The organism is Micromonospora sp. NPDC005205, assembly GCF_040608275.1.
In the GTDB taxonomy this organism is placed as follows: Bacteria; Actinomycetota; Actinomycetes; order Mycobacteriales; family Micromonosporaceae; genus Micromonospora.
In genome coordinates, this window is the sequence record NZ_JBEXHV010000003.1 from 8,561 (window position 1) to 66,076 (window position 57,516).

Below are 57,516 nucleotides of genomic sequence, written 5' to 3' on the forward strand. Positions count from 1 at the left end.
GACGACCAGGCCGACGAGGCCAGCCTCGGCGTGCAACGGACGCAGCACCGGCATCGCGGCCGGGCCCGCCGCCGACGACCAATCAGATCTTGGCGACCTGGTTGAAGTTGAGCTCCACCGGAGTCTCACGACCGAAGATCGACACCAGCACCTTGAGCTTCTGCTGGTCGGCGTTGATCTCGCTGATCGTGGCCGGCAGCGACGCGAACGCGCCGTCGGTGACGGTGACGGAGTCGCCCACCTCGAAGTCGAGGACCTTGATCTCCGGCTTCGACTTCTTCTGCTCGGTCTCGACAGCCGGCGCCAGCCACTTCAGCACCTCGTCGAGCGAGAGCGGAGCGGGCCGGTCGGCCCGGTCGGTCGCGCCGACGAAGCCGGTCACACCCGGGGTGTTCCGGACGCAGGAGTACGACTCGGCGGTCAGCTCCATCCGGACCAGGATGTAACCCGGGAAGACCTTGGCCTGGATCTGCGAACGCTTACCGTTCTTGACCTCGACCTCTTCCCGGGTCGGCACCTCGACCTGGTAGATGAAGTCCTCCATGTCGAGGCTCGTGATCCGGGTCTCGAGGTTGGTCTTGACCTTGTTCTCGTAGCCGGCGTACGAGTGCACCACGTACCAGTCACCCGGCGCGTAGCGAAGCTTCTGCCTCAGCTCCGCGACAGGGTCGTAGTCCTCGTCCGGTGCGGGCTCGGTCGTAGGGAACTCCGGCTCGCTGGCGGCCTCGACCGACTCGTCACCAGCCGCCGTCGCGACCGTGGACTGCTCGTCCACCGGTCCGGCGGTCTCGTCGTACTCAGGCACGCTCGCTCACTTCCGTCACTATGGCTGGAGGCAGCCGGTCAGTCCGAGTTGCCAAAGACAAACAACACGACCTTGGCGAAGCCGAAGTCCAGCACACCCACGATCGTCAGCATCACCGCGACGAACGCCACCACCACGGCGGTGTAGGTCAGCAACTCCTTGCGGGTCGGCCAGATGACCTTACGCAGTTCAGCTACGACCTCGCGGAAGAACCGGGCGATGCGGCCGAAGACGCCCACCCGACCCGTTTCCGACCGCGTGGTCGGCCGGCTGTCCGCCGACTCCGCCCGGGCACGGGACCGCGTGGCGGTGCCTCCCCGGGAAACCGGCTCGTCCGCGCCGGAGGCGTCGTCGTCGGCCACGTCGTCGACGACCTCGTCGTCCAGACGATCGTCGCCGTCGTCGTCGCGCCGCTTGTTGTCGGCCACTTCGCCCTCCGTCGCGGAATCTGGGGTCGTACGCCGAGTGGCGCACGCGGCGCTGGTCACGCCGGCCGGACCCAACCGTCCCGCGACGGGCCGCGGCCGGTGGATCACCCGGAGGGCCCCGATTGCCTCGGAGCCACCCCGCCGATGCCACCACCACGGGCCGAACGCCGCCAGGTGGCGGCGCGACCCACGGGAACGGTCAGGCCTGAGGCGCAGGGGTGACAGGACTTGAACCTGCAGCCTGCGGTTTTGGAGACCGCTGCTCTGCCAATTGAGCTACACCCCTATGTGGCAACACTCGCCCCACGCGGCCACAGACGACCGAGCAGGGGTCACTTGCCCCACGGCGGACCAGTGTACGGGTAGCCGCCCGACTTTCCCAACCGGTCTCTCCGCCACGCGTGGCGGGCTCGGTTCAGCCCGCCGTCCGGATGGTCGCCCGCGCCTGCGACAGCACCTTCTCACCCAGGCAGGTGGCGGTCACCTCAAGCCGGGTGAGACCGTCCTCGGTCACCTCGCGGACCCGCGCGGTCACCTCGATCTCGGTCCCCTGGTCATCGTCGGGGACCACCACCGGCCGGGTGAAACGCACGCCGTACTCGACCACCGCGGCCGGCGACCCGGCCCACTCGGTGACCGCCCGCCCGACCAGGGCCATGGTGAACATGCCGTGGGCGATCACCCCGGGCAGACCCACAGTGGTGGCGACCCGGTCGCTCCAGTGGATCGGGTTGAAGTCACCCGAGGCGCCGGCGTAGCGGACCAGGTCCGCGCGGGTCACCTGAAACGTCCGCGCTGGCAAATCCATCTCACGCCTCCCCGCGAATGACATACCTGGCCCAGACCGCCACCACAGGTTCCCCGCCGACGGTGCTCACGTCGGTGCGAGTCGTCAGGAAGCCGTGCCCACCCCTGGTGCTGACGTCCTCGATGGTGTTGGTGCAGACCAGCTCGTCGCCGGCGACCACCGGCCGGGTGTACGCGAACCGCTGGTCACCGTGCACCAGGCGGCTGTAGTCGACACCCAGGGCCGGGTCCTCGATGATCTGGCTGCTCGCGGCCATCGTCACGATCACCGGGAAGGTCGGCGGGGCCACCACGTCGGGGTGGCCCAGCGCCCGCGCGGCCTCCGGGTCGTGGTGGGCCGGGTCGGTGGCGCCGATGGCGCTGGCGAACTCGCGGATCTTTTCTCGGCCCACCTGGTAGGGGGCGGTCGGCGGATACGTCCGGCCGACGAAGGAAGGGTCCAGAGGCATGCCGCGAACCTACACGGAAAGCCCAATCGCCGACCTGATCGGTAGGCGGCGGCGGAGCCGCACCAAACCGGTCAGATCGGCGATCGGAAAGCTTCGACAACGGCCGGCCCTGAGGCCGGCCAGCAGTCAGCGGGTCTCGCGGTGGACCGTGTGCCGACCGTCGCGCGGGCAGAACTTCTTCAGCTCAATGCGGTCGGGGTCGTTGCGCCGGTTCTTGCGCGTGATGTAGTTGCGCTCCTTGCACTCCACACACGCCAAAGTGATCTTCGGCCGGACATCGGTAGCCTTCGCCACGGCGGAGTGCCTTCCTCGCTAACGGAAACAACTACGACGCGCCAGCCTAGACGCTGACAGCGCGGACATGCAAAGTGGGCGCCGGAAGCGCCCATTCTTACGACCACCGGCAACGAGCCCGGAAGACGAGAGTAGCGGTGGCCGGACTTGAACCGGCGACACAGCGATTATGAGCCGCTTGCTCTACCATCTGAGCTACACCGCTGCGATGGGTCCAGCTGAACCCTCGAGCCCCCTTACGGAATCGAACCGTAGACCTTCTCCTTACCATGGAGACGCTCTGCCGACTGAGCTAAGGGGGCCTGCGCGATCTCCCCGTGGGGCGCGCAGGAGTAAGAGTACACGGCCCGGCTCGACAGGTGAAATCGGATCCCCGGTGATCGTCCGCGCCCTGCTCAGGGCACGACACGCAGGCGCGGAAGCTCCCCGTTGGCGACCGTCTCCGGCTCGACCTGGGCACCGAACCAGGCAGCCAGACGCTCGTACGGCAGCGGCCTGCTGAACAGGAAACCCTGCCCGATCTCGCAGCCGATGTCCTGGAGAAGCTCCAGGGTCAGCTCGCTCTCCACCCCCTCGGCCACCACCGCCAGGCCGAACTGCTGGGAGAGGGTGACCACCGCGTTGACGATCGCCAGGTCCCCCGGGTCGGTCGCCATGCCCTGCACGAAGGAGCGGTCCACCTTCACCTCGTGCACCGGCAGCCGGCGCAGGTGCGCCAGGGACGAGTCACCAGTGCCGAAGTCGTCCACCGACAGCCGCACGCCGAGATCCCGCAGCCGTTGCAGAGTGGGGATGGGCCGGTCCGTACCGTCCAGCACCCCCGACTCGGTGATCTCCAGGGTGAGGCGCTGTGCCGGCACCTTGTACTCGGTCAACAGCTCCTGCACCCGGTCCGGGAAGTGCTGGTCGATGAGCGTACGAGCCGAGAGGTTGACCGCGATGGGCAACGGCTGGTCGGCCAGCGCCCAGTCCCGGCTGCGCCGAAGGCCCTCCCGGAGCACCACCTCGGTGAGCCGGCTCAACTGGCCGGTGTGCTCGGCCACCGCCACGAAGTCCTCGGGCGCGACAGTGCCGTGCGCCGGGTGCTCCCAGCGGGCCAGACACTCCACACCCACCAGGCGGCGGTCCCGCAGAGTCACCTTGGGCTGGAAGTAGACCTCCAGCTCGTCCTGGTCCAATGCTCGGCGCAGATCGCCGGCCAGACCCAATCGGCGCAGTGAACGGGACTCCAGCGCGGGATTGAACAGCTGCACGCTGCCTGGCACCAACTTGGCCGCGGTGGCGGCGAGGTCCACCCGAAGCAGCAGGGTCGCCGCGTCGCTGCCATGATCCGGGTGTACGGCCACGCCGACGGCGGTGTCCACGTCGAGGGTGAGCGCGTCGAAGACCATCTCGTCCCGGATCTGGTCGCGCAGTTGGGCGGCCAACTCGACAGCGGCCTCGGCGCTCTCCAACCGCAACGTCACCAGGAACTCGTCGCCGCTCGCACGGCCGACCAGCGCCGACGACGGCGCGTTGGCGCGCAGTCGGCTGGCGACCTCGGCGAGGACCTTGTCCCCCGCGGCGTGGCCCAGCGCCTCGTTCACCTGCCGCAGCCCGTCCACGTCGAAGAGCAGCAGCGCCACCACCTCGCCGGGTGCCCGGATCTTGACCGACTCGTCCAACGCCCCGGTGATGCGCCGTCGGTTGGGCAGGCGCGTCAACGCGTCGTGGTACGCGTCATGACGAAGCCGGTCGACGAGTCGGGAGTTCTCCAACGCCATCGCCGCGTGCGCGGCCACCGTCTCGAAGACCGAGATGTCACGCTGGGTGAAGTAGAGCGGATCGGCCAGCCGGTTGGTGACCTCGAGAGTCCCGATCACCACACCGCCCGAGCGGAGCGGCACGACGACGGTGTCCTTGACCCCCCGCTCGGCGAGGCTGGCCCTGAACTCGGGATCACTGGTCACGCCACGGCCGACCGTCACTGGGCGAGCGGTCTCCAACACCTTCTCCCGCAACGCCGACGGGGTCAGGGACAGATCCAGCAGGCCGGAATCCTCGACTCGCGCGGTGAGCAGAATCTCGGGGTGGCGGCCCTGCGCGGGCAGCCACAGGGTCGCGTACTCAGTCTGCATCAGCGCGCGCACCCGGCCGAGCAGGGCATCGACGAGGGTGCCGTCCTGGCCGCTGGCCGCCACCGCCCTACTCAACTCGTACATGTCGGTGAGCGTGCGGTGCTGGCGGAAGAACTGGGTGTACGAGCGGTAGACCAACCCGAGCCCGGCCGCCAGCGCGGCCAGGGGCACCAACGACCACCAGGACACCTGGATCAGGATCAGGACGACCAGACCGGCGGCCACGTTGATGCCTGCGGTCAGGAGCAGTGAGGGCACCGCGCGGAGCGCTTCGCGACCGCCCTGCCAGCCCTGCAACAGAGTGTGCACCGAGGCGACGGCGGTGAGGCTGACGAGGATCACCACGCTGATCGCGCAGCAGAGACTCACCCAGGTCGTCGGACCGACGCCTGATCTCGGCGGCATCGCCTGGAGGACAAGGGTCGCGAGCGACGTTCCCGCGGCGGCCCGCGCCACGTTGAACCACACCTTGGGCGCCGTGATCCGGTGCCGCAGTTGCGTGACCAGCGACGCGAGCGTGTAGATGACGACGACCGTCAACGGCGGCAGGAAGTAGAGCGCCAACACGAGCGGCAACTCGGTGAGCGTCATGGCCACCGACTGCCGGCGGACGACCAGCACCAGGAGCGGCAGCCCCGCAGCGATCATGGCGACGAGAAGCAGCGCCGCCCAGTGCCAGTCGCCGAACGGACGGTCGGCGATCAGACCGGTGAGCGTTGCGCAGGTGACAGCCAGAAGGATCAGGGGAGCAGTGATGATCCAGGCGTCTTCCGACGACCGGCGCCTCAACTGGTCCCGCGCGATCATTCCGCTCCCTGGCGGTGTGGCGTGTCCCGTGACAAGCAGTGGCCCGTCGGACAGGGGGCCGTCAGACCCAGATGATGTCCCCGAGGTTCAGATCGGCGGGGACACCGTGGTTGCTGATGACCATCGTGGCGACGGCGGCAAGGATGAGGAGCGAGCCATACAGCCGGCCCAACCTACGACCAGACATAAGATTGCTCCTGTCGAAAGGCCTCGTGGGGTAGTGGAGGTTCCACGATCGTGCCACAGCGCGGGCAACCAGAGAAGTGGTGGTCGCCCGACTGGCCCCACCGTCTGTTACTTCCCGCCGTTCGGCCGACCGCCCTCGTCACACTGGGCCAGATCACGAGCTTGCGGGACAGCGCACTGCTTCACGCAGTGTCGAATACGACCTTCAACGCAATTCGGGTCCAGTTGTAAGCACTCGCCACATCCGGTTCGAACGTCACTGTCAGTAAGATCCGGCAGTGAGACCGAACGCACGCCTCAAGTCCGGCCATCGACCACCATACCGGCTCCACGCCATCTGGCTAGTACCTCGTCGGGTTCATTTCAGATGAACGACGCCCCGCACGTCAGCTGACCACTCCCGACGTAGGAGCAGCTCAGTTGCCATGTTCCATCGATCGTGGAAGATGCAGCGCGCGGGCAGGACCGAACGCACAGGGCCCCAGGCTGGTGCGGCAGCGCCAACTGGCTCGACCACAAGAGATCGATCACCGCAACGGGCGAATCACAGCGAAGCGGTAGGCCGGGCTCCAGGACACGGGCACCAACGTTGAAGCCGAAGCTCCGCGGCCCAGGCACCGGGCGACCTCGGTCGATCGAGCTTGGCAGCCGCCACGCAGCCGCGACCCCGTCGAGGAGCAACCGAGGTCGGGGCGGGTGCGAGGCCGGGCAGGGTCGGAGCCGTCACTGGCCCACCCTCACCGCGAGTCGAATGCGGTGGCCTCGGGTGCCGGCCCTCCGGGCCTGTCCGGGCTCGGCAAGATTCCGAGCGGCGAGGTCGAGATGAACAGCGAGGACGGTACGACGGTGCTGTGGCCGCCCTACCGGGCCGGAGTTACTCAGCCGCCACCCGGTCCGCCAGGCAGGCGGAAAGACCATTCTGGAGCTGTGGATGCCGGCCGAGGAACTGGACGAGTTCAACGCGCACATCGTCGGACTGATCGAGGTCGCGCGCGAGTTCCGGTAGCCGCAAAATCGAAGAAGCGCGAGAGGCAAGACCCATCTGTCCACAACCAGTCGCCATCGGCTGGACGCAGCAGGACCTGGCCAGACCAACGACAACGGCCCCCGATCAGCATCTCTGCTGGTCGGGGGCCGTGTCTGCACCTGGTGGCGGGTAGAGGATTCGAACCTCTGAAGCTTTCGCGACGGATTTACAGTCCGCTCCCATTGGCCGCTCGGGCAACCCGCCAGGGCACCCCACCGCGTCGTAACGCGGCGGCGGAAGCAAGGATAGCGGCTCCCCCCGGCACCTACGCAACCGGGTACGGTCAGGGGGTCGTGCCGCTGGTCGGCGGCCGACGGCAGGCCCAGACCGCCGGACAGCAGGAGCAGAATCATGGCAGCGAACCCGTCGTTCGACATCGTGAGCAAGGTTGACCGTCAGGAGGTCGACAACGCCCTTCGTCAGGCGGAGAAGGAGCTTGCGACGCGGTTCGACTTCCGCGGCACCGGCGCTGAGATCTCCTGGTCTGGCGAGGAGGCGATCGGCCTTCAGGCGGAGACCGAGGAGCGCGTCCGCGCCGCGCTGGACGTGTTCAAGGAGAAGCTCGTCAAGCGGAACATCTCGCTGAAGTCGCTGGATGCTGGGGAGCCGCGCCCGTCGGGCAAGATCTTCAAGATCGACTGCAAGGTGATCCAGGGCATCGAGACGGACAAGGCCAAGGCCATCAGCAAGAAGATCCGCGAAGAGGGCCCCAAGGGCGTGCAGGCCCAGATTCAGGGCGACCAGCTGCGGGTCACCGGCAAGAAGAGGGACGACCTCCAGGCGGTCATCTCGCTGCTCAAGGGCGAGGACTTCGGCGTCGCCCTCCAGTTCAACAACTACCGCTGACGGCTATACACAGCGATCCGGCCCCCGGCCACAGGGCGTCCAGCTGAGATCGACTCGACTTCCTGAAAGTCGGGGCGTCCGGGCGGATGGGACACCGCGACTTTCAGGAACCCGAGTCGATCAAGGGCAACCCGATTACGACACGAGCCGACCACGACTCGGAGCCGACCAGCCAGAAGACAGCAGGTCAGACGGGGACGGGGTGTTCGGCGCGTACCGCAGTGGTTTCCGCACGGGCGATGGGCCCGGCGGGTAGTGCGGCGACCGCAGCCCCGACGGCGACCGCCGCCCCGGCGAACAGGAACGCCCAGCGGACGCCACCGGCGTGGTCGACGATCACGCCGGCCACCGAGCCGCCGGCGGCGCTCGACGCCACAGCGACGGTGACCACCCAGGTGTACGCCTCGTTCAACATCCCGGTCGGGGCGATCCGGCCGACCAGGGTGTTCTCCAGGGTCAGCGCGGGCGCGATGGTGGCCCCGCCGGCGATCAGCGCGACACCCAGCGCGAGCGGGTTGGGCATCACCGCGAAGACGGCGAAGGTGGCGGCCAGCGCGGCGAGCAGCAGGGCGAACTGTCGGGTCATGTTCGGTGCTGGCTTGCGGACGCCGAACCAGAGCCCGCCGATGGCGCTGCCGATCCCCCAGACGGCGAGCAGGACGCCGGCGAGGCTCTCCGGGTCGCCGGTGGCGTGGTCGCTCGCGAACGCCGGCACGATCACACCGGCGGCCCCGAAGGCGATGCCGAGGCCGGCGACGCAGATCAGCAGGGCCGGGAAGCCGGCGACCCGTAGCGGGCCGAGGCCGCGCGCGTGGTGTTCCTGCGGGTGCGGACGCCAGCCGCGCATGACCTGCCCGAGGGCCACGGTGGTCGTGCCGACCAGGGTGACCACTGCCGCACCGATCAGCGCGGCCGCCGCGTCGGCGACGAGGACGAAGCCGGCGACGAGCAGTGGGCCGAGGACGAAGACGATTTCGAACAGTGTGGTCTCGGCGGCCAGCGCGGTGTTGCGGAGGTGGTATCGGCCGGAGTTGGGGCCGGTCAGGTCGTTCCAGGCGCCTCGGATGGCGGCGCTGAGGGGTGGGTAGGTAGCGCCGGCCACGCCTGCGGCGAGGTAGATGACGGGGAGCGCGTCGTCGCCGGAGCGGCTGGCCAGCAGCAGCCCGATCAGTGCCAGCGGGTGGGCCACGGCGGTGAGCAGCAGGACGGGGCTGGGGCCGACCCGGTCGGCGATCCGTCCGGCGATCGGGCTGAGCGCGGCGCCGGCGAGGGCGTAGATGCCGCCGGCGATGGCGGCCAGCGAGTAGCGCCCGGTCACCTGCTCGACGACCAGGAGCAGCGCCAGCGGGGTCATGCCGATTCCGAGCCGCCCGATGATGCCGAAGATCAGCAGCATGGGCGCGCCGGGGATCCGCCAGACACCCAGGTACTGACGCAGCGCGGTCACCGTGAACCTCCCGAGGATGTAATGAGCGTGAGCCGTTATGACCCTAACGCCATCACTCGGCCGGTAGACAACGGAAATACAGCACTCCGCCCGTACCCGGCGTGGCCGGGTACGGGCGGAGGCGGTGTTTCAGTGGGTCAGCGCTGGAACTGCACCGGCCCCGAGTTGCGGGCCATCTGCTCCAGCCGGGCGACGCGGTCCTCCATCTTGGGGTGGGTGGAGAAGAGCGCCGCCATGCCGCCACCCCGGAACGGGTTGGCGATCATGAGGTGGGCGGTGCTGGTGAGCTGCCCCTGGGCCGGCAACGGCCGACGTCGGGCCACCGCGTCGATCTTGCGGAGCGCGCTGGCCAGGGCCAGCGGGTCGCGGCTCAGCTCGGCGCCCGAGGCGTCCGCCTGGAACTCGCGGCTCCGGCTGATCGCCAACTGGATCACAGTGGCCGCGATCGGGCCCAGGATCAGGGTGAGCAGCAGCACAGCCGGGTTGGGTCGATCCTCGTCGTCCCCGCCGCCCAGCGGGATGAAGAAGGCGAGGTTCGCCAGCAGGGTGATGATGCTGGCCAGGCCGGCCGCCACGCTGGAGATCAGGATGTCCCGGTTGTAGACGTGGGACAGCTCGTGCCCGATCACGCCGCGCAGCTCACGGTAGTCGAGGATCTCGGTGATGCCCTGGGTCACGCAGACGGCCGCGTGCTGCGGGTTGCGACCGGTGGCGAACGCGTTGGGCTGCGCGGTGGGGCTGACGTAGAGCCGCGGCATCGGCTGCCGGGCGTCGGTGGCCAACTCCCGGACCATCCGGTACAGCTCGGGGAACTGCGCCTCGGTGACCGGTTGCGCCCCCATCGAGCGCAGTGCGAGTTTGTCGGAGTAGAAGTAGGTGACGCCGTTCATGACCAGAGACACGACGACGGCGATGACCAGGCCGCCGCTGCCGCCGAACCAGTAGCCCACCGCCAGGATCAGGGCGCTGAGCAGGCCAAGCAGCGCTGCGGTCTTCAGACGGTTGTGGTGCACGATGTCTCCTTCGGTGCACGGATCGCCGGGATCCGCTGACCGGTTCAACAACCCGGTACCCGCCAACCATCCGTTACAACGCTGAGAGTTCACTGAGACCGAAGTCGCAGGTCAGGTCAACGTCCGGCCAGGTCGAGCACCAGCTGCGGGGCGACACCCAGCACCACGGCGGCCACCGTCGCCACCGCCAGCACCACACCCACCACACCCACCACGGGTACGGCCGCGGCACCGCCGACGTTCGGGGCGGCGAGGGGCGTCGGTGCCCAGAGCGCGGCGGTCACCCGCAGGTAGTAGGCGAGCCCGATCACGGCGTTCAACGCCACCACCAGCGCCAGCCAGGCGGCGCCACCGTCCAGCAGCGCCCGGACCACTGTCACCTTCGCGAACAGGCCAGCCAGCCCCGGCGGCAGACCGGCCAGACCCACCAGCGCGAGACCGAACGCCGCAGCCCGCCACGGGTGCCGCCGGGCTGCCCCGCGCAGGTCGTCCAGCGTGCCGCCGTCCGCACCCGCCGGCCGCAGCGCGGTCACTCCGGCGAACGCGGCCAGCTCCAACACCACGAAGAAGACGGCGTACGCGATGGCGGCCGCGTACGCGGCGGACCGTGCCTCGTCCGTGCGTCCGGCGGCCAGCGCCAACGCTCCCAACGGGGCGAGGATGTACCCGGCCTGCGCGACGGACGACCAGGCGAGCAGCCGGACGGTCCGCCGCTGACGCAGGGCGACCAGGTTGCCGACGGTCATGGTGAGCACGGCGAGCAGAGCGAGCACCGGACCGGTCTGGTCCGCCGGCAGCGCCCGTTGCACCACGGCGAGCAGGGCGACCAGGCCGCCCAGCTTCGACGCCGTGGACAGGTACGCGGCCACCGGCAGCGGCGCGCCGTCGTAGGTGGCCGGCGCCCAGGCGTGGAACGGCACCGCCGCCACCTTGAAGGCCAGGCCGACCAGCAGCACCGCCACCGCGGCGGTGGTCAACGGCAGGTCCCGCAACTCTGGCTGCTCGGCGATCAACGCGCCGAGCCGGTCCAGGTGCAGCCCACCGGTCACCGCGTACAGCAGGGCCGCGCCGAGCAGGGTCAGCGTGGTAGCAACCACGCTGACCACGAAGAAGGTCAGCGCCGCCTCGGCGCTCGCGAGGCTGCCCCGGCGCAGGCCGACCAGCACGTACAGCGGCAGGGTCAGCGTCTCCAGCGCGACGATCAGCGTGATCAGGTCGCCGGCCGCACCCAGCACCACGCCGCCGGTCATCGAGCAGGCCAACAGGAAGGCGTACTCCCCGACCGGTGACCGCCCGGCCCGTAGCGCGGGCACCGACAGCCCGAGCACACCCACCGTGAGCAGCGCGACCACCACGGCGACCAGGGCAGCCCGACCGCCGAAGATCCAGGAGCAGTCGGCGCCCACGCAGAACGTCCGCCGCTCGGCACCCGCCCCGACCAGCGCGGAGCCGACGGCGGTGCCGAGCGCGCCGAGCGCTGCCACGGCGATGGTGGCCCGTGGCCGGGCCACGAGCAGATCGGTGATGAGCACGAGCACGGCCGTGCCGGCGGCCAGATAGGCCGGCAGCAGCGCGACGCTGTCCACGCTCTGCACGACGTTCATCTGAGCTCGCCTTCGATCGCGACTGCGGGGCTCCGCTCCGCTGCACTCCTCGCGCTCACCGGGAAACCACCCCGATCAGGGCGTCGACGGGAGCCTCGGCGACGCCGAGGACCAGCGTGGGCGCCAGCCCGATTGCCAACGCGAGCAGCACCAGCGGCACCCAGGCGGTCAACTCCGCCCCGGCCAGGCCGGGGCCGACCCGACCGACGGCGGGGCTCGGCCGATTGTGGGTGACCTGGCGCAGCAACCGCAGGAAGTACGCGGCGGTGAGCGCCCCACCGACCGCCGCCAGCACCCCGAGGGTGGTCCAGAGCGGACCACCCACCTGCACGGCGGCGATCACCGCGAACGCCTCGCCCCAGAAACCGGCCAGGCCGGGCAGGCCCAGCGACGCGATCGCCGCGAACGCGAGCAGACCCGCCAACCGGGGCGAGGTCTCCCGCAGCCCGGACAGCTCGGTGAGGGTGCCCGTGCCGGTACGGTCCTTCACCGCCCCGGCCAGGAAGAACAGCAGGCCGGTGATCACCCCGTGCGCGACGTTGCCGATCAGCGCCGCCTGGATGCCGGTGGCGGTCAGCGTGGCGACGCCCAACAGCACGAAGCCCATGTGCCCCACGCTGGAGTACGCGATGAGTCGCTTGACCTCCGACTGGGCCAGGCAGACCAGCGAACCGATCAGGATCGCGGCGACGGCGAGCACGCCGAGCACCGGCGCTGCCCAACGGGCGCCCTCCGGTGCCACCCCCACGGCGACCCTGATCAGGCCGTACGTGCCCATCTTGAGCAGCACACCGGCCAACACGACGCTGCCCACGGTGGGCGCCTGGGTGTGCGCGTCGGGCAGCCAGGAATGCAACGGCCACAGCGGGCTCTTCACCGCGAACGCCAACGCGAGCAGAGTGAACGCGGCCAACTGGGTGCCCCGGGACATCCCCGCGCCACCGGTCAGCGTCACCAGGTCGGCGGTGCCGGCGGCGGCGACCACGACGTACACGCCGACCAGCAGCAGCACCGAGCCGAACAGCGTGTAGAGGGCGAACTTCCGGGCCGCCCGACGCCGGTCCGCGCCACCCCAGCCGGCGATGATCGCGTACATCGGCAGCAGGACGACCTCGAAGAAGAGGAAGAACAACACCAGGTCCAGGGCGAGGAAGGTGCCCAGGATGCCCACCTCGACCACCAGCAGCAGCGCGACGAGCACCCGGCCGCTGCCGCCGTCCGGGACCCGCCACATCGTGTACGCGCAGCAGAGCAACGTGAGCAGCGCGGTCAACACCACCAGCGGCCAGGAGATGCCGTCGACGCCGAGGTGGAAGCGCAACTCCAGACCGGGCACCCAGGGCAGGTCCAGTTGGTGCCACGGGCGCACCGCCGGCTCGTTGCCCGACCAGACGACCCAGCCCCGACGATCGAACACCAGCGGCACCGCTGCCAGCAGGGTCAACGCCGCCGCGACAGTGCCGACCAGCCGGGCCGCCCGGTCCCGGGGCGTCGCCGCCACCGCGACCGCACCCAGCGCCGGCACCGCCAGCACCGCTACCAGCAACCCCTGCCCGAACATCACTGGACCGCCTCTGTTCGCGACTGCGGGGCTCGCAAACCCGGCTCACTCCTCGCGCTCACTGGACAACTCCCAACACGGCGGCGGCCAGGCCGATCAGCAGAGCACCGGCCAGTACGCCGGCGGCGGCCCGGGGCAGCGCCGCGCGGTGCAGCGCGGCCAGCCCCGCGCCCAGACCGGACGCGGCTCGCCCACTGCCCTCGACCGCGCCGTCCACCACCACCTCGTCACCCGTGCGCGCGGCGCGGGCCAGCGCGCGGACGGGACGTACCACGAGGGTGCGCTGCACGTCGTCGAACCGGAACGCGCGGGCGAAGACCGGCCGCAGCGGACCCAGCGCGGCGGCCGGGTCGGCGGCCGGGTCGCGCCGCCAGCCCAGCGTCACCAGCGCGGCGCCGAACAGCAGGAACGCGAGCGGCAGCAGCACCCCCGGCCCCAGGTGGACCAGGCCGTCCTCGGAACCCGCCACCGGGACCGTGGGGAACCGCAGCCGGTCGGCGAACGCCCCGACGAACCCGACCAGACCGAGCAGCGCGGCCGGCACGGCCAGCAGCAGCACCGGCCAGCGGAGCACGGCCGGCGGGTCGTGCGGCTGAACCAGGGGCAGGCGCGGGGCGCCGAAGAAGGCGCGCAACAGCAGCCGACCCGCGTACCAGGCGGTGACCGCCACGCCGATCAGCCCGGCGATCCAGACGATCCAGCCCACCCAGGACGGGGCCGGCCCGGTGCCCTCCAGCGCGGCCGACTCGGCAACCGTCAGCACGCCGTCCTTGCTCCAGAAACCGGCCAACGGCGGCACCCCGGCCAACGCGCCAAGGCCCACCACAGTGCACCAGAACGTCACCGGCATGCTGCGCCGCAGCCCGCCCATCTCCGACATCAGCGTGGTGCCGACGGCGTGGATCACGGCACCGGCGGCGAGGAACAGCAGCGCCTTGAAGGCGGCATGGGTGAGCAGGTGGAACAGTGCGGCCGACGGTGAACCGACCGCCAGCGCGCCGGTCATGTAACCCAGTTGGGAAACCGTCGACCAGGCCAGCACGCGTTTGATGTCGTCCTGGGCGGTGGCGGCGAGCGCGCCGAGCAGCAGCGTGATCGCGCCGAGCACCCCCAGCACCGTCAGCGTCACCGGCGCGGCCGTGAACAGCGGGTAGAGCCGGGCCACCGCGTACACCCCGGCGGCGACCATCGTCGCGGCGTGGATCAGCGCGGAGATCGGGGTCGGGCCGGCCATCGCGTCCGGCAACCAGGTGTGCAGCGGGAACTGCGCGCTCTTGCCGGCCACACCGGCGAGCAGCAGCAGGCCGGCAGCGGTCAACGTCGCGCCGGAATGGTCGTGGGCGAGCACGTCGGCGATCCGGAAGCTGCCCGTCGACACACCCAGCAGCGCGATGCCGAGCAGGAACCCGACGTCACCGACCCGGGTCACCAGGAACGCCTTCATGGCGGCGGCGGGGGCGCCGGCCAGTCGGCGGTCGTGGGCGATGAGCAGGTACGAGCAGAGGCCCATCACCTCCCAGCCGACCAACAGCATGATCAGGTCACCGGCGACCACCACCAGCAGCATGGCACCGGTGAAGAGGCTGATCTGGGCGGCGTAGGGCGGGTAGCGGTGGTCCACGTCGACGTCGTCGTGCGGACCGCGGCGCAGGTAGCCGATCGAGTAGACCTGCACGGCCAGGGCGACAGCGGTGACCGCCACCGCGACCAGTACGGCGGCGCCGTCCAGCCGTACGCCGAGGGTCACCGCCAGCCCGCCGAAGTCGACCCAGGTGGCCGACGTCTCCGTCGGCCCGTCCACGGTGAACAGCAGAGCGACGGCCAACGCCAGCGCGCCGGCCGCACCGGTGACGCCGAGCGTCACGGCGGCCGACCGGGCCCGGTCGCCGCCGGTCGCGCTGTCGCGCCGAGGGGCCGGTGGCAGCAGCAGACCGAGCAGCCCGGCGACCAGCGGTACGGCGGGCAGCAGCGCCCCGAGCAGCCCGGTCACCGGCCAACCTCCGAGTCCGCGACGACCGGCTCGCGCCCGGCGGAGGGATCTGGCGACTCGGTGAGCGGCACGTCATCCACCGCGACGGTCGCCCGCAACCGGTAGAGCTGAAGGACGATCGCCAGCCCCACCCCGATCTCGGCGGCGGCGAGGACGATGACGAACAGCGCGAAGACCTGCCCCGAGTGCGGGAGCACGGCGCGGGCCGTGGTGTCCGCGGTGACAAGGATCAGGTTGACAGCGTTGAGCATCAACTCGACCGACATCAGCACCAGCACCGCGTTGCGGCGGCGCAGTACGCCGTACACGCCGAGGCCGAACAGCAGCGCGGCGGTGACGTACGGGATGACCGGCCTCACCGGCGCCCCCCGGGCTCGCTGTCGACCAGGTCGCCTGCGTCGCGTTGCGGGGCGGCACGGCCGATGTCCGGCCGGGACAGCACGATCGCGCCCACCAGCGCGGAGAGCAGCAGCACCGACAGCACCTCGAACGGCAGCACCCAGGACTGGAAGATCTGCTCGCCCAGCCGCTCGGCGGTGCCGGCGTCAGGCAACGTGACCGTGCTCCACCGGTACGCGTCGACCAGCAGCGCGGCAAGCCCCAGCCCGGCGCCGCCACCGATCAGCGCGGCCGGCCAGCCCGGCCGGTCCAGGTCGTCAGAAGCGCCGATCGGGGCTCGGGTCAGCATCACCGCGAACAGCAGCAGGACCACCACCGCGCCCACGTAGATCAGCACCTGCACCCAGGCCACCAACTCGGCGCTGAGCACCAGGAAGTCACCGGCCAACGCGCCCAGGCAGACCACCAGGTAGAGCCCGGCCCGGACCAGGTGTTTCGTGGTCACCACCAGCACGCCCGCGCCGACCGCCACCGCGCCGAGGGCGAGCAGCAGCACGTCCGCGCCGGTCACCGGAGCGCCCTTGCGGCCCGGGCGCTCACGACGCCGGGTCCTGGTCGGCGTCGGAGCGTACCGCCGGCGGAGCGGGACGTGCGGCGGCCGCCTTGCGCGCGGCGGAGGTCTCCTCCTTGGCCGGCTCGCCGTTCGGGTCGTGCGCGGGCGGCGGCGGAACGGTGGCCATCCACTGACCGAGGTGGTCCTTGTCGTGCAGCAGGTCCTTGATGTCGTACTCGGCGTACTCGAACTCCGGTGACCAGTAGAGCGCGTCGAACGGGCAGACCTCGATGCAGATGCCGCAGTACATGCAGAGCGAGAAGTCGATGTCGAACTTGTCGAGCACGTTGCGCTGGCGGGGGCGGGCGGCGCCGGGCACCACCACCTCCTCCTTGTGCGAGTCGATGTAGATGCACCAGTCCGGACACTCCCGGGCGCAGAGCATGCAGACCGTGCAGTTCTCCTCCGACAACGCGATCACGCCACGCGAACGGGGCGGCAGCTCGGGGGCCACATCGGGGTACTGCTGAGTGGTCGACCGGCTGGTCATCGTCTTGAGGGTGACCGCCAGCCCCTTCACCAGGCCCGCGCCGGGGAGGCCGCGCTCGCTGGTGTCGCCGCGCTCGCTGGGGTCGCTCATGTCGACCATCCTGCCCTGTGGCCACTGCGCGCGCGACCACCACCCACAGGTCGACGACCTCAGGGCTCACCCGAGGAGCGCGGTCACCTGCGGAACAGCCAGATCACGCCCCGGGTCCGCCGACGACGGCCGGTGGGAGCATCTCGACGCCGAGTTGTTGCAACAACTGGAACAATTCGTTGCAGCTCCACACCTCGACGATCCGGCCCGCGGTGTCGAAGCGCAGGAACGTCGCCCCCGAGTAGCTGACCACCTGCCCGGTCGGCGGCACCGGCCCGAACTGCCCCGCGTGGGTGCCCGCGGCCCGCCAGTGCACCGCCACCCGCTCACCGGCCGCGACCACGTCGACGATCTTGTAGCGGAGGTCCGGGAAGGCCGCCCGACGCTCGCGGTGCCAGGCCAACGTCGCCTCCGGCCCGGTGCCGCCCAGCCCCGGGCACTCCTCGGCGACCAGCTCGTACGCCGACTCCTCCTGGCGGGCATTCCACACATCGGCGATGAACCGCCGGGCCGCCGCCTCCACATCCGTCATGCCGGCAGGGTATCCGGACCACTGTGCGCCGTAGATCCGCGAGGATTGGGTAGAGACAACAGACCAGACCGGGAGGGCGACGTGGGCGAGGAAAAAGGCGGCAAGTACGTCGAGCCGGGCGGCGAGTTCACCCGCGACCAGCGGTACATCGCCACCCGGATCACCGAGGACGGGCGCGACGGATACCCGGTCGAGCCGGGCCGGTACCGGCTGGCGGTCAGCCGGGCCTGCCCGTGGGCCAACCGACTGATCATCGTGCGGCGGTTGCTCGGTCTGGAGGACGCCCTCTCGATGGCGGTGGCCGGCCCGACCCACGACGCGCGGAGCTGGACCTTCGACCTCGACCCCGACGGCCGGGACCCGGTACTCGGCATCGAGCGCATCCAGGAGGCGTACTTCAAGCGCTTCCCCGGCTACGAGCGCGGCATCACAGTGCCGGCGATCATCGACGTGCCGACCGGGCAGGTGGTGACCAACGACTACGCGCAGATGAGCCTGGACCTGTCCACGCAGTGGAGGGCGTACCACCGCGAGGGCGCACCGCAGCTCTACCCCGAGCACCTACGCGAGCAGATCGACGAGGTCAACGCCGTGGTGTTCCGGGACGTCAACAACGGCGTCTACCGGTGCGGGTTCGCGGGCAACCAGGAGGCGTACGACAAGGCGTACCACCAGCTCTTCGACCGGCTGGACTGGCTCACCGAGCGGTTGACCGACCAGCGCTACCTGGTCGGCGACACCATCACCGAGGCCGACGTACGGCTGTTCACCACGCTGGTCCGCTTCGACCCGGTCTACCACGGGCACTTCAAGTGCAACCGGCAGAAGCTCAGCGAGATGCCGGTGCTGTGGGCGTACGCCCGGGACCTGTTCCAGACTCCCGGGTTCGGCGACACCGTCGACTTCGACCACATCAAGCGGCACTACTACGAGGTACACCGCGACATCAACCCGACCGGAATCGTGCCGCTCGGCCCGGACCTGTCCAACTGGCTCACCCCACACGATCGGGAAGCGCTGGGTGGCCGCCCGTTCGGCGACGGCACCCCACCCCCACCCCCGGTCGAGCCCGTAGACCCCACCCACACCCCGCTGCCCTGAACAAGCAACCCCGCCCCGCGCCCGCGCCCGCCCCGCCCCGCCCCGCCCCGCCGATCTTGCAGTTTCGGTCGCCGGTTCGAGCAATTTGCCCCTTCTGTCGGCACAGTAAGTGCAAGATCGCGGGTCGGTGACCTCTCGACCCCGTCGATCATGGAGTTGTGGTGCCTGGATTACTCCTGTACGGGCGCTTTGTCACCCACCACAACTCCATGATCGACGCAGCAGGGGCGGCGGGGCCGCGCGGCAGGGCCGGGCGGGGCGGGGTTACAGCGCTATGCGGACGGCAGCGGTCAGGACCAGTTGCGCCAGCGCGGCCGGGACCAGGACCAGCCAGCAGAGGCGTTGGAGTTGATCCTCGCGTAGCCGGGGGTAGGAGACCCGGAGCCAGATGATCACGAAGGAGACCGCGAAGATCTTGAGCAGCGTCCAGAGCCAGCCCAACTGGTCGTCGGCGAACGGGCCCTGCCAACCACCCAGGAACAGCACAGTGGTCAGCGCGGCGATCACCACGATGCCGACGTACTCGGCGAGCAGGAAGAACGCGAACCGCAGACCGGTGTACTCGGTCATGTAGCCGAAGACCAGCTCCGAGTCGGCCACCGGCATGTCGAACGGTGGTCGACGGATCTCGGCCAGCCCGGCGACGAAAAAGATGATCATCGCGGGTGCCTGCCAGAGCAGCCACCACGGCTGCCACGCCTCGACGATGCCCGACAGGCTGAGCGTGCCGGCCGCCATCGCCACCGACGCGGCGGCCAGCACCAGCGGCAGCTCGTAACCGAGCAACTGGGCCGCCCCGCGCAATCCGCCCAGCAGGCTGTACTTGTTGGCCGACGCCCACGCCGACATCAGCACCGCCACCACCCCGACGCCGACCACGGCCAGCACGAAGAAGAGGCCGATGTCCAACGGTTGCCCGACCAGGTCGTTCGGACCGAGCGGAATGACGAGCAACACCAGCAGGTAGGGCACCAGTGCCACCGCCGGTGCCAACCGGAACACCGCCCGGTCCGCCTCGCGCGGGGTGATGTCCTCCTTCTGCACGAACTTGACCCCGTCGGCCACGAGCTGCGCCCAGCCGTGGAAGCCGCCCGCGTACATCGGGCCGAGCCGACCCTGCATGTGCGCCATCACCTTGTGCTCGGCCTGGCCGACAAGCAACGGCAGGGTGAGGAAAGCGACCACCACGCCGCCGATCCGGAGCACCAACTCCACCCAGAGCGGCATCAGGCCGTACCCCCGTCGTGGTCGCTCCGGCCGTCGCGACCCGGCGGGTCCGCGACCGGCTCGCCACCCGGCGCGGCCGAGCCCTCGCCGGGCTTGTCCGGTGCGGCCGCACCGGACGCCGTATGGCCGACCTCGTCGACGCCGGGCACGGGCTCGGCAGCAGGCCCGCCGGACACGGGCTCGGCAGATGTGGCCGCGCCGGACGCGGGCGCGGCAGTCGGGCCGGCGCCAGATTCGTCAGGTGCGGCCGCGTCGGGCGCGGGCTGGTTGGCCGGGCCAACGCCGCGCACGGCCGCGGAGGCCGGGCCGGCGCCAGGTTGGTCAGGTGCGGCCGGGCCTGCGTCGGGCGCGGGCTGGTCGGCAGGGATCGGGCCGTCGGTGGCGCCGACCGGGCGGGGAGTACGCGCCGGACGGGCCCCCGGGGCGGGCCGCGCCGGACGCTCGCGGGCCGGTCTGGCGGGGGTGCCGCCACGCGGGCCCTCCCCCACGCCACCGGCGCCGGCCGGGGTGGGCGTGGGCCCCCACTCGCCCGGAGCGGGAACGCCCGGCGGGCGGATCGGTCGACGCCCGCCGCCGGCCTCGGACTCGCCCGGCTCCTTCGCGCCCGGCCAGGGCTTCGCCACCCGGGAAGCCAGCACGAACTCCTTGCGCAGCGGGTGACCCTCGAACTCCGGCGGCAGCAGCAGCGGCAGCAGCTCCTCATGCCCGGCGAAGTCGATGCCGAACATCTCGTGCGTCTCCCGCTCGTGCCAGGCGGCACCGGGGTAGACGTCGACCACCGAGGCGACAGTTGGCGCGCTTCTCGGCAACCGGGTACGCAGCAGCACGCCGTGCCGCAGTCGCGTCGACCAGAGGTGCGCCACCACGTCGAAGCCCTCGGCCAACTCGTCGACGGCGGAGAGCCAGTCGAAGAAGTCACAGGCCAGCTCGGCGTCGTCGCGGGCGGCCGAAACCGCTGTGAGCCAACTCGTGGGTGGCACGTCGATGGTGGCCCGGGCGAAACGTTGCCCGCCGGAGACCGACGGCGTCGCCTCAGCCGGCGCGAGCAGCGCGACCAGTCGAGCGCCGACCTCTTCGGGAGTCATGCCGCTGATCCTAGTGCCGGCCGAGGCCGCACCTGGCCGCCGCCGATGCCCGGCGATCTGCCGGCTTTGGGCGTGGCGCGCGCCTGCGCGGGGAAAGATGAGGACGTGCGCGCTGTGACGGTAAGACCTGGGGTCGCCAACTCGCTGAGCCTCGTCGACGATCAGCCGGAGCCGGCTGCCGAGGAGGGCTCTGTTCTGGTCGAGGCGCTGGCGGTGGGGATCTGCGGCACCGACCACGAGATCATCGCCGGGGAGTACGGCGAGGCGCCCCCGGGTGCTGACCGCCTGGTCATCGGGCACGAGTCACTGGGCCGGGTGATCGAGGACTCCAGCGGCACCCTGCAACCCGGAGACCTGGTGGCCGGCATCGTCAGACACCCCGATCCGGTCCCCTGCCCGAACTGTGCGGTCGGCGAGTGGGACATGTGCCGCAATGATCAGTACACCGAACACGGCATCAAGGCGCTTCCCGGGTTCGCCCGGGACCGCTGGCGGATCGAACCCCAGTTCGCGGTCAAGCTCGACCCGACACTTGCCCAGGTCGGCGTGCTGCTGGAGCCGACAAGTGTGGTGGCGAAGGCCTGGGACCACATCGAGCGGATCGGGCACCGGGCCGAGTGGCAGCCGCAGACCGTCCTGGTGACCGGGGCCGGGCCGATCGGTCTGCTGGCCGCGTTGCTCGGCACCCAGCGTGGGCTCACCGTCCACGTGCTGGACCGCAACACCGAGGGGCCGAAGCCGGAGTTGGTCGCCGGGCTGGGCGCCACCTACCACACGGTGCCGGTCAACGATTTGCCCTTCGAGCCGGACGTGGTGATCGAGTGCACCGGTGCTCCCACAGTGGTCCTCGACGTCATGTGCAAGGCGGCCCCCACCGGGATCGTCTGCCTGGCCGGGGTGTCCAGTGGTGGCCGGAGCATCGACTTCGACGCCGGGGCGCTGAACCGGGCGCTGGTGCTGGAGAACAACGTGGTGTTCGGCTCGGTGAACGCCAACCGACGACACTGGACCATGGCCGCGCAGGCGCTCGCCCGCGCCGACCAGGTCTGGCTCGAGTCGCTGATCACGCGGCGGGTGCCGGTGAACCGGTACGCCGACGCGTACACCCCGGGGCCGGACGACATCAAGGTGGTGCTGGAGTTCGCGTCCTGAGCGACGCGGCGCCCGATCAGATGCCCGGCAGTCGACCGTTGCGGAACAGGTCGACGAAGAGCTGGTGGTCCTGGCGGGCGCGCACCCCGTACGCGTGCGCGAAGTCCACCAGGTGGGCGACGAATCCCGACTCGTCGGCGTCCACAGCAGCGACGATCGCCTCCTCGGTGGAGTAGTCCACCAGGTCGTGACTGGATTCGTCGTCGGCGACCGAGTGCATCCGGGCCACCGCCCGACCGAGGTCGACGAGAACGCCGGTCAGTTCCTCCGGCTCGTTCACGTCCGACCAGTCCAGGTCGGCGGCGTACGGGGAGACCTCGGCGACCAGCTGACCGGCCCCGTTCAGCTCGGTGAAGCCCAGCCACGGGTCGGCGTGCGCCTGCAACGCCCGCTGCGACTCGGCGGTCCGGTGCCCCTGGTGCTGGAAGTAGCCGCGGACCGACTCGTCGGTGACGTACCGCGCCACGGCCGGCACCTGCGCCTGCTTCATGTAGATGACGACGTCGTTCTCCAGCGCCTGGGTGTGCCCCTCCAGCAGCAGGTTGTACGACGGCAGCCCGGCCGAGCCGATGCCCACCCCCTTACGCAGCACCACGTCCTTGATCCGCGCCGCCACCGGGCGCAGCTGCGTCGAGGCGGTTGGCAGGGTGCCCAGGTAATCCTGGAAGGCGGCGCTGACCAGGTCCCGGGTGGCGTCGTCGATCTCGAAGACGCCGTCGCCGATGGAGAACCGTCGCTCGTAGTTGTCGATGGTGGTCTGCGCGGCGAGCAGGTCCACGCGGGTGTTGAGCCGGGCCCGTTGGAGCACCCGGCGTAGCACCCCGTCGGCGTTGTCCAGGGTGATCGAACCGATCGCGTCGTCACCGCCGGCGGCGATGGCCCGCAGCTCGGTCAGGTACGACCGGGCGAACCCGGCCACCAGCTCCCCGATCGCCGTGTCGGAGAGCGCCTTGCCGTAGCCGAGCAGCGCCACGCTGGCCGCGAGCCGGCGCAGGTCCCAGGTGAACGGCCCGACGTACGCCTCGTCGAAGTCGTTGACGTTGAAAACGAGCTGCCCGGAGGCGTTCATGTAGGTGCCGAAGTTTTCCGCGTGCAGGTCACCGTGGATCCACACCCGGCTGGTCTGCTCGTCGGAGAACCGGTCGTCGGCGAAGTCGCCGAGCTGGTCGGCATAGAACAGCGCTGCGCTGCCCCGGTAGAAGGCGAACGGCGACGCCGCCATCTTGCGGAACTTGCGGCGGAAGGCGGCCGGGTCGATAGCCATCGACGCGCCGAACTCCTCGGTGAGCACGTCGACGATGTGGGCGGAGCGCTGGTCCCCTGAGCTGCTCATAGTGCGCAGGCTAGTGCGGCGGGTCCACAACAGGGTGGCGACGCACGCTGTCAGGTCGCGGCTGGTGGGCGTACCGGCGGGGCGGTGAGCGAGTCGACCGAGCGGGGCGCGGCGGCCTCGCGAGGCGGGGCGTCCAGCGGCGCGGCCAGCACGTCCCGTTGCGGCACACCTCCGATGCCGGACTGCTCGGCGGCGATCTTCTCCTGCAGGCGCAGGATGCCGTGCAGCAACGCCTCCGGCCGGGGCGGGCAGCCGGGCACGTACACGTCGACCGGGATGAGCTGGTCGACGCCCTTGGTCACCGAGTACGAATCCCAGTAGGGGCCGCCGCAGTTGGAGCAGGCGCCGAACGAGATGACGTACTTCGGCTCGGGCATCTGGTCGTACAGGCGCTTGATCGCCGGGGCCATCTTGTCGGTCACCGTGCCGGAGACCACCATCAGGTCGGCCTGGCGGGGGCCGTGGGCGAACGGGATCACGCCGAGTCGGATGAAGTCGTGCCGACCCATGCTGGTGGCGATGAACTCGATGGCACAGCAGGCCAGACCGAAGTTGAACACCCAGAGCGAGTAGCGGCGCCCCCAGTTCAGCACGAACCGGATCGGCTCGCCGAGCACTGCCGGCAGCTGCACGACCGCCCCCTCTCCTCACCGACAGTGAATCACAGCCGGCGTCCGTGCGGTCCGGCGGTGATCGGCCCGAGCGGCCCACCAATTGTCCCCGAGCCGACAAAGATCGGCAGCGATTGACGCGCAACCTACCGGTGCGCTCGCTTGTGTGACCGGTGCTGGCGAACACGACGCTGGCAGCCGCCACGGGGAGGACAAGTGCTTGTGACACGAGATGTGCCGGTGGGTGGGCGCCCACCGGACCCACCGGGAGCCGCAACCTCCGCGCCGGCAGAGCTGGTCTTCGACGACTTCTACCACGCCCACTACCGCGGCCTGGTGGTGCAGCTGACCGCGTACACCGGTGACCGGGGGCAGGCACAGGACCTGGTTCAGGAGGCGTTCTGTCGGGCGTACGCCCGCTGGGACCGGCTCGCCGGATACCAGGACCCCCTGGCCTGGGTCCGTCGGGTCGCGTGGAATCTCGGACACAACCGCTGGCGGCGGCTGCGGACCGCCCAGCAGTGGCTGCTGCGGCAGCGCGAGACACACGCCGCGGAGCCGAGCCCCGACCGGGTCGCCGTCGACACCGCGTTGGCGAAGTTGCCGCCGAAACAGCGGCGGGCCGTCGTACTGCACTACCTCGCCGACCTGACGGTCGCGGAGATCGCCGCCCAGGAACAGGTCGCCGAAGGGACCGTCAAGTCCTGGCTGCACCGGGGCCGAACCGCGCTCGCCACTCACCTACGCGACACCTTTGAGGAGGTGCGGGATGTCTGAGCAGGAGATTCTTGACCTCGCCGAAGAGTTCGCCCGTTACCGCCGTACCGCGCTGGCGGAGGTCGAGGCGCCGGGGCCCGCCGCCGTTCGACGGACCGTACGAGGCCGCGGCCGACGCCGGCTGGCTGCCACCGCCACGACGGCGCTCGCCCTGTTCGGCGGGTCGGCCGTCGGATACGCGGCGTTGAGCGGCCCGGACCATCGGCCCGGTCCGGTCGACCCGACGCCGAGCATCTCGGCGTCACCGACGCCGACGCCGACGCCGACGAGTCCGACCCCCAGCCCTGCCGGGACCAGTGCCAGCCCGACCATCGGGGTTCCGGACGGCCGGTTCAGCCGGGCCCAACTGCTGGGGGTGCCGGTGACCCTGCCGGCATGGCGGGCCGGACGAGGCTGCCCGGCGTCGCAGACGCGGCTCACCGCCGACGCACGGGAGGGCGCGAACTGGCTCCTGGCGCTCGACCACGGCGACATCGACGGCGACGGCGCGGCGGAGACAGTGGCTCTCGTGCAGTGCGTGCTCGGCACCCGCGGGCCGATGCAGGTGGTCGCCTTCGACCGCGACGAGGAAGGAAAGGCCACGACTGTCGGCCGGGTGGTCGCGACCACCATCGACAAGCCGGAGTGGCTGTTCGCGCTGGATGTCGTGGGCGACGGCACGGTTCGTGTTCAGGTCGGTGACATCGCTCCCGGGGGTGGCTGGAACGCCAGGTGGTCACAACGGCAGTGGCGGGGCTACCGCTGGAAGGGTGACGCCTTCAGCCAGGTCTCCGGGCCGACGAGCTTCGGTCCGAACCCGAACCTGGCGGACGTCTCCGTCACCACCGGTGACCTCGTGCTGAGAACTGCCGACGACGGCTCCCGGACGGGTACGGCCACGGTACGGATTCGTAACCGGGGCACGGGCCCGGTCGCCCACGTGGTGCTGCGGCTGGGCGTGCCCGCGGCGGTGCGCGCGGACGTCGACGGGTGGGGCACGTGCGCGGGCGTCCACGACAGCGTCGAACCGATCACCTGCCGCCTGGGTCAGCTGGCCGCCGGGGCGGAGATGCGGTTGGACCTGGACTTCCGGGTGCTCGAAGGGATCACGCTGAGCACGAACAAGGCGGACGTGGACGTCCAGCCGATGGACAGCGAACGTGACGTCCTGCCGGACGTCAACAGAGCCGACAACCTGGTTCAGATGACGTTGACCTACGGCTGACGGTCGCCGGCCGCGTCGTACGCCACGGGGGCGTACGACGCGGCCGGCGCTCCGCTCACCACGCGGGCGCTGGCCCCGCGTCCGACCCCGCCTCGCCACTCAGTCCCCCATACGACAGTCGATCCACAGCGTCGGCGGCAACCCCGAGGCCCGTTCCGGGCTTCTACGGGGGTACGGCGCGCCGAGCAGGACCGCCGACAGCGGGGACCACGGAAACGATCCCCGCTGAGCGAGTGGTACGACCGCCTCGGGTACGGGCCCGACGGCGAACGGGGAGGCAGTGACAGTGATGACGGGAACCCGTGCCAACGAGCCACCGGCGGCAATTGCCGCGATGGCCGGAGAGCGCAGCACGACCGAGAGCTTCGACGACTTCTACCACGCGCACTTTCGCAGCGTGACCAGCCAACTGAGTGCCTACGTGGGCGACCTCTCACAGGCCCAGGATTTCGCGCAGGAGGCGTTCTGCCGGGCCCTGACCCGGTGGGACCGGCTGGCCCGGTACGACGACCCGGTCGCCTGGGTCCGGCAGGTCGCCCTGAACCTCGCCCGGAGCCGTTGGCGGCGGCTCCAAACCGCGCGCAACCACCTGCTCCGGCAACGGCGGGTCGAGGCCACGATGGCCGGGCCGACGCCCGATCGGGTGGCGATCGACGCTGCGCTGGCCCAACTGCCCGCCCACCACCGGCGGGCCGTCATCCTGCGCTACCTCGCCGACCTGCCGGTCAATGAGATAGCGAGTCAGGAGGGGGTGGCCGAGGGCACCATCAAGTCCTGGCTGCACCGCGGCCGGACAGCGCTGGCGGAACTGCTCGACGAGAGCATCGAGGAGACGGGCAAGGTCTGACATCGCCCTGCGGCTACGGGCCCGGCCGGCACCGAAGGCCGGGCCCGTAGCCGCACGGTCAGCTCGGCGCCCAGTTGGGGCGTTGCAGCAGACTGACGAATTCCACTAGCAACCGCTCGCGCAGCGCCGATGGCGCGGCGTCGAGCAGTGTGTTCACCAGTGCCATCCGCTCCGGCAGCGGTCCCGCGTCCGATCCCTCCTCGCCACCCAGGCCCAGCCCGGCGGCCAGGCCGGCGATCAGGTCCGGGGTCAGCGCCTCGGGGGTCAGCGCACCGACCAGTGCCGCCAGCTCGGCGGGCAGCCGCACCGGGCCGGCGGCCCTGGCTGCGGCCACAGCGGCGGTCAGGTCCGGCCCGAACTCGGCGACCCGGGGCGCGACAGCGGCGGTCACCGTGAGGTGCACGCTGGCGGGCAGGCCGTCGTACGACAGTTGGGGTTGGGTGTGCCAGCCCCGCGCGGTCAGCTCGTCGACCAGGACGAACAGGTCGGGGGCACCGTCGGTGGCGGTGAAGCAGACGACCGTCGACTCCGGCTCGGCCATCAACCGCAGCCCGTCGACGGCGCGGACCGCGTCGGCCAGCCCGGCCACCGCGTCTCGGGTGAGGGCGGTCAGCCGCAGGTAACCCTCGTCGCCGAGGTGCCGCAGGGTGGCGTACGCGGCGGCGATCGGGCCGCCCGAGCGGGTGGACGCGATCACCGGGTTGATCATGGTGTAGCCGGGCCAGTCGGCGTACGCGAAGTACTGCGGGGCGCGCAGCGTGGCGTCGCGGTGCAGCAGCACCGACACCCCCTTCGGCGCGTACGCGTACTTGTGCAGGTCGACCGAGATGGAGGTGACCCCGGGCACCGCGAAGTCGAACGGCGGCACCGGCTCCCCGAGCCGACGCAGGTACGGCAGGGTCCAGCCGCCGAAGCAGGCGTCCACGTGGCAGCGAACCCCGGCCTCGGCCGCGGCGGCCGCGATCTGCGTGACCGGGTCCACCACCCCGTGCGCGTACGACGGCGCGGAGCAGGCGACCAGCACCGTCTCCGGGCGGATCGCGGCGGCCATCGCGGCCGGGTCGGGACGCAGCGTCTCCGGGGAGACGGGCACGACGTCCAGCGCCACCCGCAGGTAGTGCGCCGCCTTGGCGAATGCCGCATGTGCGCTCGACGGCACCACGATCCGGGGTTCGGAGATCTCCGGGTGGGCGTCCCGGGCGGTCTTGACGGCGAGGATCAGTGACTCGGTGCCGCCGCTGGTGACGCTGCCGACGACGTCCGGGGCGGTGGTGCCGGGGCCGGCGCGCAGCACCCGGCCGGCGGCGCCGACGAGCGCGTTCTCCATGGCCAGCAGGGACGGGAACGCGGTCGGGTCCAACCCGTTGACGTGCGCGCTCTCCCGGTGGGCGGCGGCGGCCAGCTCGTCCAGCCCCGGGACCGCCGGGTCGTAGACGTACGCGAACAGCCGTCCCCCGTGGGTGGGGGCGTCACCCGCCCGCAGCTTGCGCACCTCTTCCAGAACCTCTTCCGCTGGAACCCCGGTGGCGGAAAGCGCTCCGGCCTCAACCCTGCTCTCGTCGATCATGGGGTAACGGTGCCCTTCTCGTGGCGGTCAACGCTTTCGTCCCCGAGCACAACTCCCTGATCGGCCAGGTCGCTGTGGGCGGTGAGGGTGTACTGGCGGAGCAGGAGGATCGGCGGGGCGATCAGCAGGGCCGGGATCAGCGTGAAGCCGAGGAGGACGCCCAGCCTCGCCGTGTCGGACTGGGCCGCCGCCGAGCCGGTGTCGGAGGACACGTAGCCGGAGAGCTGGAGCACCAGTCCGTAGATGCCCGGGCCGAGCGCCAGGCCGAAGGTCTCACCGGCGGTCCACAGCCCGGTGAAGACGCCCGCCTGCCGTCGACCGGTGCGCGCCGTCTCGTGCGCGATGCAGTCCGGCAGCATCGCCAGTGCGAAGACCTGCTGTCCGGCGTACCCCACGCCGATCAGCGCGACCAGGAGATAGCCGGCGACCGCCGGCAGCACCGGCGCGGCGACCAGGGCGAAGGCCCCGACGGCAAGGATCAGCGAGGCGACCACCAGTGCGGTGCGCTTGCCCAGCCGGGCACCGATCCGGCTCCAGACCGGCATCACCAGCAGCGCCGGCCCGACGAAGCAGACGAAGAGCAGGGTCGGCCCGCTCTCCTCGTCGCGCAGGATCTGCCCCGCGAAGTAGTTGACCCCGGCCAGGATCGTCGCCACCCCGGCGGACTGCACCACGAAGCAGATCAGCAGTGCCCGGAACGGACGGTTGGCGCCGGCCACGGCGAGCTGGGCGCGCAGCGTCGGCTCGCTCTCGCCCACGGTGCCGGTCGGCGCGGACCGGGTGCCCAGGAACGCGCCGAGGGCGCCGAGGGCGATCAGCACCGCCACGAACAGGCCCATCCAGCGGTGCCCGGCCACGCCGTCACCACCGGCGCTGACCACCAGCGGCGCGACCGCGCCGGAGACCAGGATGGCCAGCGCCAGCACCGCGATCCGCCAGGTCATCAACCGGGTTCGCTCGGCGTAGTCGCCGGTCAGCTCCGCCGGCATCGCCACGTACGGCACCTGGAAGAAGGCGAACGCGGTGGCGGTGGCGAGGAAGGCGAACGCCACGTACGCCGCGGCGCCCGAGCCGTTACCGAACGGCGCGGCGAAGATCGACGCGAACAGGACGGCGAGCGCGAGGCCGGCGACGAGCAGGTACGGCCGGCGGGCGCCCCACCGCGACCGGGTGCGGTCGGAGATCCGCCCGGCGACCGGGTTGACCAGCACGTCCCAGGCCTTGGGCAGCAGCACCAGCAGCGCGGCCAGCCCGGCGGCCACACCCAGCGTGTCGGTCAGGTACGGCAGCAGCAGCAGACCGGGCACTGTGCCGAACGCTCCGGTCGCCAGGGAGCCGAGCGCGTAGCCGGCGTGCACCCGTCGAGGCAGCGAGCCGGGGCCCGGCGGCGTTTTCATGGGGCCGAACATTACTCACGTTGAGTCGGGGGTCACATCCCCTCATCGGGCGACCAGCCCGCCGCCGCGATGTCCACACCCTCGCCGCGCAGCGGCACCCCCTCGGCCCGCAGTCGGGACCGCGCCTCCCGCTCGTGTCCCGGCGGCAGTCGACCACTCGCGGTCACCACCCGATGCCAGGGCACCGAGCCCCCGTGCCGGGCCATGATGCTGCCGACCAACCGGGCCGAGGCGCGGCCCGAGCGCTCGGACAGGGCGTCGGCCACCCCGCCGTACGACATGACCCGGCCCTCCGGGATCCGCTCGACCAGGTCGAGAACCGCCTCGACGTACTCGTCTGGAGTCACAATCCGCCACCATATGGGAACGCCGCCGGGCGGTGCGGCGGTAACCACGCAGAATGGTCGGGTGCGCGACGCAGTCACGACGGCCCGGCGGGTCGTCGTCAAGATCGGATCCTCCTCGTTGACCACCGCCACCGGCGGGCTGGCCGACGAGCGCGTCGACACGCTGGTCGACACCCTCGGTCGACTCACCGCCGAGGGGCGCGAGGTGGTGCTGGTCTCCTCCGGCGCCATCGCCGCCGGGCTCGCCCCGCTCGGGCTGTCCCGACGCCCGCGCGACCTGGCCACCCAGCAGGCCGCCGCCAGCGTCGGGCAGGGGCTGCTCATCGGCCGGTACGCGACCAGCTTCGCCCGGCACGGCCGCACCGTCGGGCAGGTGCTGCTCACCGTCGACGACGTGACCCGGCGAGCGCACTACCGCAACGCGTACCGGACGCTGCGCAAGCTGCTCGACCTGCGGGCGGTGCCGATCGTCAACGAGAACGACACGGTGGCCACCCAGGAGATCCGGTTCGGCGACAACGACCGGCTGGCCGCCCTGGTGGCCGCGCTGGTGCACGCCGACCTGCTGGTGCTCCTCTCCGACGTGGACGCGCTCTGGACCGGTGACCCCACCAACCCGCGCTCGACCCGGATCGCCGAGGTGCGCGACGACACGGACCTCGCCGGCATCACCATCGGCGGGACCGGCCGGTCCGGCGTCGGCACCGGTGGCATGGTGACAAAGGTCGAGGCCGCGCGGATCGCCACCGGCTTCGGCATCCCGGTGGTGCTCACCGCCGCCGACCTGGCCACGCCGGCGCTGGCCGGTGAACCGGTCGGCACGCTCTTCCACCCGCAGCGGCGACGTCCGACGGCCCGGTTGTTCTGGCTGGCCCACGCCACCTCACCCCGGGGCCGGCTGCACCTCGACCCGGGCGCCGTCGCCGCCGTCGTCGGGCGGCGCAAGTCGCTGCTCCCGGCCGGCATCACCGCCGTGGACGGCACGTTCACCGCCGGCGACCCGGTGGACCTGGTGGACACCGCCGGCGCGTCGGTCGCCCGAGGGCTGGTCAACTACGACGCGGTGGAGCTACCCGGGCTGCTCGGCCGCTCCACGTCCGAACTCGCCGCGGCGCTCGGCCCGGCGTACGAACGAGAGGTCGTCCACCGCGACGACCTGGTGCTGCTGTAAGCCAACTGCCCAGCTGAGGAGTAGTCGATGAGCGTCGTCGAGCAGGCGAAGCGGGCGCGGGACGCCGCCGCCGACCTGGCCACTGCCACCCGTACCGTCAAGGACGCCGCGCTGGTGGCGATGGCCGACGCGCTCGTGGCCCGTACCCCGGAGATCCTGAGCGCGAACGAGACGGACCTGGCGGCCGGCCGCGAGGCCGGGCTGAGCGCGGCCGTGCTGGACCGGCTCGCGCTCGACGCGGGTCGGGTCGCCGGGATCGCCGACGCGCTGCGGGAGATGGCCGCGTTGCCCGACCCGGTCGGCGAGGTGGTCCGCGGGTCCACCCTGCCCAACGGCCTGGAGCTACGCCAGATCCGGGTGCCGTTCGGGGTGGTCGGCATCATCTACGAGGCGCGGCCCAACGTGACGGTGGACGCCGCCGGGATCTGCCTCAAGTCCGGCAACGCGGCGCTGCTGCGCGGTTCGTCGTCGGCCGCGCACTCGAACGCCGCGCTGGTCGCGGTGCTGCGTGACGCGGTCGCCGGGGCCGGTCTGCCCGCCGACGCGGTGCAGTTGCTCGACGCCAGCTCCCGTGACTCGGTCAAGGAGCTGATGCGCGCCCGGGGTCTCGTCGACGTGCTCATCCCGCGCGGTGGCGCGTCGCTGATCCGCACAGTGGTCGAGGAGTCGACAGTGCCGGTGATCGAGACCGGGGTGGGCAACTGCCACGTCTACGTCGACGCCGCCGCCGACCTGGCGAAGGCCGTCGCGGTGACGCTGAACGCCAAGACGCAACGCCTGTCCACCTGCAACACGGCCGAGTCGCTGCTGGTGCACGCGGGCATCGCCGACGCGTTCCTGCCGCTGGTGCTGGCCGCGTTCGCCGAGGCGGGGGTGACAGTGCACGGCTCACCCGAGGTGGCCGCCCACTCCGCCGCAGTGGTCCCGGCGACCGAGGAGGACTACGCCACCGAGTACCTGTCCGCAGACATCTCGGTGGCGGTGGTGGACTCGCTGGACGCGGCGGTCGCGCACATCCGCCGCTTCGGCACCGGCCACACCGAGGCGATCGTCACCGACTCGGCGAGCGCGGCCCGTGACTTCGTCGCGCGGGTGGACGCGGCGGCGGTGATGGTGAACGCTTCGACCCGGTTCACCGACGGCGGCGAGTTCGGCTTCGGCGCGGAGATCGGCATCTCCACCCAGAAGCTGCACGCTCGCGGCCCGATGGGCCTGCCCGAGCTGACCAGCACCAAGTACGTCGTCACCGGCGACGGTCACGTGCGCTAAGCCCTCGCCCTCGCCCTCCCGCCCGCCCGCCCGCCCGCGATCTTGCAGTTACTGTCCCGACATAAGGGGCATTTTTTCGCAAATACGCGACAGGAACTGCAAGATCGCCGAGGTTGGAGGGCCGGGGCGGGGCCGGGGTGAGGCCGGGGCGCGGGTGGCTCAGCGGGGTGGCGCGGGGCGGGCCGCCCGGATCGCGGCCAGCGTGGCGTGCACGTCGAACTGGTGGCCGTCGTCGCTCTCCCAGCCGCCGTCGCTGCGCTGGGTCTCGGTCAGCCGACGCAGCGCCCGCACCATGATCCAGTCCTGTGGGTCGACGCCGGCGCGGCGCAACGTGGCCGCCAGCCACGCCACGTCCCCGGGGGACATCTTCGGCATCCGCTCGGCGAGCGCCACCTGGATCCGGGCGGACTCCTGGAACATCTCCTGCCGGTGCAGCACGGCCGCGCTCAGCCAGCCCGCCGCGAGGTACGACGGCCAGCTGCCGTCCGGGCGCAGCCGCGCGGCGAGCGAGTGGGCAGCCGCCTGCACCACCCCGGCATACGCCCCACCGACCCGATGGTCGAGCGGACCGGACGCCCGGGCGTCCAGGCCGGCGACGGTGAGCCAGAAGCCGGCGTTGGCCGACACGAGGAACCCGGCCTCCGGGTCGCCGGGACGGGCCCACTCCGGTGCCGAGTCGGCCAGCGACGCGTCCTCTTCCCAACCGCCGTCGGCCTGCTGCCGGGACGCCAGCCAGTCCAGAGCGCGGCGGGCGGCGGGACGGCCGAGCGCCCCCAGGTCGTCCAGCTCGACGAGCCGGAAGCAGGTGGCGTCGATCGAGGCGACCTCGCCGCCCCAGGTGGCCGGCCAACCGCCGTCCGGTGACTGGCCGACCTCGGCCGTCTCCAGCAACTCGGCGGGCACGGCCGTGCCGTTGCGGAGCCAGGAGAGGCGGGCGCGTTCCACCGCATCCCCGTGCGCCACGACGAACCCGATCGCGGCTTCCAAGTCGACCACGGCGGAGACGCTACCTGCGCAGACGCGATGCCGCCTCGGAGAATCGGCCAGCCCGGGATGGCTGCGTCGCTCCGGCCGGACGGCCGCTCGGCGTCATCTGCGTCGATTCGCCGGGGCGGTCGCGCGGGCCGCCCCGGCGCGGCGGCGTGGCCGCGCCAGGGCCGCGCCGGCTCGATCGGTCAGTACGCGGGCAGCGACGGGTCGATCTGCTTGATCCAGGAGAGCACGCCGCCCTGCAGGTGCACGGCGTCCTTGAAACCGGCCGCCTTGAGCGCGGCGAGCGCCTCCGCCGAGCGGACGCCCGACTTGCAGTGCAGCACGATCTGCCGGTCCTGGGGCAGCTTCGCGAGGGCCTCACCGGAGATGATGTCGCCCTTGGGGATCAGGGTGGCGCCGGGGATCTGGACGATCTCGTACTCGGCCGGCTCGCGTACGTCGACGAGGAAGATGTCCTTGCCGGCGTCCTGCCACTCCTTGAGCTCCAGGGCGGTGATGGTCGAGTCGAGCGTCGCCTCCTGGGCCTCCTCGGAAACCGCGCCGCAGAAGTCCTCGTAGTCTTCCAGCAGGTCGGTGACCGTCGGGTTGTCGCCGCAGAGCGCGCAGTTCGGGTCCTTGCGGACCTTGATCTTGCGGTATTCCATCTCCAGGGCGTCGTAGACCATCAGGCGGCCGACCAGCGGCTCACCGATGCCGGTGAGCAGCTTGATCGCCTCGTTCACCTGGATCGAACCGATCGACGCGCAGAGCACGCCGAGCACGCCGCCCTCGGCGCAGGAGGGAACCATGCCGGGCGGCGGCGGCTCCGGGTAGAGGCAGCGGTAGCAGGGGCCGTGCTCGGCCCAGAACACCGACGCCTGGCCGTCGAAGCGGTAGATCGACCCCCAGACGTACGGCTTACCCAGCAGCACCGCCGCGTCGTTCACCATGTAGCGGGTGGCGAAGTTGTCGGTGCCGTCGACGATCAGGTCGTACTGGGCGAAGATCTCGCGGACGTTCTCGCGGTCCAGCGCGGTGTTGTGGATCTCCACCTTCACCAGGGGGTTGATCTCGCGGATCGACGCGGCGGCCGACTCGGCCTTGGACCGGCCGATGTCGGAGACGCCGTGGATGACCTGGCGCTGGAGGTTCGACTCGTCGACGGTGTCGAAGTCGATGATGCCGAGCGTGCCGACCCCGGCCGCGGCGAGGTACAACAGGGCGGGCGACCCGAGGCCACCGGCGCCGACACAGAGCACCCGGGCGTTCTTCAGCCGCTTCTGGCCGGTCACCCCGACGTCCGGGATGATCAAGTGGCGTGAGTAGCGGCGGATCTCGTCTACGGTCAGCTCGGCGGCGGGCTCGACGAGCGGGGGCAACGACACGGTGGACTCCCCGGGATCGGCGGTGTGAACCGCGCCATTGTTGCTCGCGGGAGCCCTCCTCGGCCATGAGGGACGACACGTGGTCCGGTATGCGGGAGCGGGAATAACCGACGACCCGGCGGATCAGGGGACGATGTCCCCCGCGTAGCGACGGCCGTCGAGGTACGGCCAGGCGTTGGCGACGCAGCCTTGCAGCCCGTACGTCTGCTGCTGCATCACCGGGGCGGGCTCCCCCGGACCCGGACACGCCTCGTGCTCCTTGCCGAACTCGTGGCCCACCTCGTGGTTGATGACGTAGGTCCGGTAGGTGTCCAGCGGGGCGCCGTAGTCGGGGACCGCCTCCATCCAGCGGGCCAGGTTGATGATGACCTGGCCGGGCAGGCGACAGGAGGTGTAGCGCTCGGTGGTCAACCCGCCCTCGGCGCACATCCGCTCGGACGTGACCGGGGTGGCCAGGTAGATGGTGAAGTCGGCGGCCCCGGCGTCGGCCACCCGTTGCACCCGCAGCTCATCGGACGCGATCCAACTGCGCGGGTCGGTCAGCACCTCGTCCACCCGGGAGGCGAACACGTCGGCGTCCTGGCCGGCGCCGCGTTCCACGACGACCCGGTATCGGTGCAGCGGCCCGTCCGTGCCGTGCACCGGTGTCTCGCCGTCGGCCACCGTGAAGCGTCCCGCTCCGACCGACGGATAGCCGGTGGGCGCCGGGTGCGCGGCCGCCCCACCTCCGTGGCCCATTCCGCCCTGCGTGGTGGCCGGAGGCTCGACCGACGGTTCGCCGCCCCGGCTCACAGTCACCCCGATGGCGCCCGCGAGCACGAGGAGACCGAGCAGCATGCTGCGACGACGCCGCCGGTGCATCCGGACGAACGCGGGACGCGCATCCCGCAACGCCGAGCTGGGCTCGGGCGGCCGGGGCGGGCCGTAAGGGGACGACGGCGTCATAGGATCAAGCCTGCCAGATTATTCGGGCATTTCTCCGTTTTTGCCGCTATTGCCGCAAGACGCCTGATGGAGGGGTCAATGGTCGGCGTGTCTTACTCAGAGGGCGGGGCCCGTGTAGCGACGCCCGTTCAGGTACGGCCAGGGGTTGACCCGGCAGCCGTCGAGGAACAGCGTCTGCTGCATCATCACCGGAGCCTGCCGGCCCTTGCCGGGGCAGCGCTCGTGCCGATGCCCGAGCTGGTGACCCACCTCGTGGTTGACCACGTACGTCCGGTAGACCGTCAGCGGCACACCGGCCGAGACGAAGTGCGGCACTGACAACCGCCACCGATCCAGGTTGATGATCACCTGGCCGGGTGCCCGACAGGACGTGTACGGGCGGCCGTTGATCCGGATGTCGACCCCACCCTTCGCGCACATCCGACCCGCGGTGCGAGCGGTGGCCAGGTAGACGGTGAAGTCCCGAGGCGCAGCCCCCGGCACCTGCTGGAGCCGCAACCTGCCGCTGTCGACCCAGCTGCCCGGCCCGGCCAGCGCCGCCTCCACCGCCTCGGCGAACTCGGTGACGTCCTCCGCACTGCCCAACTCCACAGCGACCCGGTAACGCCGCAGCTCACCCGCCCGACCCAGCACCGGGCCGGAACGGGCGTCGTAGCCGAACCCGCCCGTGCCCGCGCTCGGAACCGCGCCCGGCACCCGCAACACCGGGGGCGGGCTCGGCGTGACCGCGCCGGAGGGCGAAGGGGCGGGCGGCAGCGGCCCGGCCACCAGCGGCGGCGGCGCGCTGACCTCCTCGGCGGCCAACCGCTCAGCGCCGGGATGCCCACCCGGCCCTTCGGCGATCACGGTCACCGCCGCGCCGACGGCCACCACCACCGCCACCAGTTGGGCGACCAGCGCGAAGCGTCGCCGACGGCGAGCAGAATGGCGCGCTGAGCTGAGCATCCAGGTCAGCCTGCCAGATCAGACCGCCCCGCGGCGTCCCCCGTTTCGGTGAGCAGACCGACCACCGCGCGGGCGACCAGCCGGGGAACCTCCAACTGCGCCACATGGCCGACGCCCTCGAGCATCATCAATCGGCTGTCCGGAATGAGCCGGGCGGTCTGCGGCCCGACCCGCACGTCGACCAGACGGTCCTGCAGACCACCCACCACAAGGGTCGGCGCGCGTACCGCCTCGGCGAGGCGCCACAGCGACCCCTGCCCCCGCAGGTACGCCCGCAGGAAGCTGGAGACCAGCCCACGGAACGTCCGGACGTACGCGGCGGCGTAGTGCTCGGCCTCGTACCGCACCCGGATCTCCTCCAGCGCCTCCGCCCGGCGCTGATCGCAGATCCGGCTGAGGTCGGCGACGCACGCCTCCAGCACCTGCTGGGCCATCACCTCGGGAGCAAGCTGGGTGAGATGCCGGGCGACCAGCCGCTCACCTCGGGGAATGGCGAGCACCGGCAGCATCCGCCCCTGCAACGAGCGCCGAAAATCCAGGAACGGCAGCGCCGGGGAGATCAGGGTGAGGGTGCGGACCAGATCCGGCCGGAGCGCGGCGACCTGGACCGCGACCGCGCCACCCAGCGAATTGCCGAACAGGTGCACCGGCCCTCGACCGGAATGCTCGATCCAGCGGACGACCAGATTCGCGAAGGCCGGAATCGTGTAGCTCGGGCCCGGCTCGCTACGGCCGAAGCCGGGCAGGTCGATGGCCTGACCGTCCAGCCGGTCGGCGAGCAGTCCGGCCAGGTCGGTCCAGTTCTGCGACGACCCGCCCAACCCGTGCACGTACAACGCCGGCTCCGCCCCGGGGGCGGTGGCCGGGGTGTCCCGGACGTACGTGACCCGGCCGTCGAGGCGGACCTCCCGCCCCGGCCATGGCGGCGGGACGCGGTCGTCCGGGAGCAGGTGGTCCGGCCAGAGGGTGGCGCGTCTCATTGCTCCAGTCTGCCTCGAACCACTCAGGACAGCAGCGCCTCGAGCCGACGGTTGACCGCCGCGAGCGTCGCCCGGACCACCGCCTGACGCGGATCACCCGCGACCAGGGCCGACCCGGCGAGCTGCTCGACCCAGCCCTCACAGACCAGCAGCGCCACAACGGTGGCCACCTCGCAATTGCCGAAGGGCACCACCGCGGCGTGCTCGACGAAACAGCGCCCCCGCTCGGCGTTCTCGGCACCGCGCAGCAACTCGTCCACCGCAGCCGCCGCCGCCACCGCGCAGAGCCGCAACACGTAGCCGTCCACCGCCGGCCCGGTGGCGTACCCGGAGGCGCTGTCGCCCCCGGCCAGCAGCCGGACCTCCACGTTCGCGTCCAGGCCGAAGGTGCTGACCTGCACGTGGTCGATCACCACCCGGGGCCCCGGCGTACCGCCGGTCTCCAGCGGCCGCGACGGCGCCGACTCCGTCGTGGTCACCTGACCACCGGAGTACGACGTACCCAGCGTCGCCGGGCTACCGGTCGCGGCGCCAGCCGGCGCGGACGAGACCGACCCTGGTTCCTCCACCGTGGCGCGCCCGCGGTGCGGAGCGTTCGACCGGCGGCGGCGCGTCGGGTCCGTGCCGGTCCGCTGCTCCGGCCCGGCCGGCAGGGACTCGACCCGACCGCTTGACGGGCGGGCGACCGTCGGCGGCTCGGCCGACCGAACCTCGCCGGGATCGCGCGAAGCCGCGTTTCGAGTCTCCGGGGTACGCCGCTCGGCGGGCTCGGCCGCGCGACGACGAACCGGTGGTGGTGGCGTGCTGGGCAGGCCGGGCACATTCTGCGGGGCCGCGGCCAACCCCATCCGCTCCTGGAGCAGCCGGGCCACCTGCCGGCTCACCTCGGCCGGGTCGGCCCCGTCGGCCAGGTCCAGTCGCAGACTGTGCGCACCCGCCGGAGTGCGGCGCAGGGCCGCGTCGCGGACACCGGCCACCTCCCGGACGGCGTCCAGGATCGCGTTGACATCGAACCCCTCGGGGCGCTCGCGCAGTGGGGCTGGTTCGTCGTCCCGGCGCAGGTGAGTGGCGATGCGGGCGAGTTCCGGAGTTTCGGCGGGTGGCTCCACGGCTGGCGGCTCCGGCACGACGGGCACGTCCGGTTCCGCGGGGACGCGCTGCGGCAGCACCACAGCGCTCGCAGCCGATTGCCGGCCATCGTCGGCCGGGGACGTCGGGTCGGGAGCCGATCGGCGCGCCGCGTAGGCGGAGGCGGAGGCGGACGTCGGTGCGGACTGATCGCGGCGGCCGGAACCCTTGTTGTCGGTGGGCAGGACCGCTGCGGTGGAGGGCGGGGTGACGTCAGTCGATGGCGAGCCGTTCACCGGCGCGGCCGGTGTGGGCGGCTCGACGCGTGACGGACCGGGCTCGGGTGTCGCCGGCCGGAGCCGGAACGGCCCGGTCGGTCGGACGTCGGGCCGGGACCGGCCAGGCGTATCGCCTCCGTCGCCCCCACCGGCGCTGGCCGACCGGCTGGCCGGCCACGAGGGGCGCTCGACCGGGGTGGCCGGGAGCCGGCCCTCGGACCAGTCCGGCCGCTCGGCCCCGGAACTGCTCGCCGTCGGCGAACCGCCGGTCCAGGACGAGCGCTCCGCGACCAGCGACGGGCCTGCCGGAGCCGGTGGCGCGTCGGTCAGCGTAGGGGGTGGCCCGGCCGGAGCCGGAGGCGGAGGCGGAGGCGGTCCGGCGAGTACCGGAGGTGTCGCCTCGGCCGGTGCGGGCGGGTCGGCCGATGCCGGGCTGGAGGCCCAGGAGGGTCGCGTCGGTGGGGAGCTGGCCGGTGCCGGATCGGCGCCGCCGGCCCAGGACGGGCGCGTCGCCGCCGCGCCGGTGGCGGGCGGTTCGGAACCGCCGGCCCAGGACGGTCGCACCGGCGGCACACTGGTCGCCGCCTCGGACCCGCCGGCCCAGGACGGCCGCACCGGCGGCAGGCTCGTCGGCGTCGGATCGGACCCCTCGGCCCAGGAGGGTCGCGCGGGCGACGCGCTGGTGGGGTCGGGATCGGCCCCGCCAGCCCAGGACGGGCGGTCGGCCCGGGGTCCGCCGGTCGCCCCGGAACCCGCCCAGGACGGCCGGTCAGCGGGCGGACCACTGGTCGGCGTCGCGCCACCCGCCCACGACGGACGGTCAGCCGGCGGACCACTGGTCGGCGTCGCGCCACCCGCCCACGACGGACGGTCAGCCGGCGGACCACTGGTCGGCGTCGCGCCACCGGCCCAGGAGGAACGGTCGGCGGGTGGTGCGCTGGTCGGTTCGGCGGGGCGTTCCGGGGTGGACGCGGATTCGACCCGGCCGGGTTCGTACGGCCGGGGCACCTCGGCGCGCACCGGCTCGTACGGACGGGGCACCTCGGCGCGCACCGGCTCGTACGGCTGGTGGGGTTCGCCGACCCAGTCCGGCGCCGACTCGTCCCGTGCAGCCGGGCCAGCCGGCTCGTCGTCCTGGCGGGACCAGGGCGGGGCCCACCCGCCACCCCAGCTCGGGCGGTTCCAGCTCGGCCCCGACCAGTCGGGCTCGATGGCCGACGACTCCCCGGCCCGGGGCGTTTCGCCGGGACGGTGCACGTCCCCGGTGCGATGCGCCTCGTCGGCGCGATGCGTGTCTGCCGGGCGGGAACCCTCGGAAGCGCGACCGGGCTCGCCCTCGTCGGCGGAGGCGGCCGGGCCCGGGTTGCGTCCCGAGGTGGCTGCGGGCTCTGGTGCGAGCGGGTCCCGCCAGTCGCGTGGGGCGGTCGGACTCTCGTCGGCGGCCAGCCGCTCGGCGATCGGCGCGTGGAAACCGGGTGGAACCTCGAAACCCGACGCCGCGGTGCCGACGGGTGGCACCTGGACGGCCGGCGGGGCCGAGGTGGGCAAGCCGGGCTCGGCCCAGCGGGCACGGTGCGCGGCAGCCGGATCGGCACTGGAGTGTGGGGCGGGGCCCGGGTCGGGCTCGACGGCACCCTGCTCCGCTGGCGGTGCGGGACGTTGGGCGGGCACCACGAGCCGGTCGCCGGCCGCCCCGAGGCGACCCTCCTCGGGCAGCCCGGGCGGTGCGCTCACCGGCGTGGGGCGCCCCGAGGGCGGTTCGAGACCGGGGTGGTGGACGCCGTTGACGTCGTCCGGGTGGGGCACGCCGTTGACCTGGTGGCCGTTGGTGCGGGCCGACGACTCCGGGTCGCCCGACCGCCCCACCAGCGGCGATGGCAGGTCACCATGCCGTGTCGAGGAGGTCCGCCAGCCCGACGCGGGGTCGGGCTGCCAGCGCGGCGCCTCATCCCGGGCGTCCTCGTGGTCGGCGGCTCGGGGCCACCCACCCGCCTGAGGCGCCCACCCACTGACGGAACGGCTCGGGTCGTCGTGCTGACCCGCTCCGTCACCGTGCTCTCCCGGGGTGGCGGCTCCGGGTTGCCCTGTTTCACTCACCGCGCGCTCCTTGGTCGCCCCCGCTGAGGCTACCGTGTGCCGAGAGTGGCGATAAGTTACAGCGGCGGGCCATTTCCACGACCGAGGTCACGGGCCTCGCCCGGTCTGGGGGGAAAATGCCGGCTCGTACGGAGAACTCGGAGGATCCCATGACCGCTGCGGGGAACGGTGCACAGACCGCTGGCCGGCCCACCCGCCTGCCTCGCTCCGCGCGTCGTAAGCAGCTTCTCGCTGCGGCGCAGGAGGTGTTCGTCGCGCAGGGCTACCACGCCGCCGCGATGGACGACATCGCCGAGCGGGCCGGGGTCTCGAAGCCGGTGCTCTACCAACACTTTCCCGGAAAGATGGATCTCTACCTGGCGCTGCTCGACACGCACTGTGACGCCATTGTCGCTCAGGTGCAGGATGCGATGCGCGGTACCAGCGACAACAAGGAACGGGTCAGCGCGTCGGTACGGGCGTACTTCGACTTCGTCGACCACGAGAGCGAGGCGTTCCGGCTCGTCTTCGAGTCGGATCTGCGCAACGACCCGGCCGTGCGGCAGCGGGTGGAGCGGGTCGAGCAGGGCTGCATCGCGGCGATCACCGACACCATCATCTCCGACACCGGGGTGAGCCGGGCGCACGCCGAGCTGCTGGCCTCCGGGCTGGTCGGCGCGGCGGAGACGGCCGCACAGTTCTGGCTGGCCGGCGGCCGACAGGTGCCGAAGGCCGAAGCTGAGGCGTTGGTGGCCGCGCTGTCGTGGCGGGGCATCGCGAGCTTCCCGCTGCAAGGTGAGTCAGCCTGACCGCCGGGCCCGTGATCGGATAGCCTTCGCAGGGCGGTTCTCTCGCCCCAGTTGAGGAGGCACAGTGGAGGTCAAGATCGGCGTGCAGTACGCGCCACGCGAGCTGGTAGTGGACAGCGCGCAGTCGCCGGCCGAGATCGAGCAGATCGTCACCGACGCCTTCGCCGGCAACGGCGGCACGCTCTCCCTGACCGATGAGAAGGGCCGGCGGGTCATCGTTCCGGTCGAGAAGGTCGCCTACGTCGAGATCGCCGAGGCGTCGTCCCGGGCGGTCGGGTTCACCGTCCGCTGACCGGTCCGGCCATCGCGGCAGGTCGGCACTCGACCCACCTGCCGCAGGCCGGAGCCGGCCAACCCGGCCGGGTGGTCAGTTGTTCAGCCCGGCGGCGGCCATTCGCGCTGTGTGCGCGGTGGTGAGCCTGCCGAACAGCCCTGGCACGTCGACCCGGCCGTCGCGTGCGATCAGCGCGGTGAGGGTGGCCCGCTCGGCGGCGACACGGCCGGCCTGGGACAACGCCTCACCCACCAGCCGCCGGGCCCACATGGAGAGCCGACCGGCCACCCGGGGGTCGTCGGCGACGGCCACCCGGATCTCCGCAGCGGCGAAGTCCGCGTACCGGGAGTCGTGCAGGACGTCCAGCACCAGCGCCCGGTCCGGTTCCTCCAGCGCGTCGGCGATCTCGCGAACGAAGTCGTCGGTGATCGCGTCGCCCACGTACGCCTTCGTGACCACCTCCGCCCAGTCCCGCGGCTCGGTCGAGTCGTGGTACGCCTGCAACGGCTCGACATAGGGCGCCATCGCATCCTCGGGCGGTACGCCCAACGCGGTGAGCCGATCGGCGAGGCGCCGGTAGTTGGCGATCTCAGCCGCGGCCATCTCGTTCAGCGCTGCCCGGCGGCGCAGGTCAGGAGCGAGCCGGGCATCGCCCGCCATCCGCTCGAAGGCGAGCAGCTCGCCGAAGGCGACCAGACCCAACAGGTCGGCGTACGCGGAACCGGAGGCGGACACGAGCGGCAGGCTATCGCGTGGCTGCCCTCCGCGCCGGCCCCCGCCGATCATGGAGTTGTGGTGCCCGGTTGTTGAACTTTTGAGCTCTTTGTCCACCACCACAACTCCATGATCGACGCGGGTGGGGGGCGGGGCACGGGACAACGGGGCGCGGGCGGCTTGAGGTTGCTGTGGCGTGGGTCACAATTGCTTGCCCCGCGTGGCGAGTGGCCGACTGGGAATCGGGACGGGGGTATGCCTGTTCAGGTAACATGGAGCAGTTGCCGTGGGCGCCGATCTGATCGAAGCTCAGCCCGCGGCGCGCGTGCGGCCCGGTCCGGCTCGGCAATCTGCCGCCGACCGTGTGGCCCGCGTCATACCGAACGCGCCCTGAGGACATGACGGGCGCACCCACGAGAGGGCACCCCCACATCCACATGAGCGACCTGACTCAAGATTTGCTGGACGGCCAGGAACTGGCCCCCACCGCCCCGGTTCGACCGGAGGCCCCCACGTTCGCCGCACTCGGCGCCCGCGCCGAGACCGTCGAGGCCCTGGCCTCGGCCGGCATCACCCGCGCCTTCGCCATCCAGGAGTACGCGATCCCGATCGCGCTGCGCGGCGTCGACCTGATCGGCCAGGCGCCCACCGGCACCGGCAAGACCCTCGGCTTCGGCGTACCGCTGCTCGACCGGGTGTTCGCCCCGGGCGAGGGCAGCGACGGCGTCCCTCAGGCGCTGGTCGTCGTCCCCACCCGTGAGCTGGGCATCCAGGTCGCCAAGGACCTGGCCGCCGCCGGCCGGACGCGTGGCGTCCGGGTGCTGCCGATCTACGGCGGCGTGGCGTACGAGCCGCAGATCGACGCGCTGCGCAAGGGCGTCGAGATCCTGGTCGGCACGCCCGGCCGACTGATGGACCTGCAGAAGCAGAAGCACCTCCGGCTCGACCGGGTGCACGCACTCGTCCTCGACGAGGCCGACCGGATGCTCGACCTGGGCTTCCTCGACGACGTCGAGAAGATCCTCGCGATGCTTCCGGAAGACCGGCAGACGATGCTCTTCTCGGCCACGATGCCGGACCCGATCGTCACCCTGTCGCGACGTTTCCTGCGCCAGCCGATGACGATCCACGCCGGGCACACCGCCGAGACCGGCCCGTCGCCGCAGACCCAGCAGTTGGTCTACCGCACCCACTCGATGAACAAGGTCGAGGTGGTGGCGCGCATCCTCCAGGCGGAGGGGCGCGGGCTGACCATGATCTTCACGCGTACCAAGCGGGCCGCCGACCGGGTCGCCGAGGATCTCGACTTCCGCGGGTTCGCGGTCGCCGCCGTGCATGGTGACCTCGGCCAGGGTGCCCGCGAGCGGGCGCTGCGGGCCTTCCGGGCCGGCAAGATCGACATCCTGGTCGCCACCGACGTGGCGGCCCGTGGGCTGGACGTGACAGGCGTCACCCACGTCATCAACTACGACTGCCCGGAAGACCAGGACACCTACACCCACCGGATCGGTCGTACCGGCCGGGCCGGCGCGACGGGTGTCGCGGTGACCTTCGTCGACTGGGACGACATGCCGCGGTGGCGGATCATCGACAAGACCCTCGGTCTGGAGATGCCGGAGCCGCCGGAGACGTACCACACGTCGCCGCACCTCTACACCGACCTGCACATCTCCACCGAGGTCAGCGGCACGCTGCCCACCGCCGAGCGCACCCGGGCCGGGCTGTCCGCCGAGATCGAAGAGGATCTGGGTGGGACGACCCGCTCCCGTCGGGGCGACAGCGGTGGTCGTGGACCCCGACGCGGCGAGAGCCGTGGTGAGGGTCGCGGCGAGGGTCGCGGCGAGGGTCGCGGCGAGCGCCGTGGTCGGGGCGATGGCCGCCGCGACCGCTCCGACGCCGCCGCGCCGGCCGCCGCCACGCCGGCCGCCGCCGAGGCACCTGCTGCCGACGCCACCGACGAAGGCACCCGTACCCCCCGCCGTCGGCGTCGCCGCCGGGCCGGCGAGGCGGTCACGGCCGAGACGACCGCGGTGATCTCCGCCGACGCCGGGCCGTCCGAGCCGGCCACCGCGTCCGACGGCGAGGCGTCCAAGCCGCGTCGCCGACGCCGCCGCCGTGGTGGCGGTTCCGATGCGGGTACGCCGGCGGAAGCGACAGCGGACTGACCACCAGCCACACCTGACATCCCCCGCACCGCCTCGCGCGGTACGGGGGATGTTCCCTTCTCCCACCCCACCTGCCGAAGATGGAACGATGCCGCAACCACTGGACGCTGCCCTGACCGAGGTTCGGGCGCTGCTGCTCGACCCCGCGCTGACCCGGGCGGTAGCCGCCGGACGTCGACGCGGTCGCCGCCCCACAGTTGAGCGGGCCGAACTGCGGCCGGTGCGGCTGAAGGCCGGGCCCCGGATGCAGATCACCACGTCCGACGGTGCTCGCCCCTACACCCGCAACCTCGCCTCCGGTCCGGAGGCCGCTGCGGCGATCGACGAACTGCTGGCCGAGCCGTTCGGCAACTGGCACGTCGAGACGGCCGACGCGACCCTTCAACTGCGGGTGACCAAGTCCGGCGAGGCGCAGGTGCACCGGGCCGCGACGTCCCGTCCGGTGGCGACGCCCACCGGGAACGACCGGGCGAAGGAATACCTGCTCGACCCCGGTGACCCGATCTTCGCCGAGATCGGCGGCTCGGCGGCCAAGCGCCGCCAGGTGGACGCGTTCCTGCGGGCCCTGGCCGCGACGCTGCCGGACGACCTGACGGGTTCGCTACGGGTGGTCGACCTGGGCTGCGGCAACGCCTACCTGACGTTCGCCGCGTACCGCTACCTGACAAGTCGGGGGCTCGACGTCCAACTGGTCGGCGTGGACGTCCGGGAGGACCAGCGGCGGCGCAACACCGAGCTGGCGCAGCGGCTCGGCTGGGCCGACCAGGTCAGCTTCGTGGCCGGGACGATCGCCGACGCCGCCGTCGACCCCGCCCCCGACCTGGTGCTGGCGCTGCACGCCTGCGACACCGCCACCGACGAGGCGCTGGCCCGCGCGGTGCGCTGGGAGGCCCGCTGGGTACTGGCTGCGCCGTGCTGCCACCACGATCTGGCGAAGCAGCTCCGCGCCCATCCCGCCCCGGCCCCGTACGAGCTGCTGACCCGGCAGGGCATCCTGCGCGAGCGCTTCGCCGACGTGCTCACCGACGCGCTGCGCGCCGGGTTGCTGCGGGTGCACGGCTACCGGACCGAGGTGGTGGAGTTCGTGGACTCGCAGCACACCCCGCGTAACCTGCTGATCCGCGCCCGTCGTACCGGTGCCGAGGCGACCGGGCCACAGCGCGCGGAGTACCGCGAGCTGGTGGACCAGTGGCAGGTCACTCCCCGGCTCGAGACCCTGCTGGCCGCCGGAGAGACGCCCGCTCAGCTCCTGGCTAGCTAGCGTCGGCGGTCCCGGCCACCGTTGCGCTCGCTGGCACCACGGTCGAGGACCGACACCCGGTCGGCGGCGGGCCGCTGGGCGGTCCGGTCACCGTCGACCGGGGCGATCGGGAATGGCACGACCTTGCCCTCGGTCTCGGCGTTGCCGGCCGCCGCGAAGGCGTTCCAGGAGATGTCGACCAGCAGCTTCTTCACCTCGGCGTGCCGGATGGCGGCGTTGCGTTGCAACGCCATCCGGGCGCCGAGCAGGACAGCGACCAGCGTGGTGGTGATGGTGCCGGTGGCGGCCAGCACCTGGAGACCGGTGGCGGAATCGGTGCGGAGCACCAGGACCAGCAACCAGATCCAGAACGCGGCGGCGAAGACGCCGGCCTTGGCGACGAAGAAGAGGCTCACCGCACCGGGCTGGTACGGCTGGGGGCGGCTCAATTCGGCCATGGTGCTCCTCGGCGATGGTCCGGTCACAGGCGGCAGGCGGCAGACGCGATGTCGGGACGGGCACCGAGCTTAATGGAAGAACGATGAAGATCGCTCGATGCAATTTTCGTTCTGCACACACGCTTCCAGAGAAAGTCTCGCCCACGGGACAGTTTGTGCGGTCAGTCAATTGTTTCCGGCTTCTCGCGTACTACCCTCGGAAGGCGCATCGTCCCGGTGCTGCGGCAGGGGGGAAGACACGCAGGGATGGGATCAGCCGACGTATCACCGCAGATGGCCTTTGCTCGCTTCGTCCGGCGCGCCATCGATGACGCTCGCGACGAACGTGGCTGGACAGTGACTGATCTTGCCTCGCACACGGGCGTGGGCCGCTCCACCGTCTTCCGCTGGCTGGCCGGCGACTGGCAGGACTATCCCGAGTTGGCCAAGGTGCGCGGCTTCTGCGCCGCGCTGGATCTGCCGGTCGCTGCCGCGTTCCGCGCGCTCGGGCTGCCCGACGCCGGTCCCGCTCCTCGCCGACGCCACGACGACGGCCCGGTCGAGGCCGACGTCCGGGCCATCCTGGACCGGCTGGCCGACCCCACGGTCCCCGCCGAGGAGAAGCACCACATCCGCGACCTGCTCCGCTACCTGGCCCGCCGCCCCATCCGCCGAGCCAGCTAACCCACCCCGCCCCGGCCCCGGGCCCCGCCCCTTACTGCCGTTGATCATGAAGTTATTGCCACGACACGCCGAAGCGAAGGGCAATAACTTCATGATCAACGGGGCAGTGGCCCGGAGCGGGGCTAGGGGACGGTCAGGGTGAACTCGGCCGTTCGGACTTCCGCGTTCACCTGGAAGTCGAGGTAGAGGCGGTAGCGGCCCGGGCCAGGGGTGGTCAACCAGAACTTGATCTGACCGTCCACCAACTCGGTCTCCGGGTGCACGTGCAGATAGCCGAGGTCGCCCTCGCGCAACGCCACCAGGTGCCCGTACGCCCCGAGGTACCGCTCCAACTGGGCTGCGCCACCAGCACCATCCACCCGGAAGGTCAGCGGCACTGTCGCCCCGGCCTGCACGGTGCCCTGGTAGCCGACGGTGAAGCCGTCCACGATCGTCGAGGTGGCCGGCCCCGGCAGTGGACGCGGTCGGTAGTCGCCGGGGGCCACCAGGTCCGCCCCGAGGGTCACAGCGGTCTGCGCGCCGTTGTCGGCGACCACTGTGAAGTCGGCGTACGCGCGCCAGAGGCCGGGCTGCGCGAGGGTCAACGGCACCGACCAGGTGCCGTCCGCCGCCATGGTCGGGTGCAGGTGCTGGTAACCGGTCAGGTCCCGCCGGACGACGATGAGGTGCATCGGCTTGTCGTGCACGATGGCGAACCGGCTGATCGGCCGGCGCTGCGCGTCGCGCACCTGGAAGCGGAGCTGACCCGGGCGACCTGCCACGAACTCGGTGGCCAGAGGCACCAGGGTGAACCCGGCCGAGCTGACCGCCAGACCGCCCGGCTCGACGGCCGCGCCCTGATCGGTGGCCGTGGCACTGCCGTGGTTGTGCGGCGCGACGCCCGGTGGGTCGGTGTGCTCGGCGGCGAACGACGGGCTGCCGGTGACGGCGCCGTTGGCGTTCAGCCGGCCGAGGCCGAAGCCGAGCAGCACCGCCAGCACCAGCCCGCCGACCACCAGCGCCAGCCGGAGAGTGCTCCGGTCCGGCTCGACGGGGCCCTGGTCAGCCACGACCGACGCCCAGCGCCTGACCGGCCTCGCCGCCAGCGATCCTGCCCGCAATGGTCCGCGCACGGGTGAAGGGCTGCTGGTCGGTCATGCCGACCACGGTACCGTCGCGCCCGGCCGGGTCAGGCCGACGCCCGGACAGCGTGGCGACCGTCGCACTCGACACCGCCCGGGAACTTTCCCACCCCGACCGGCGCAGATCGCGCCGCAGCGCTAAGCAACGCCCCGAACAGGCACGGACCACGACGCAGATCGCGCCGCAGCGCCCGGGCAACGCCCCGAACAGGCACGGAACGCAGCGCAGACCCGAACATCGCCGAGGGAAACCGACGTGCGGGCAGCGGGTCAGCCGGCCACGGCGAGGGCGAGCGGGAGCACGTCGGTCGCGCCGGACCGACGCAGGGCCCGGGCCACCAGCGTCATCGTCCAGCCCGAGTCGATCAGGTCGTCGACGAGCAGCACCGGGCCGTCCAGCCCGGCCAGGGCGTCGGCCAGGTCGGCCGGCACGGTGAAGGCGTCGTGCAGCGCGCGTACCCGTTGGGCGCTGTTGCCGCGCGGCCCGGACGGGCCGTCGGGGCCGGCCGCGGTGACCTCGCCGAGCAGCGGCAGCCGGCCCACTGTGGCGATCCGCTCGGCCAGCGAGCCGAGCAGCCGGGGCCGCCGCCGGGAACCGACCGCGACCACCGCCACCGGTCGACGGGGCCACGGGTTGTCGCCGTGCGCCCACGCCTTCAGCACCTCCACGACCGCGCCGGCGACGTCGTCGGGCACCGGCGCGTCCGGCGCTTCCGGGCCGACGAGGGCACGCAGCCGGCTACCCCAGCCCAGGTCGGAGAGGCGCCCGACGGCCCGGCCCGGCAGCGCCTGCTCCGCGGGGGCGATCCGGCCCTTGAGGGGTACGCCCACCGCGTCGAGTCCGGTCGGCCAGAGCTTCTTCGGAGCGATCTCCACGCCGGGTCGACCCAGGAAGGTCTGCGCGGCGGCGAGCGCTGCTGTCGACACGTCTGCGGCGAAGAGTGGATCGGCGCACCTGTCGCATCGGCCGCAGTCGACCGCCTCGGTGTCGTCCAGGCGTTCCCGTAGATACCGCATTCGGCAGTCGGACGTCGTCGCGTACTCCCGCATGGCCTGTTGCTCGACGGTGCGCGCCTCGGCGACGCGGCGCAACCGGGCCTCGTCGTAGACCCACGGCTCGCCGGTGGCGAGCCAACCACCGCGCACCCGGCGGACCGCGCCGTCCACGTCGAGCACCTTGAGCATCAGCTCCAGCCGGGCTCGGCGCAGGTCGACGAGGGGTTCGAGGGCCTGGGTGGAGAGCGGGCGGTCGGTGTGCAGGGCGGCCAGCACGGCCCGGACCTGCTGCTCCGGCGGGAACGCCAGCGAGGCGAAGTAGCGCCAGATCGCTGCGTCCTCGACGCCGGGCAGCAGCAGCACCTCGGCGTGTTCGACGGCGCGGCCCGCGCGGCCGACCTGCTGGTAGTACGCGATCGGCGAGGGTGGCGCGCCGAGGTGGACGACGAAGCCCAGGTCGGGCTTGTCGAAGCCCATGCCGAGGGCGCTGGTGGCGACCAACGCCTTGATCTTGTTGTCGAGCAGGTCCTGTTCGGCGGCGCGCCGGTCGGCGTCGTCGGACTGCCCGCTGTACGAGGCGACCGGGTAGCCCCGGGAGCGCAGGAACTCGGCGGTCTCCCCCGCTGCCGCCACTGTCAGCGTGTAGACGATGCCCGAGCCGGGCAGCTGGTCCAGGTGGTCGGCGAGCCAGGCCAGCCGGTGCGCCGGGCTGGGCAGGTCGAGCACCCCGAGTCGCAGCGACTCGCGGTCCAGGGTGCCGCGCAGGATGAGGGCGTCACCCAGCTGCTCGGCGACGTCCTGGGTGACCCGGGCGTTGGCGGTGGCGGTGGTCGCCAGCACGGGGGTGCGCTCGGGCAGCTCGGCGAGGAACGTCCGCAGCCGCCGGTAGTCCGGCCGGAAGTCGTGCCCCCAGTCGGAGACGCAGTGCGCCTCGTCGACCACCAGCAGGCCGGTGGTGGCGGCCAACTTCGGCAGGACACCGTCGCGGAAATCCGGGTTGTTGAGCCGTTCCGGGCTGATCAGCAGCACGTCCACCGCGCCGGTCTGGATCTCGGCGGTGATCTCGTCCCACTCGTCGAGGTTCGCCGAGTTGATCGTGCGAGCCCGGATGCCGGCCCGCGCGGCGGCCTCGACCTGGTTGCGCATCAACGCCAGCAGCGGCGAGACGATGACTGTCGGGCCGTGCTCCCCCCGCTCCCGCAGCAGGGCGGTGGCCACGAAGTAGACAGCCGACTTGCCCCAACCGGTGCGCTGGACGCAGAGCACCCGCCGCCGGTCGACGACCAGCGCCTCGATGGCGCGCCACTGATCCTCGCGCAGCCGGGCGTGGTCACCGGCCAGCCGGCGCAGCACCGCCTCGGCCCGCTCGCGTACCGCTGCCCGCTCTGCTGTCTCCACCCGGCATTTCTACCAGCGCCGTCCGTCATACCCCTGTTGATCAAGAGGTTTGCGTCACCATCCGGTCGGATTTCGACGCAAACCTCTTGATCAAGAGGCTTATCGGCGGGGGCTTGTCAGCCCGAGGTTATCGGCGGGAGCGGAGGGCTCGGGTCAGGTGGGACAGGCGGGGGGCCAGACTGGTCAGGCCACCTGGGAAGAAGTAGACGGCCAGGATGAAGACAGTGCCCAGGACGAACAGCGGCTGGCTCAGCGGACGGCTGAGGATGGCCGGCAGGTTGTCCACCGCGTCGCTCGTGCCGAAGGCGGTGAGCCGGTGGTCCAGGTACATGTAGAGGACACCACCGAGCACCGGACCCCACCGGGTGCCCGGCCCGCCGAGCACCACCATGACCAGCAGCGACAGGGTCAGCTCGGAGGACGTGATGTGCGGCGACGCGCCGCCGACGATCAGGACGTAGACCACACCGCCCGCCGACGCCAACCCGCCGGCCAGGGTGAACGCCACCAGCTTGTAGCGGTACGGGTCCAACCCGAGCACGCCGATCCGCCGCTCGTCGTCACGCAGCCCGGCGAGCACCCGACCGGTAGGTGAACCGCTCACCCGGTGCACCACGAAGACCACAAGCGTCAGGTACGCCAGCGCCAACCAGTACAGGTTGACGGTGTTCGTCACCCCGACCAGCCCGGCGGGCAGCCCCGACACGTCCAGCGGCAGGCCCTCCTCGCCACCGGTGAGCCCGCCGAAGTCCCGGGCCACCAGGATCGCGCCCACCTGGGCGAAGGCCAACGTGACCATGGCGAACGCGATGCCCACGGTACGCAGCGCCACAGCGCCGAGCAGCGCGGCGAGGATGGTGCCGCCGGTGATGGTCAACAGCGCCGCCTGCCACAGCGGCAGACCGGCCCTGGTGACCAGGATGTCGGTGCCGTAGACACCGGCGGCGAAGTACAGCGCGTGCCCGAAGGAGAGCATCCCGGTCCGACCGAAGAGCAGGTCGTACCCGGCCGCCAGGCCGCCGAAGATAAGGCAGATGGCGAGAATCTGCAGGGTGCCGGGTGAGTTGACCGGCCCCTCGAAGATCCCCGGTAGGGAGATCGTCGAGTACGGCAGGATCGCCAGCACGACAAGCGCTACCAGCGGCAGGAACGGGCGGACCCGGTGCCACCGCCCCCGCTGCGGGGTCAACTCGTCGGGCACCTGCGCGGGAGGAGCGTCGATCACCGTCATGCCGTTGCCACCTTTCCGGCGATGCCCTGCGGGCGCAGCAGCAGCACCACGGCCAGCAGCCCGACCACGCAGATGTCGCCCAGCCCGGACGTGCCGTAGTAGTTGACGAACTGCTGCACCAGCCCGACCACGACCGCCGCGTACGCGGAGCCGACCACCGAGCCCATCCCGCCGATCACCACCACGATGAACGCGAAGATCAGCAGCGAGCCGCCCTGCCCGGGCGAGACGGTGCCGAAGTAGACCCCGCCGAGCGCGCCGGCGAGCGCCGCGGCCGCCCCACCGATCGCGAAGACCAGCGTGAACGCCTTGCGGACGTCGATGCCCAGCGCGGTCACCATCTCCCGGTTCTCCACGCCGGCCCGGATCACCAGGCCGTACCGGGTCCACCGCAGGAACGCCAGGATCGCGCCGAGCACCAGCACCGCCGCGATGATCAGCAGCAGGCCACCGTTGGGCACCTGCGCGCCGAAGATCCCGGTCACCTGCCGGGTCCAGTCCGGACGCGGGAACGGACGGGCGTCCGCACCCCAGGTGGCCTGGAGCAACGCCACTCCGGCCAGCGACAGCCCGACGGTGACCAGCACCTGCTCGATGGTGCGGGAGTACAGCGGGCGGATCAGCACCAGCTCGACCAGGATCGCGACCAGCGTGCCGGCGGCCACCCCGAAGGCGACAGCGAACACGAAGCCGAACCCGTCCGGGCCGGCGCCCGGCAGGTTGCCCGCCGCCCACCAGGTGCCGTACGCGCCGACGCCGAGGAACAGCCCGTGCGCGAAGTTGAGCACGTCGGCCAGGCCGAAGACCAGGGACAGGCCGGATGCGACCAGGAAGTACAGCGCCGCCAGACCGAGCCCGGTCAGCGCCAACAGGATCACGGTGCCCATCAGAGCTTTTCCTCCCTCGCGACTGCGGGGCTCGCAAGCTCACTCCTCGCGCTCGGCGCAGCCACCTCCGCGGAGCCGACACCGAGCAGCGACTTCGTCAACGCGGTCTCCAACAGCAACTCGTGGGCGTCGCCGGTCCAGGCCACCTTGCCGGCGGCCAGCACGACCGCGTCGCGGGCCAGTCGGCGTACGACGGCGAGGTTCTGCTCGACCAGCAGCACCGGCACCGACTCCGCGACCCGTTCCAACACCTCGGCCACCTCGGTAACCACCTTCGGCGCCAACCCCTTGGTCGGCTCGTCGACGAGCAGCAGCCGGTTGTCGTTGAGCAGCACCCGACCGATGGCGAGCATCTGCTGCTGCCCGCCGGACAGCGAACCGGCCCGTTGCCGTCCGCGTCGGTCCAGCTCCGGAAAGAGCGCGAAGACCTTGTCGTACGCCGGGATGGTGCCGCGCCGCTCGGCGAGCCGCAGGTTCTCCGCGACGGTGAGCCCGGCGAACACGCAGCGGTCCTCGGGCACGTAGCCGAGCCCACCGCGGACCAGCCGGTGCGTCGGCCGGGCCAGCAGACTCTGCGCACCCATCCGGATGGTGCCGCGGACCTCCCCGGCAGGCGGGGTGAGGCCGACGATCGCGCGCAGCGTGGTGGTCTTGCCGACGCCGTTGCGACCGAGCAGCACTGTTACGCCGGTCGGGGCGACAGTGAAGGACACTCCCTGGAGGATGTGCAGCCCGGAGATCCGGACCGACAAATCCTCCACACTGAGGATCGGTTCCGTCACTGAGATGCCTCCGTTCGCGACTGCGGGGCTCGCAAACCCGGCTCACTCCTCGCGCTCACAGCGACTCCCCCAGGTAGGCCTCTTGCACTGTGGGGTTGGCCATCACCGTCTCCGGGGTGTCGCAGGCCAGCAGCGCGCCGTGGTGCATGACGGCGATGCGGTCGGCCAGTTCCAGGATGACGTCCATGTGGTGTTCGACCATCAACACCGCCCGGCCGCTGTCGCCGGTCAACGACTTGATGACGGCGACCAGCTCCGGCACGTCCTCGGCGCTGACCCCGGCCATCGGCTCGTCCAGCAGCATCACCCGCGGTTCACCCGCGAGCAGCAGGGCGATCTCCAGCTTGCGCTTCTCGCCGTGGGCCAGGGTGCCGGCGAGGGCCGTACCCCGGTGGGCGAGGCCGACCCGGTCGAGCGCCGCGTCGGCGGCGACGGCGACCTCCCGGTCGGCCGCCGCCCGCCGCCACAACGCCATTGAGCCCCCGCGGTGCGCCTGCACGGCGAGCCGGACGTTCTCCCGCACGCTCAGCGAGCCGAAGACCGAGGACGCCTGGAAGGTACGGCCCAGGCCGAGGCGGGCCCGCCGATGCGGCGGAAGCGCCCCGATGTCCTGCCCGTCCAGAACGACCCGGCCCTCGGTGGCCCGACGCAGGCCGGTGATCAGGTTGAACAGTGAGGTCTTACCGGCGCCGTTCGGACCGATGACGCCCAGGAACTCCCCGGGAGCCAGGTCGAGGTAGACGCTGTCGACGATGGCGACCTCACCGATCCGCCAGGTCAGACCGCGGGTGGCGAGCATGGTCAGCCCTTCATGGCCACGGCCGGCGGCGCGGTCTCGTCACCGGTGAGGCTCTTCTGCGCGGTCGCCGTGAACGCGGTGCCGCTGCCGGTCAACTTGGCCTGGAACATCGGCTGGAGCAGCGCGTGGTCGGCGGCCCGGATGGTCATCTTGCCCTTGACCCCGTCGAAGCTCCAGCCCTCCAGAGCGGTGACCATCTTGTCGACGTCGTCCCCGCCCTCCTGCGCGGCCCGGACCACCATCTGCGCGGCGGCGAAGCCGTCCGGGTGGAACAGGTCGATGGTGTTGACAGTGGCCTTCAACGCCTTGCTGGCCTCGGTGTCGCTGGCACCGTCGAAGTAGTGCGACAGGAAGGAGATCTTCGCGCCGGCAGCACCGAAGGTCGGCCACGAGGCGCGGATGTCCAGGCCGGTGACGACAGTGGTGGACGAGAGGACGCCCTGCTGGTCGAGGGTCTGCCACATGGCCGGGGCGGTCGTGCCCGCCCACGCCACGAAGAGCAGGTCCGGCTTGGCGGCCTTGATCTGACTGGCGAACGGGGTGAACTCGGTGGCACTGGCCGGGGCCCGGACGCTGCTCACCGTCGCGCCCGCGCTGCCGATGACGGCCTTGACGGCGGCCTCGTTGGCGTCACCGAACGCGCCGTCCTGGGCGAAGACCACCACCTTCTTGCCGGTGGGGTCGCCGATGAACGACTTGGCGGTCACCACGTCCTGGTACGACTGCCGACCGGAGCGGAAGGTGTACTTGTTCGCGCCGGTCACCGCGTCCGTGGCGGCCGGGCCGGAGATGAACAGCACCTTGTTCTGCGCCGCGATCGGCGCCACCTGGAGCGCCACGCCGGAGGCGGTGGAGCCGGCGATGATCTTCGTGCCCTTGCCGATCAGGTCCTTCGCCGCGGAGACCGCCTTGGCCGGATCGCCCGCGTCGTCGACCTCGGTCAGCTCGATCTTCCGGTCACCGACCTTGCCGGTGCCCTGGGTGGCGAAGTCCAGCCCCGCCTTGAACCCCTCGATGTACTGCTTTCCGTAACTGGCCAGGGCTCCCGACTGGGAGTACACCAGGCCGACCTTGACCGGCGCGGCACTGTCGCCGCCGCCGGTGGCGGTGTCCTGCGGGCTGCCACAGGCCGTGGCGGCGAGCGCCGCGGCCATCATCGTGGCGGCGGAGAGGAACGCCCGCCGCGTCGTCCGGACCGTCATTGCGACTCCACATGAGGACTCAGAGGGAGAGAACTTCTTCGTGACGGCTCACGCTAGAAGTGACGTCACCCACGAGCTATGTGGCGGAAACACACAAGTAACAGGATTGAGGTGGCCGGAGGTTACAACGGGCCGCATTACCAGCCGGGAGCTCATGCCCTCGATGGCCCGAACCCCCACGGACCACCCGAACCGTGTGTCGCCCCGCGCCATTCGCCCGGTTCGGTCAGCCGCAGGGCCCGTCGTGGGCCGCCGCGCGCGGGCAGCGCCGACGATCGTCGAGCATGCTGTCGCAGAAGACCCGATGACGTACGCATTGAGCGTCCTCCCTCGGCCCGCCGCGAGACAGCAACCTCGCCGATCATGCAGTTGTGGTGGGCAACAAAACGCCCGAAAACGGCCAAGCCAGGCACCACAACTCCATGATCGCCCGCGCCGCCCTGCCCCTGCTCCGCGATCTTGCACTTCCTGTCCCGACACAAGCCGCATTCCACCCATGTCGATAACCGAAAGCGCATGATCGGCGCGATCTTCTCGCTCCACCTACGGGGACCGACCAGGAGCCTCTTCTCCACGCGTGGGCCAGTGATTTGCCAGGAGTTGGTCGATGGCTGGCCGGCAGATGAATCTCCGGAATGCCCGTTCCCACTCCGGGGGCGCGGGCGGACAGGAAGATTGTCTGGTGCGCCGGTTCTTCCGCAATCCCGTGCGGCTGGTGCCGTTCGCGTTCCTGGTGCCGATCCTGCTCGGTACCGGGTTGCTCATGGCGCGCTGGGCGACCGCCGAACACGTACGCCCACCAGTGGTCACGGCGCTCTTCACCGCCACCTCGGCCGTGTCGGTCACCGGCATGGCCATCACCGACACGCCGAACTACTGGTCCGGCTGGGGCCTGCTGGTGATCACCCTGCTCACCCAGCTCGGCGGCCTCGGCATCCTCACCGTCGCCGCGTTGGTCATCCTGGTGGTCTCCAGTCAGCTCGGACTGCGCAACCGGTTGCTGGTGCAGGCCGAGACGGCGGAGTTCGGCCTCGGTGACGTGGGCCGGCTGCTCCGCCGGATCGCGCTGACCGTCTTCGCCTGCGAGGCGGTGATGACAGTGCTGGTCGCCGGTCGACTCTGGCTGACCTACGACTACCCGTTCTCCGAGGCTCTCTGGTCGGGCGTCTTCCACGCCGTGCAGGCGTTCAACAACGGTGGCTTCGCGCTCTACACCGATGGCCTGCTGGCCTTCAGCCGTGATCCGTGGGTGTCGCTGCCCCTGGCCATCGGCGCGATCATCGGCGGTCTCGGGTTTCCCGCCCTCTTCGAGGCGGTCCGCGAATGGCGGCAGCCGACCCGCTGGGCGGTGGCGACGAAGTTGACCATCTGGGGCAGCGTGGTGCTGCTGCTGCTCGGCTTCGGTGGCCTGCTCGCCGCCGAATGGACCAACGCGAGCACGATCGGCCAGTACGACGTACCCGGGAAGGTCCTCGCGTCGTTCACCCAGATCGCGCTGAGCCGCACCGGCGGCTTCAGCGTCCTGGACATCACCGCTCTCCAGGAGGAGAGCTATCCCCTGCTGATCGTGCTGATGTTCATCGGCGGCGGCAGCG

50 protein-coding genes, 4 tRNA genes and 2 pseudogenes (1 of these 56 running past the window's edge) are annotated in these 57,516 nt (G+C 71.6%); 14 read left to right on the top strand and 42 right to left on the bottom strand.

The features are described from left to right. Positions 1–82: 82 nt before the first annotated feature. From nusG to ABZU43_RS07420, 11 genes are all read right to left on the bottom strand, one after another. Entirely contained in the window at positions 83–805 is a 723-nt protein-coding gene (gene nusG, locus ABZU43_RS07370) for a transcription termination/antitermination protein NusG (protein WP_238667527.1), read from the bottom strand. Between the two features lie 38 nt (positions 806–843). Then, the gene (gene secE / locus ABZU43_RS07375; RefSeq protein ID WP_091403530.1) at positions 844–1,233 is read right to left on the bottom strand and encodes a preprotein translocase subunit SecE; all 390 of its coding nucleotides are present in this window, start codon (positions 1,231–1,233) and stop codon (positions 844–846) included. A gap of 213 nt (positions 1,234–1,446) precedes the next feature. Next, positions 1,447–1,519: transfer RNA gene (locus ABZU43_RS07380), tRNA-Trp, on the bottom strand. A 129-nt stretch (positions 1,520–1,648) separates the two neighbouring features. Continuing rightward, positions 1,649–2,041 (bottom strand): MaoC family dehydratase, encoded by a 393-nt coding sequence (locus tag ABZU43_RS07385; RefSeq protein WP_355005682.1) that lies wholly within the window; start codon positions 2,039–2,041, stop codon positions 1,649–1,651. A 1-nt stretch (position 2,042) separates the two neighbouring features. Beyond that, positions 2,043–2,489, bottom strand: coding sequence for a MaoC family dehydratase N-terminal domain-containing protein (locus tag ABZU43_RS07390; RefSeq protein ID WP_091402433.1), 447 nt, complete (start codon positions 2,487–2,489; stop codon positions 2,043–2,045). A gap of 126 nt (positions 2,490–2,615) precedes the next feature. Further along, positions 2,616–2,783, bottom strand: a complete 168-nt coding sequence (gene rpmG, locus ABZU43_RS07395) for a 50S ribosomal protein L33 (RefSeq protein ID WP_007073056.1) — start codon at positions 2,781–2,783, stop codon at positions 2,616–2,618. A 132-nt stretch (positions 2,784–2,915) separates the two neighbouring features. Next, positions 2,916–2,988, bottom strand: a tRNA-Met gene (locus ABZU43_RS07400). A gap of 24 nt (positions 2,989–3,012) precedes the next feature. After that, a tRNA-Thr gene (locus ABZU43_RS07405) sits at positions 3,013–3,085 on the bottom strand. Positions 3,086–3,178: 93 nt separating this feature from the next. Further along, on the bottom strand, positions 3,179–5,707 hold the full coding sequence (locus ABZU43_RS07410) for a bifunctional diguanylate cyclase/phosphodiesterase (RefSeq protein WP_355005683.1): 2,529 nt from the start codon (positions 5,705–5,707) through the stop codon (positions 3,179–3,181). 61 nt (positions 5,708–5,768) lie between these two features. Next, positions 5,769–5,894 (bottom strand): hypothetical protein, encoded by a 126-nt coding sequence (locus ABZU43_RS07415; protein WP_355005684.1) that lies wholly within the window; start codon positions 5,892–5,894, stop codon positions 5,769–5,771. Between the two features lie 1,146 nt (positions 5,895–7,040). Then, positions 7,041–7,124 (bottom strand) — tRNA-Tyr (locus ABZU43_RS07420). A 147-nt stretch (positions 7,125–7,271) separates the two neighbouring features. On the opposite strand from ABZU43_RS07420, the gene ABZU43_RS07425 reads away from it, so the two are divergent. Continuing rightward, positions 7,272–7,766 (top strand): YajQ family cyclic di-GMP-binding protein, encoded by a 495-nt coding sequence (locus tag ABZU43_RS07425; protein ID WP_091402478.1) that lies wholly within the window; start codon positions 7,272–7,274, stop codon positions 7,764–7,766. Positions 7,767–7,953: 187 nt separating this feature from the next. On the opposite strand, the gene ABZU43_RS07430 is transcribed toward ABZU43_RS07425, so the two are convergent. The 9 genes from ABZU43_RS07430 to ABZU43_RS07470 form a co-directional block, all read right to left on the bottom strand. After that, the gene (locus ABZU43_RS07430) at positions 7,954–9,213 is read right to left on the bottom strand and encodes an MFS transporter (protein WP_355005685.1); all 1,260 of its coding nucleotides are present in this window, start codon (positions 9,211–9,213) and stop codon (positions 7,954–7,956) included. A gap of 137 nt (positions 9,214–9,350) precedes the next feature. After that, on the bottom strand, positions 9,351–10,226 hold the full coding sequence (gene htpX, locus ABZU43_RS07435) for a zinc metalloprotease HtpX (protein WP_124858758.1): 876 nt from the start codon (positions 10,224–10,226) through the stop codon (positions 9,351–9,353). Positions 10,227–10,342: 116 nt separating this feature from the next. Continuing rightward, the gene (locus ABZU43_RS07440; protein WP_355005686.1) at positions 10,343–11,830 is read right to left on the bottom strand and encodes a proton-conducting transporter membrane subunit; all 1,488 of its coding nucleotides are present in this window, start codon (positions 11,828–11,830) and stop codon (positions 10,343–10,345) included. A 55-nt stretch (positions 11,831–11,885) separates the two neighbouring features. Next, entirely contained in the window at positions 11,886–13,391 is a 1,506-nt protein-coding gene (locus ABZU43_RS07445; protein ID WP_355006072.1) for an NADH-quinone oxidoreductase subunit M, read from the bottom strand. Positions 13,392–13,449: 58 nt separating this feature from the next. Then, the gene (locus ABZU43_RS07450; protein WP_355005687.1) at positions 13,450–15,381 is read right to left on the bottom strand and encodes an NADH-quinone oxidoreductase subunit L; all 1,932 of its coding nucleotides are present in this window, start codon (positions 15,379–15,381) and stop codon (positions 13,450–13,452) included. Beyond that, positions 15,378–15,740, bottom strand: coding sequence for an NADH-quinone oxidoreductase subunit NuoK (gene nuoK, locus ABZU43_RS07455; protein WP_355005688.1), 363 nt, complete (start codon positions 15,738–15,740; stop codon positions 15,378–15,380). The genes ABZU43_RS07450 and nuoK overlap by 4 nt, the downstream gene beginning before the upstream one ends. Continuing rightward, on the bottom strand, positions 15,737–16,291 hold the full coding sequence (locus ABZU43_RS07460; protein WP_355005689.1) for an NADH-quinone oxidoreductase subunit J: 555 nt from the start codon (positions 16,289–16,291) through the stop codon (positions 15,737–15,739). Before ABZU43_RS07460 ends, nuoK begins: the two co-directional genes overlap by 4 nt. A 25-nt stretch (positions 16,292–16,316) precedes the next feature. Next, positions 16,317–16,913, bottom strand: a complete 597-nt coding sequence (locus ABZU43_RS07465; protein ID WP_355005690.1) for an NADH-quinone oxidoreductase subunit I — start codon at positions 16,911–16,913, stop codon at positions 16,317–16,319. A gap of 103 nt (positions 16,914–17,016) precedes the next feature. Then, complete coding sequence (locus ABZU43_RS07470) at positions 17,017–17,445, bottom strand: ester cyclase (RefSeq protein ID WP_355005691.1); 429 nt, start codon at positions 17,443–17,445, stop codon at positions 17,017–17,019. 81 nt (positions 17,446–17,526) lie between these two features. Here ABZU43_RS07470 and ABZU43_RS07475 point away from each other — a divergent pair, with 81 nt between their 5' ends. Further along, positions 17,527–18,546, top strand: a complete 1,020-nt coding sequence (locus tag ABZU43_RS07475; protein WP_355005692.1) for a glutathione S-transferase C-terminal domain-containing protein — start codon at positions 17,527–17,529, stop codon at positions 18,544–18,546. A 264-nt stretch (positions 18,547–18,810) separates the two neighbouring features. On the opposite strand, the gene ABZU43_RS07480 is transcribed toward ABZU43_RS07475, so the two are convergent. Both ABZU43_RS07480 and ABZU43_RS07485 read right to left on the bottom strand, forming a co-directional pair. Then, positions 18,811–19,773 carry a complex I subunit 1 family protein gene (locus ABZU43_RS07480; protein ID WP_355005693.1) on the bottom strand — a complete coding sequence of 321 codons (963 nt, stop codon included), beginning with the start codon at positions 19,771–19,773 and terminating at the stop codon, positions 18,811–18,813. Between the two features lie 506 nt (positions 19,774–20,279). Next, positions 20,280–20,858: pseudogene (locus ABZU43_RS07485) on the bottom strand (NADH-quinone oxidoreductase subunit C); the annotation flags it as partial. 105 nt (positions 20,859–20,963) lie between these two features. On the opposite strand from ABZU43_RS07485, the gene ABZU43_RS07490 reads away from it, so the two are divergent. Beyond that, positions 20,964–22,010, top strand: a complete 1,047-nt coding sequence (locus ABZU43_RS07490) for a glucose 1-dehydrogenase (protein WP_355005694.1) — start codon at positions 20,964–20,966, stop codon at positions 22,008–22,010. 16 nt (positions 22,011–22,026) lie between these two features. On the opposite strand, the gene ABZU43_RS07495 is transcribed toward ABZU43_RS07490, so the two are convergent. Together ABZU43_RS07495 and ABZU43_RS07500 are read right to left on the bottom strand one after the other, a co-directional pair. Further along, positions 22,027–23,343 carry a DUF2252 domain-containing protein gene (locus ABZU43_RS07495; protein ID WP_355005695.1) on the bottom strand — a complete coding sequence of 439 codons (1,317 nt, stop codon included), beginning with the start codon at positions 23,341–23,343 and terminating at the stop codon, positions 22,027–22,029. Between the two features lie 50 nt (positions 23,344–23,393). Further along, the gene (locus ABZU43_RS07500; protein WP_355005696.1) at positions 23,394–23,975 is read right to left on the bottom strand and encodes an NADH-quinone oxidoreductase subunit B family protein; all 582 of its coding nucleotides are present in this window, start codon (positions 23,973–23,975) and stop codon (positions 23,394–23,396) included. A gap of 195 nt (positions 23,976–24,170) precedes the next feature. On the opposite strand from ABZU43_RS07500, the gene ABZU43_RS07505 reads away from it, so the two are divergent. The 3 genes from ABZU43_RS07505 to ABZU43_RS07515 all read left to right on the top strand — a co-directional run bounded on the left by ABZU43_RS07505 (position 24,171) and on the right by ABZU43_RS07515 (position 26,782). Next, positions 24,171–24,731, top strand: coding sequence for a SigE family RNA polymerase sigma factor (locus tag ABZU43_RS07505; RefSeq protein WP_355005697.1), 561 nt, complete (start codon positions 24,171–24,173; stop codon positions 24,729–24,731). Continuing rightward, the gene (locus tag ABZU43_RS07510; RefSeq protein WP_355005698.1) at positions 24,724–25,935 is read left to right on the top strand and encodes a hypothetical protein; all 1,212 of its coding nucleotides are present in this window, start codon (positions 24,724–24,726) and stop codon (positions 25,933–25,935) included. Before ABZU43_RS07505 ends, ABZU43_RS07510 begins: the two co-directional genes overlap by 8 nt. Positions 25,936–26,269: 334 nt before the next feature. Further along, positions 26,270–26,782: a SigE family RNA polymerase sigma factor gene (locus ABZU43_RS07515; RefSeq protein WP_355006073.1), complete on the top strand. Its 513-nt coding sequence runs from the start codon at positions 26,270–26,272 to the stop codon at positions 26,780–26,782. A 58-nt stretch (positions 26,783–26,840) separates the two neighbouring features. Here ABZU43_RS07515 and ABZU43_RS07520 read toward each other — a convergent pair whose 3' ends face one another. Genes ABZU43_RS07520 through ABZU43_RS07530 form a run of 3 tightly spaced genes read right to left on the bottom strand, consistent with a single transcriptional unit; the run spans position 26,841 to position 30,093 of the window. Then, positions 26,841–28,349, bottom strand: coding sequence for an aminotransferase class V-fold PLP-dependent enzyme (locus ABZU43_RS07520; protein ID WP_355005699.1), 1,509 nt, complete (start codon positions 28,347–28,349; stop codon positions 26,841–26,843). Then, the gene (locus ABZU43_RS07525) at positions 28,346–29,746 is read right to left on the bottom strand and encodes an MFS transporter (protein WP_355005700.1); all 1,401 of its coding nucleotides are present in this window, start codon (positions 29,744–29,746) and stop codon (positions 28,346–28,348) included. Before ABZU43_RS07525 ends, ABZU43_RS07520 begins: the two co-directional genes overlap by 4 nt. 32 nt (positions 29,747–29,778) lie before the next feature. Beyond that, positions 29,779–30,093 carry an MGMT family protein gene (locus ABZU43_RS07530; RefSeq protein ID WP_355005701.1) on the bottom strand — a complete coding sequence of 105 codons (315 nt, stop codon included), beginning with the start codon at positions 30,091–30,093 and terminating at the stop codon, positions 29,779–29,781. 13 nt (positions 30,094–30,106) lie between these two features. Here ABZU43_RS07530 and proB point away from each other — a divergent pair, with 13 nt between their 5' ends. Both proB and ABZU43_RS07540 read left to right on the top strand, forming a co-directional pair. Continuing rightward, positions 30,107–31,264, top strand: coding sequence for a glutamate 5-kinase (gene proB, locus ABZU43_RS07535; protein ID WP_355005702.1), 1,158 nt, complete (start codon positions 30,107–30,109; stop codon positions 31,262–31,264). A 27-nt stretch (positions 31,265–31,291) separates the two neighbouring features. After that, entirely contained in the window at positions 31,292–32,533 is a 1,242-nt protein-coding gene (locus ABZU43_RS07540) for a glutamate-5-semialdehyde dehydrogenase (protein ID WP_355005703.1), read from the top strand. A 159-nt stretch (positions 32,534–32,692) separates the two neighbouring features. On the opposite strand, the gene ABZU43_RS07545 is transcribed toward ABZU43_RS07540, so the two are convergent. The 6 genes and pseudogenes from ABZU43_RS07545 to ABZU43_RS07570 form a co-directional block, all read right to left on the bottom strand. After that, positions 32,693–33,529 carry a prenyltransferase/squalene oxidase repeat-containing protein gene (locus tag ABZU43_RS07545; protein WP_355005704.1) on the bottom strand — a complete coding sequence of 279 codons (837 nt, stop codon included), beginning with the start codon at positions 33,527–33,529 and terminating at the stop codon, positions 32,693–32,695. A gap of 179 nt (positions 33,530–33,708) precedes the next feature. Beyond that, positions 33,709–34,957: pseudogene (gene moeZ, locus ABZU43_RS07550) on the bottom strand (adenylyltransferase/sulfurtransferase MoeZ). 56 nt (positions 34,958–35,013) lie between these two features. Then, positions 35,014–35,835, bottom strand: coding sequence for a DUF3152 domain-containing protein (locus ABZU43_RS07555; RefSeq protein WP_355005705.1), 822 nt, complete (start codon positions 35,833–35,835; stop codon positions 35,014–35,016). Between the two features lie 96 nt (positions 35,836–35,931). Continuing rightward, positions 35,932–36,780: a DUF3152 domain-containing protein gene (locus ABZU43_RS07560; protein ID WP_355005706.1), complete on the bottom strand. Its 849-nt coding sequence runs from the start codon at positions 36,778–36,780 to the stop codon at positions 35,932–35,934. Positions 36,781–36,785: 5 nt separating this feature from the next. After that, the gene (locus tag ABZU43_RS07565; RefSeq protein ID WP_355005707.1) at positions 36,786–37,760 is read right to left on the bottom strand and encodes an alpha/beta hydrolase; all 975 of its coding nucleotides are present in this window, start codon (positions 37,758–37,760) and stop codon (positions 36,786–36,788) included. Positions 37,761–37,783: 23 nt separating this feature from the next. After that, a complete protein-coding gene (locus tag ABZU43_RS07570; RefSeq protein WP_355006074.1) occupies positions 37,784–39,721 on the bottom strand; it encodes a hypothetical protein in 1,938 nt (645 codons plus the stop codon). A 1,631-nt stretch (positions 39,722–41,352) separates the two neighbouring features. Here ABZU43_RS07570 and ABZU43_RS07575 point away from each other — a divergent pair. Then, complete coding sequence (locus ABZU43_RS07575) at positions 41,353–41,991, top strand: TetR/AcrR family transcriptional regulator (protein ID WP_030489514.1); 639 nt, start codon at positions 41,353–41,355, stop codon at positions 41,989–41,991. 64 nt (positions 41,992–42,055) lie between these two features. After that, entirely contained in the window at positions 42,056–42,283 is a 228-nt protein-coding gene (locus ABZU43_RS07580) for a DUF3107 domain-containing protein (RefSeq protein ID WP_088950288.1), read from the top strand. A 75-nt stretch (positions 42,284–42,358) separates the two neighbouring features. Here ABZU43_RS07580 and ABZU43_RS07585 read toward each other — a convergent pair whose 3' ends face one another. Then, complete coding sequence (locus tag ABZU43_RS07585) at positions 42,359–43,000, bottom strand: ferritin-like fold-containing protein (protein ID WP_238689107.1); 642 nt, start codon at positions 42,998–43,000, stop codon at positions 42,359–42,361. A 416-nt stretch (positions 43,001–43,416) separates the two neighbouring features. On the opposite strand from ABZU43_RS07585, the gene ABZU43_RS07590 reads away from it, so the two are divergent. Continuing rightward, complete coding sequence (locus ABZU43_RS07590; protein WP_355005708.1) at positions 43,417–45,144, top strand: DEAD/DEAH box helicase; 1,728 nt, start codon at positions 43,417–43,419, stop codon at positions 45,142–45,144. 88 nt (positions 45,145–45,232) lie between these two features. Next, positions 45,233–46,405: an SAM-dependent methyltransferase gene (locus ABZU43_RS07595; RefSeq protein ID WP_355005709.1), complete on the top strand. Its 1,173-nt coding sequence runs from the start codon at positions 45,233–45,235 to the stop codon at positions 46,403–46,405. Here ABZU43_RS07595 and ABZU43_RS07600 read toward each other — a convergent pair. Next, positions 46,402–46,842, bottom strand: a complete 441-nt coding sequence (locus ABZU43_RS07600) for a hypothetical protein (RefSeq protein ID WP_355005710.1) — start codon at positions 46,840–46,842, stop codon at positions 46,402–46,404. The genes ABZU43_RS07595 and ABZU43_RS07600 overlap by 4 nt on opposite strands. A 246-nt stretch (positions 46,843–47,088) precedes the next feature. Here ABZU43_RS07600 and ABZU43_RS07605 point away from each other — a divergent pair, with 246 nt between their 5' ends. Further along, positions 47,089–47,505 (top strand): helix-turn-helix domain-containing protein, encoded by a 417-nt coding sequence (locus tag ABZU43_RS07605; RefSeq protein ID WP_210785506.1) that lies wholly within the window; start codon positions 47,089–47,091, stop codon positions 47,503–47,505. Positions 47,506–47,627: 122 nt separating this feature from the next. Here ABZU43_RS07605 and ABZU43_RS07610 read toward each other — a convergent pair whose 3' ends face one another. From ABZU43_RS07610 to ABZU43_RS07640, 7 genes are all read right to left on the bottom strand, one after another. Further along, positions 47,628–48,554 (bottom strand): hypothetical protein, encoded by a 927-nt coding sequence (locus tag ABZU43_RS07610; RefSeq protein WP_355005711.1) that lies wholly within the window; start codon positions 48,552–48,554, stop codon positions 47,628–47,630. Positions 48,555–48,896: 342 nt separating this feature from the next. Next, entirely contained in the window at positions 48,897–51,020 is a 2,124-nt protein-coding gene (locus ABZU43_RS07615) for a DEAD/DEAH box helicase (protein ID WP_355005712.1), read from the bottom strand. A 127-nt stretch (positions 51,021–51,147) separates the two neighbouring features. After that, positions 51,148–52,251, bottom strand: coding sequence for a branched-chain amino acid ABC transporter permease (locus tag ABZU43_RS07620; protein ID WP_355005713.1), 1,104 nt, complete (start codon positions 52,249–52,251; stop codon positions 51,148–51,150). After that, positions 52,248–53,138, bottom strand: a complete 891-nt coding sequence (locus ABZU43_RS07625) for a branched-chain amino acid ABC transporter permease (RefSeq protein ID WP_091402581.1) — start codon at positions 53,136–53,138, stop codon at positions 52,248–52,250. The genes ABZU43_RS07620 and ABZU43_RS07625 overlap by 4 nt, the downstream gene beginning before the upstream one ends. After that, positions 53,138–53,920: an ABC transporter ATP-binding protein gene (locus ABZU43_RS07630; protein WP_355005714.1), complete on the bottom strand. Its 783-nt coding sequence runs from the start codon at positions 53,918–53,920 to the stop codon at positions 53,138–53,140. Before ABZU43_RS07630 ends, ABZU43_RS07625 begins: the two co-directional genes overlap by 1 nt. Positions 53,921–53,975: 55 nt before the next feature. Further along, on the bottom strand, positions 53,976–54,719 hold the full coding sequence (locus ABZU43_RS07635) for an ABC transporter ATP-binding protein (RefSeq protein WP_355005715.1): 744 nt from the start codon (positions 54,717–54,719) through the stop codon (positions 53,976–53,978). A 2-nt stretch (positions 54,720–54,721) separates the two neighbouring features. After that, positions 54,722–55,921, bottom strand: a complete 1,200-nt coding sequence (locus ABZU43_RS07640; RefSeq protein ID WP_355005716.1) for a substrate-binding domain-containing protein — start codon at positions 55,919–55,921, stop codon at positions 54,722–54,724. A gap of 682 nt (positions 55,922–56,603) precedes the next feature. On the opposite strand from ABZU43_RS07640, the gene ABZU43_RS07645 reads away from it, so the two are divergent. Beyond that, on the top strand, positions 56,604–57,516 hold the 5' portion of the coding sequence (locus tag ABZU43_RS07645) for a potassium transporter TrkG (protein ID WP_355005717.1). 422 nt of this gene lie beyond the right edge of the window; the window shows 913 of its 1,335 coding nt (coding positions 1–913); the start codon lies at positions 56,604–56,606; the stop codon falls past the right edge of the window.

Bases quoted from the DNA above. Each gene is read 5' to 3' on its own strand.
- ABZU43_RS07525 (WP_355005700.1), bottom strand. From the start codon at position 29,746: ATGAAAACGCCGCCGGGCCCCGGCTCGCTGCCTCGACGGGTGCACGCC.
- ABZU43_RS07510 (WP_355005698.1), top strand. From the start codon at position 24,724: ATGTCTGAGCAGGAGATTCTTGACCTCGCCGAAGAGTTCGCCCGTTAC.
- ABZU43_RS07465 (WP_355005690.1), bottom strand. From the start codon at position 16,913: ATGAGCGACCCCAGCGAGCGCGGCGACACCAGCGAGCGCGGCCTCCCC.
- ABZU43_RS07565 (WP_355005707.1), bottom strand. From the start codon at position 37,760: ATGAGACGCGCCACCCTCTGGCCGGACCACCTGCTCCCGGACGACCGC.
- ABZU43_RS07635 (WP_355005715.1), bottom strand. From the start codon at position 54,719: ATGCTCGCCACCCGCGGTCTGACCTGGCGGATCGGTGAGGTCGCCATC.
- ABZU43_RS07590 (WP_355005708.1), top strand. From the start codon at position 43,417: ATGAGCGACCTGACTCAAGATTTGCTGGACGGCCAGGAACTGGCCCCC.
- ABZU43_RS07640 (WP_355005716.1), bottom strand. From the start codon at position 55,921: ATGACGGTCCGGACGACGCGGCGGGCGTTCCTCTCCGCCGCCACGATG.
- ABZU43_RS07415 (WP_355005684.1), bottom strand. From the start codon at position 5,894: ATGTCTGGTCGTAGGTTGGGCCGGCTGTATGGCTCGCTCCTCATCCTT.
- ABZU43_RS07600 (WP_355005710.1), bottom strand. From the start codon at position 46,842: ATGGCCGAATTGAGCCGCCCCCAGCCGTACCAGCCCGGTGCGGTGAGC.
- proB (WP_355005702.1), top strand. From the start codon at position 30,107: ATGGGAACGCCGCCGGGCGGTGCGGCGGTAACCACGCAGAATGGTCGG.
- ABZU43_RS07425 (WP_091402478.1), top strand. From the start codon at position 7,272: ATGGCAGCGAACCCGTCGTTCGACATCGTGAGCAAGGTTGACCGTCAG.
- ABZU43_RS07495 (WP_355005695.1), bottom strand. From the start codon at position 23,343: ATGAGCAGCTCAGGGGACCAGCGCTCCGCCCACATCGTCGACGTGCTC.
- ABZU43_RS07560 (WP_355005706.1), bottom strand. From the start codon at position 36,780: ATGCTCAGCTCAGCGCGCCATTCTGCTCGCCGTCGGCGACGCTTCGCG.
- ABZU43_RS07595 (WP_355005709.1), top strand. From the start codon at position 45,233: ATGCCGCAACCACTGGACGCTGCCCTGACCGAGGTTCGGGCGCTGCTG.
- ABZU43_RS07445 (WP_355006072.1), bottom strand. From the start codon at position 13,391: ATGTTCGGGCAGGGGTTGCTGGTAGCGGTGCTGGCGGTGCCGGCGCTG.
- ABZU43_RS07625 (WP_091402581.1), bottom strand. From the start codon at position 53,138: ATGGGCACCGTGATCCTGTTGGCGCTGACCGGGCTCGGTCTGGCGGCG.
- ABZU43_RS07520 (WP_355005699.1), bottom strand. From the start codon at position 28,349: ATGATCGACGAGAGCAGGGTTGAGGCCGGAGCGCTTTCCGCCACCGGG.
- ABZU43_RS07555 (WP_355005705.1), bottom strand. From the start codon at position 35,835: ATGACGCCGTCGTCCCCTTACGGCCCGCCCCGGCCGCCCGAGCCCAGC.
- ABZU43_RS07540 (WP_355005703.1), top strand. From the start codon at position 31,292: ATGAGCGTCGTCGAGCAGGCGAAGCGGGCGCGGGACGCCGCCGCCGAC.
- ABZU43_RS07470 (WP_355005691.1), bottom strand. From the start codon at position 17,445: ATGACGGATGTGGAGGCGGCGGCCCGGCGGTTCATCGCCGATGTGTGG.
- ABZU43_RS07620 (WP_355005713.1), bottom strand. From the start codon at position 52,251: ATGACGGTGATCGACGCTCCTCCCGCGCAGGTGCCCGACGAGTTGACC.
- ABZU43_RS07515 (WP_355006073.1), top strand. From the start codon at position 26,270: ATGGCCGGAGAGCGCAGCACGACCGAGAGCTTCGACGACTTCTACCAC.
- ABZU43_RS07410 (WP_355005683.1), bottom strand. From the start codon at position 5,707: ATGATCGCGCGGGACCAGTTGAGGCGCCGGTCGTCGGAAGACGCCTGG.
- ABZU43_RS07440 (WP_355005686.1), bottom strand. From the start codon at position 11,830: ATGAACGTCGTGCAGAGCGTGGACAGCGTCGCGCTGCTGCCGGCCTAT.
- ABZU43_RS07575 (WP_030489514.1), top strand. From the start codon at position 41,353: ATGACCGCTGCGGGGAACGGTGCACAGACCGCTGGCCGGCCCACCCGC.
- ABZU43_RS07390 (WP_091402433.1), bottom strand. From the start codon at position 2,489: ATGCCTCTGGACCCTTCCTTCGTCGGCCGGACGTATCCGCCGACCGCC.
- ABZU43_RS07480 (WP_355005693.1), bottom strand. From the start codon at position 19,773: ATGCCGCTCTGGGTGGAGTTGGTGCTCCGGATCGGCGGCGTGGTGGTC.
- ABZU43_RS07605 (WP_210785506.1), top strand. From the start codon at position 47,089: ATGGGATCAGCCGACGTATCACCGCAGATGGCCTTTGCTCGCTTCGTC.
- ABZU43_RS07385 (WP_355005682.1), bottom strand. From the start codon at position 2,041: ATGGATTTGCCAGCGCGGACGTTTCAGGTGACCCGCGCGGACCTGGTC.